Raw genomic sequence first — 57,165 nt, forward strand, 5'->3', positions numbered from 1 at the left:
ACGACACTGACCACCATCTGCGCCGGGATCGATTCGGTCGGCACGGCCGGCGGCGTCGACGGGTCCGACATCGACGAGGTGCCGGCCACCGCACCGAAATCCACGACCGGCGCCGACCCCGACCCGCGGAACAGTCCGAAGGCCGCGACGGCACAGACGACGACACCGACCGCGATCAGCGCGAGAGCTGCCGGTGGCGCGACCGCGAAGCGCCGCCGAGGGATGGGATCGTCGTCGAAGTCATCGTCATCCTCGGCACCGTCGCCGCCGACACTGTCGCCGCCGTCGGCGTCCGACCGTCGCCGCTGGGTTCGCGCCGGCGTGTCAAGCCACGTCGGCATCCCGCCGATCCCCCACCCGGGATGCTCGGGTTCCTCGACGGGGCCGAGCCGGTCGTCGATGTCCGGCGCGAGCGGCGGCGACACGGGGTCGATGCCTGCCGTACCGTCCCGTCGGTCCGGCAGATCGGCCACCGGCGCCAGCCGGTCCAGCGGGTTCCGCCGTCCTGATGCGCTCATGACGCCACACGCTAGGTCGCACAGCCGCCGCTGCTCCGCACGCGAACCGCAGAACCCGCGATCTGTGGACGGTCAGCGCGAGCTGTGGATGGCGCCGAGCCCGGCGCGCCGGACCGCTAGGACTCGCCGAGACCCTCGATCGGTTCGAGGTGCGCGGCGATCACGACGCCCACCGCGCCGGGGCCGACGTGGGCGCCGAGGATGGGACCGAGATCAACGGTCAGCTCGGAGGTCACCACCCGCAGCTTGGCGTGGACGGCCGCGCGCAGTTCCTCGGCGACGTCCGGGCTCTGACAGTGCTGGATGCCGACCGTGACCGCGCGCCCGCCCGCGGAGTCGGCGGCGGCGTCGACCATCTTGTCCAGCGCCTTGGAGAACGTGCGATGACGTTCCTTCAGCGTCAGGGTCCCGTCGACCATGTGCAGGATCGGTTTGATGGACAGCGCCGATCCGAAGAGCTTGCCCGCGGCGCTGATCCGGCCACTGTTGCGCAGATTGTCGAGCTGCTGCACACACAACAGCGAGTCGACGGTCGCTGCCTGTCGGATGGCGGACTCGTACACGCGGTCCCGGTCGGCTCCCCCGGCGGCGGCCTGGGCGGCCGCGACGGCGGTGAAACCGACTGCGAGACCGACAGATCGGGAATCGACGACCCGAACCTGCCCGGAGAACTTCTCCGCAGCCATCCGCGCCGAACTCCAGGTCCCCGACAACCGGCGCGACATGTGGACGGCGACGACGCCGGCACCCTGACTCGCCTCGAGCGCGGACTCGAAATGTTCGGAGAGATCGTTGGGGTTGGCGCCGGAGGTGGTCACGCCCGGCGTCGTCACGATGTCGGCCGGGATGTCGTCGACACCTTCGCGGTAGTCCTCGTCGCCGACGGCGAGGTGCAATGGGACCTGCCGTATCCCGTAGTGCTCGGTCACCGACCGCGGCAGTCGGGACGAGGAGTCTGTGACGACGACGACAGGCACGCGTCTACGTTAACGGGTTCACGCGCCGGGCCTCCACGGGCGTCGGGGTCGGGCCCCCGGCGTCGCGGTTCGCGCGCCGCCGGACGGCGTCGACGACCGGGGCGACAACGTCGGCGATGCCCCGATGGCACGAGAAACCCCAGTGGATTCCGTCGGGATTCATCTCGGCGGTGTCGTCGTCGAAGGCGTCCCGGGTGACCGGGTAGAAGTCGACACTCGGTAGGCCGTGGCTCGACGCCCATCGCGACATCGCCGCGGTCGTCGGGATCCGCCCGGCATGGACGTTGCCGTAATACGGGCTGCGGTGGGTGGGCGGCAGGCACACGACGATCGGGAGGTCCGGACGCAACTGGGCGAGCGCCGCGCGGATCTTCTCCAGGTACTCGATCGTGACGTGCGGCGGCAGCGCGAGCGGCCATCCGAGGTGCGACCCCCGCGGTTGTATCCACGCATAGGCCGCGCGTATTCGCTGCCGCAACCCGTTCGGCCTGATGTAGCGGATCTGCTCCCGGAAAGCCGTCGGAAGCGGCGAGGGCAGAGTGTCCATCCCTCCGAATGCGAGCACGACGACGTCGGCGCGGGGCACGGTGGCCCAGATGTTCGGGTCCTGGGTGAGGGCCCACCAGACGTCCCGGCTCGTCCACCCGATCCGGCCGAACAGCCGCACCTCCGAACGCGTCGCAGCGCCCACGAGCATCGGCCAGATCCGAGGGTCATCCGCGGGCAGACCGCCCTGCGGACCGTAGTACGCGAGCGAGTCGGACAACACCAGCACACATCGCTCCCGCGCATCGGCAGCGGATGGACCGGGTCCGGCGGCCTCGGTCATCGGCGGACGTCGCTCACTGCACCGCCGGGTCGGAGTCCTCGGCGGACGCGTTCCACACGTCCAGGCGCCACCGCGGCAGTTCGCCGGGCATGCTGTGCCCCGACAGCTGCACCCAACTCGTGTTCGCGAGCCCCCCGAAGACGGGCCAGTTCTCGACCGGCAGCCCGAGCAGCGCCGCGGTCATCGCCGCGATCACTCCCCCGTGGGCCACCAGCACCACCGGCGCCTCCGGGTTGTCGCCGACGCCCCACTCCGGCAGCAGCTCGATCAACTCGTCGACCAGGGGGGTGGAGCGGCGGGCGACGTCGACGCGGCTCTCCCCACCCGGCGGCGTCCAGGTCGCGTCATCGCGCCAGACGGCGCGCGCGCCCGGCATCGCGGCATCGACGTCGAGGTGCGTCAGACCCTGCCACTCACCGAGGTGTGTCTCCCGTAGGCGTACGTCGGTGGTCACCGGCAGACCGGTTCGATGCGCGAGTGCCTCGGCGGTGTCGCGGGCCCGCCGCAGGTCCGACGACCAGATGACCACCGGTTGCCGCTTGGCGAGCTCGACCGCCGCCGAACCAGCTTGCCGGACACCGAGTTCGGACAAGTCGGTGTCGATCTGGCCTTGCATCCGACTCGCCGCGTTGTACTCGGTCTGCCCGTGCCGCAACAGGATCAGGCGCCGCACCACCGGGGTGAGACGTTCGACGGCGGTGTCGTGTGAGTCGGGACCGCCACTCACGACAGCCCGTCCACCTCGACCACCGGGCAGTCCTTCCACAGACTCTCCAGCGCGTAGAAGCGTCGTTCATCGGTGTGCTGGATGTGCACCACGATGTCGGCGTAATCGAGCAGTGCCCAACGACCTTCGCGCGTGCCCTCGCGCCGCAGCGGCTTGTGGCCGGCCTCCCGCAGCTTCTCCTCGACCTCGTCGACGATCGAGTTCACCTGACGCTCGTTGTCGGCGGAGGCGATCACGAAGGCGTCGGTGATCACCAACTGCTCCGACACGTCGATCACCGTCACCTCATGGGCGAGCTTCTCGGCCGCGGCCAGGGCGGCCACCTTGGCCATCTCCAGCGCTTCAGCTGACGCAGTCACACTTGTCCTCTCATTCGGTCACGGCCTGTTCGCCCAGGTCGCGGCCCAACCCGTCGGTATCGCCCTGCAACTCCCCGGGAGGAATTTCCTCGGGCGGGAGCCGCTCGGGGCGGTTGGCCCCCGGAAGCGCCGGGGCGGAGACACCGGGCGACGACGCCCGGGGCGCACGATACAGCTTCCGCTTGGCGATGTACTGCACGACGCCGTCGGGCACCAGGTACCAGACGGGCCGACCCTGCAACGCGCGCGTCCGGCACTCGGTGGACGAGATCGCCAGCGCCGGGATCTCCAGCAGATGCAGGGTGTCGGCGGGCATGGCCTCGAGATGGTGGGCCAGGTGCGTGGCGTCGAGCTCGTACCCCGGGCGGCTCACGCCGACGAATCGGGCGAGGCCGAACAGCTCCTCCCAGTCCTGCCACGACAGGATGGATTCCAGCGCGTCGGCACCGGTGATGAAGTACAGCTGGGCTTCCGGAAGCAGCGCTCGCAGGTCGCGGAGCGTGTCCACGGTGTAGGTGTCGCCGTCGCGGTCGATGTCGACACGACTGACGCTGAACTGCGGATTCGACGCGGTCGCGATGACCGTCATGAGGTAGCGGTCCTCCGGCGGGCTCACCGTCGTCGCCTCGCCGATCTTCTGCCAGGGACGGCCGGTCGGGACGAAGATCACCTCGTCCAGCGAGAACCGGTGGGCGACCTCGCTGGCCGCGACGAGGTGCCCGTTGTGGATCGGATCGAACGTGCCGCCCATCACGCCGATACGGCGCGCACGCGGGCGGTCGGGTGACATGGACGGTCAGTCTACGCGTCGAGCACTGACGCGAATCGGCAGCGCTGGTCAGATCGGCAGGAGGTCGGCGATGACCGTGCCCAGTTGTGTGGCGTTCCGGCATTCGAACATGTCGATCACGTCCGCGTAATCGGTCGCGACCGAGTCACCCGTGCCCCAGTGCTGCTTGGCCTCCGGGTTGAGCCAGTAGGCGTGCCGGGCCCGTTCCACCAGTTCGGCGAGCGCGTCGGCGTGCGGATCGTGATAGTTGTTCCGCCCGTCCCCGAGGATCAGCAACGCACCCCGGTGGGTCAGCGTATCGCCGTAGTCGGCGACGAACCCGGCCAGCATGTTGCCGTAGTCCGAGTGACCGTCGCGGGTGGAGATCCGCGCGGTGGAGATCATGTGGTGCATCGCCGCACCGAAATCCTCTTCGCCGTGGTCGAAGTAATCGGTCACCTCGTCGACGGTGTCGACGAAGGCGAACACCCGCACCTTCGAGAACTGTTGCCGCAGTGCATACACCAAGCGCAACGTGAACTGACTGAACCCGGCCACCGACCCCGAGACGTCGCAGATGATGATGAGTTCGGGCCGCCCCGGTCGGGGCTTGCGGTGACTGAGTTCGATGGGCACCCCACCGGTGGACATCGAGGCGCGCAGCGTCTTCCGGACGTCGACCGCGCCGCGGTGAGCGCGCCGTCGCCTCGTCTCGAGCTTCGCGGCCAGCAATCTGGCCAGTGGTTCGATGGTCTTGCGGATCTCCACCTGTTCTTTGGCACCCGCCGACAGGAAGTTGACGTTCTCCGGTAACGGGGGCACCGCATAGGCACCGACCTTCTCGCGGCCGTTGCGGTCGGCCATGCGCCGCTGGGTCTCTCGCTCGATCGCCGCACGCAGATCGTTGGCCTTCTGGCGCGCCGCCTGCCGGTAGAGCGGTTCCGTACCGGCCCGCCCGCCGTCCCCGTCGCCATCCCCGGCCATGGCCGCCGCGATCTTCGCGATCAGTGTCTGCGGACTCACCGCGGTGATGGCCTGATAGGCCGAGAACGCCTCGCCCCGAGTCGATCCGTAACGCCCCAACTCGTCGACGATCATCGCGATGGCCTGGTCGAGCCGGCCGTCGTTCGCCGACGCGTCGTCGGCGAGCATCTCCGCCAGCGCGTCCCGGACCGCCTCGACATCGAGCTCGCCGTCGGGGGTGCGCGGAAGATCCTCGGTCACGGTGCGCATTCCGGCGCCGACCGGGAACCACAGGTCGAAGACCCGGTCGAACACACCGCGATGGGCGTGATCGACGAGCAGTGTCGTCGCGAGCCCCTCGCGTAGACGGGGGCGTTCGAGGAGGTCGAGGACCTCCATGGCACTCGCCGCATCGATCAGCGCCGACGGCCCGACCACGATCCCGCGACGACGCAACTCGTCGACGAAATCGGTGAGGTGCGCGACGAGCGGAGCCGTCATCAGCCCAGCTTGAGTTCTTTGAGAGCCGTCTTGAGGTCCGGCCGGTGCTTCAGCACGACACCGAGCGTCCGCGCTATGAGTCCGTCGTCGAATCCGCCACCGCTCTTCGCCGTGGCCTTCTCCCCGGCTCCCAGCGCCAACAGCGTGTTCGCCCAGTCGATCGTCTCGGCCACCGACGGCTTCTTGCGGATGTCGAGTGTGCGCAGGACACCGACGATCCGCACCAGCTCGGCGCTCAGCGAATCCGACAGGTTCGGCACCCGCGACGCGAGGATCTCCTTCTCGCGCTCGGCATCCGGGAAGTCGATGTAGAGGTACAGACAACGACGCTTGAGTGCCTCGGACAGTTCACGGGTCGCGTTCGATGTCAGCAAGACGATCGGACGACGCTGAGCGGCAACGGTTCCCATCTCCGGGATGGTGATCGCGAAATCGCTGAGCACTTCCAGCAGCAGACCCTCCATGTCGACGTCGGCCTTGTCGACCTCGTCGATGAGGAGCACGGTGGCACCCTCGCGCGAGATCGCCTTGAGCAGCGGCCGCGGCAGGAGGAACTCGTCGGAGAAGATGTCGGCCTTGGCCTCATCCCACGCGCGGTCCCCCGTCGCCTGGATGTGCAGGATCTGCTTGGCGTGATTCCACTCGTACAGCGCGCGGGCCTCGTCGATGCCCTCGTAGCACTGCAGGCGGATGAGTTCGGCATCCGTGGCCGCCGCGATGGACCGGGCGAGTTCGGTCTTGCCGACACCCGCCGGCCCCTCGACCAGCAACGGCTTGCCGAGACGGTCGGCCAGGAAGGTCGAGGTCGCGGTCGCGTCGTCGGCGAGGTAACCCGTCGCGCGAAGGCGACCGACGACGTCGTCGACACCCTCGAACGACGGCACGACGGCCGGGCCCGAGCCGGTGTATCCCGCGGTCCCCGCGTCCGGGGTCGTCGCGCTCATCAGGCGGGCCGCACGTGGCCGTTGCCCCAGACCACCCATTTGGTCGAGGTCAGTTCCGGCAGACCCATCGGGCCGCGGGCATGGAGCTTCTGGGTGGAGATGCCGATCTCGGCGCCGAAGCCGAACTGCTCGCCGTCGGTGAAGGCGGTCGATGCGTTGACCATGACGGCGGCGGCATCCACCCGCCGGGTGAACTCGTCGGCGGCCGCCAGGTCGGTGGTGATGATCGCTTCGGTGTGGCCGGTTCCGTAGGTGTCGATGTGGGCGACCGCGGCGTCGAGCCCGTCGACCACCTTCATCGCGATGTCCATCGACAGGTATTCCATGGACCAGTCGTCCTCGGTGGCCGGCTCCATACCCGGCTCGTCGCCGTGGATGACCACGCCCTGGGTCTGCAGCACCGAGGTGATCCGCGGCAGCGCGTCGGCCGCGACGGCCTTGTCGATGAGCACGGTCTCCGCGGTGTTGCAGACACTCGGCCGGCGGGTCTTGGAGTTGAGGATGACACGCGCCGCGACATCGAGGTCGGCGAGTGCGTGGACGTAGACGTGGCAGTTGCCGACGCCGGTCTCGATCGTCGGGACCGTCGCATTCGACACCACGGCCTCGATGAGGCCCGCGCCGCCACGGGGGATGACCACGTCCACGAGTCCGCGCGCCCGGATGAGCGCGGTCACGCTGGACCGATCGTCGCTGGGCAGCAGCGACACTGCATCCGCGCTGACCCCCTTGGCCGACAGGGTCTCCCGCAGCACGCGCACGAGTTCGGCGTTCGACGCCGCCGCCGACGACGAGCCACGCAGCAGCACCGCGTTCCCGGACTTGAAGGAGATCCCGAACGCATCGACGGTGACGTTGGGGCGCGCTTCGTACACGATGCCCACGACCCCCAGGGGCACGCGCAGCTGACGCAGCTGCAGCCCGTTGGGGAGGGTCTTCCCCGCAACCACCTCACCGATCGGGTCGGGGAGCACGGCGACCTGCCGCAGACCGTTGGCGATACCGGCCACGCGCGAGGCGTCGAGCCGCAGCCGGTCGAGCAGGCTCACCTCGATGTCGGCCGCCTCGGCACGTGCGATGTCCTCCGCGTTCGCGGCGAGGATGGTGTCGGTGGCCGCCTCGATGGCGTCGGCCGCGGCGAGCAGGACCTCGTTCTTGCCCGCGGTCGTCAGACCGCTCAGCGAGCGGGACGCCGACTTGGCGGCACGGGCAAGCCCGAGAACGACCTTCTCGGTGTCGGACTTCTCGGCGCCGGAGCCGCCTTCGGCGACGGACTGCTCTGCGGTGGGTGCGCTCATCAACATCCTCGACTTCGGTGGTTCCGGGCGCAACCGCCCGGACAGTGCCGTTCTCAGAGTAACGCCGCAGGTTCGGAGTCCCCAACGAGATCCACGGTCGGCGCCTCAGGCGAGTGTGAGGAAGAGTTTCTCCAGCTCTGCCTCGGTCAACGGCGGTTGCTCACCGTCAACGGTCTCGATGCACTGCCGCATTCCCGAGGCCACGATCTTGAAGCCGGCGCGGTCGAGCGCGCGGGACACCGCGGCGAGCTGGGTGACGACGTCCTTGCAGTCGCGCCCCGCCTCGATCATCGCGATCACACCGGCGAGTTGCCCCTGAGCTCGGCGTAACCGGTTGAGGACCGCGGCCGTCGTCTCGTCGTCACCGGTCATCACTTCTCCTCCAGTTCGCGGGTGGCGGCACCACGTACGGGCGACCCGAGCGGGTCGGCCGTGGTTTGGCCGGCCACGTAGATCGGTACCCGACATCGGTGTCGGCGACCACGATACCCCCTGGGGTATGGTGGTCCCCGGGTGCAATACCCCAGGGGGTATCTACCGTGCCATCGAACAGAAAGGAATCGCGATGTCTCTCGCTCTGGCCACCACGCTGCCGGTCCCGTTCGCGGAGGCCGTCGAACGAACCCGCACCGCACTCGCCGACCAGGGATTCGGCGTTCTCACCGAGATCGACGTCCAGGCGACGCTCAAGACGAAACTCGACGAGGACATGGAGCCGTACTTGATACTCGGCGCGTGCAATCCGCCGCTGGCGCATCGGGCGCTCGGCGTCCAGCGGCAGATCGGGTTGCTGTTGCCGTGCAACGTCGTCGTCCGCTCCGACCCGGGGAACCCCGACCACACGCTCGTCGAGGCGATGAACCCCGATCTCATGGTCCAGGTCTCGGGCGAACCGGACCTCGAACCGGTCGCACGTGATGCCGCGGTGAAGTTGCGCGCCGCGATCGATTCCCTGACCGCACAGTCCTGAACCCCTTGCACATTCGTCCGAGACCAACGGAGTTCTCATGACCCACTTCGATTTCCACTTCGACCCCGTGTGCCCCTTCGCGTGGGCGGCCTCGCGGTGGCTCATCGACCAGGCGCAGGCACACGATGCCTCCGTCGACTGGCACGTGATGAGTCTGGCCATCCTGAACGAGGACCAGGAGCCGGATTCCGACGAGCAGCGGCAGCAACTCGACACCTCGCGGAGGCTCGGACGTGTGTTGATGGCGGCCGTCGACGAGTCCGGGACCGACTCCCTCGAACCGCTCTACTCGGCGATCGGCCGACGGCTGCACCACGCGGGCGACGAGATGACTCCCGCGACGGTGTCGGAAATCCTCGTCGACACCGGCCTCCCCGCCGGCCTGGCCGAGGCCATGGACGACGAATCGTTCGACGACGCCCTGCGCGCGTCGCATCAACGCGGCCAGGATGCTCTGGGCGAGGCCGGCGGCAGCCCCATCACCGGGATCGACAGCAACCATTTCTTCGGTCCCGTCCTCTCCGACATCCCGACCGGGGACGACGCGGAGGCGCTCTTCTCCGCACTCGTGACCCTCGCCGGCACCGAGGCCTTCGCGCAAATCAAGCGTCCCGCCGACGGTCCGCCGTCCTTCTCGCCGTGATCCCCGGGGCCCGGCCGGAGTCCGCTCCACCCTGTCATCGGCGCCGCGGCGTCACTCACACCGCAGCGCCTCCGACAGGACGCGTCGGGAGGGTTCGTCGATCGCCAATCCGTATGTAGCCGTGACGATCACGAACTGAATCGCGTACTGGCACCAGAATCCACGGGCCGGTGGCATCCAGCGCGCGGGTTCGGAGTCGCTCTTGTCCTGGTTCGAACGCCCGTCGACGGCAACGAGATTGGCGGGGTCGTTCGCGAAGTCCAACCGCCGGTCGGGCGGCCACGCCCACGCTCCCATGTCCCAGGCATACGACAGCGGGACGATGTGGTCGATCTGCACCGCCGACGCGCTCCGATCGCGCCGGAAGACGACGAAGTCGCCGGTGTACGGGCTCCGCAGTTCGCCCGCCAGTACGGCACGCGGACAACTCGACGTCGGGCCGGCTCGGATGTCGTGGAGATCCCGAGCCAGCACGTCGTTACGGGTGTCGCACCCGTTGCCGCCTCCGGGAACGGACCCGGCGTCCGACCAGGCGCTGCCGAACGCGGCCCGGTCGTAATCCTGTCGGTCGGTACGCCCCGCACTGATCGGGATCGAGGCGAGCGACGACGCCGCCTGCCCCGCCATCGCCCGAATCCTCGGGTCGGTGTCGGGACCGGCCCGAAAGGCGTCGACCCCGACGGCGACCACCACCGCCGTGACGACGGCGGCGACGAGCACCGCCCACTGCCGTGGCGACCAGGACGGCGAGTCCCGCGGCGTCCAGCGCATCCATCGGATCCGCATGCGGAGTCGTCGCAGCGTCGGCGAACGCATCACCATGCATTCTCAGACGCACACGGCGACCTTCTGGTTCCGTGTGTCGATCGGCCCGGCACCGGTGTCGCAGAACGTGGCGCCAGGCGCACCGATGCGCGACAACTGGGCTCGGGCCGAGCCGGTCAGGACTTGTCGAGGTACGCGATCTTGTTCGGCACGAGGATTCCGTCGACGAGGTCGGCGAGCGGCCGGTGTTCGAGCAGCGTGATGTCCTCGCTCACCACGTCTTCCGCGAGTTCGCGGGCGTCCTCGATGACCTCGACGTCCTCGAGCAGGGACAGGAACCGCAACGACGTGTTGACGCCCGACTGTAGGGACCCGAGCAGATCACCCTCCCGGCGTTGCTCGAGATCGACTCGCGCGAGCTCGAATCCGTCGTTCGAACCGGCCACGGCGCGGAGGCGGTCCATCGACGGCGAGCCGTCCCGGGCATTCGTCATCAGCAGGCACAGGCCCGCATGCCGCCCGCGTCCCACACGACCGCGCAACTGATGCAGCTGGCTCACGCCGAACCGATCGGCGTCGACGATGACCATCGTGGTCGCATTGGGCACGTCGACACCCACCTCGATGACGGTGGTGGACACCAGCACGTCCACCTCGCCCCGACCGAAGGCATCCATGACGGCGTTCTTCTCGTCGGCGGGTAGGCGGCCGTGCAGGAGCTCCACGCGTCGGTGCGCGAACGGGCCGGCGACGAGGGCCTCGTACTGCTCGAGGACCGAGGTCGTCCGCGGGCCCTTCTCCTCGTTGTCGTCGGGCTCGGGTTCGGGCCCGTCGCCGATACGCGAGCACACGACATAGACCTGACGGCCGGCGTCGATCTCCTCGTTTGCGCGCGACCACACCCGTTCGACCCATGAGGATTTCCCGGTGGGCACCACCGACGTGGTGATCGGCTGCCGACCGCGCGGCAGCTCCCGGAGGACCGAGGTCTCGAGGTCACCGAAGGCGGTCATGGCGACGGTCCGCGGGATCGGCGTCGCGGTCATCACGAGGAAATGCGGTATCCGTCCGTCGCGGCCCTTGCCGCGCAACACATCTCGCTGCTCCACGCCGAAGCGGTGCTGTTCGTCGATCACGACGAGTCCGAGGTCGAAGAACTCGACCTTGTCCTCGAGGAGCGCGTGGGTCCCGATCACGATCCCGGCCTGGCCCGTCACCACGTCGAGGAGCGTCTCGCGCCGGCCCTTGGTCTTCATCGAACCCGTCAGCAGCGCGAGGCGCGTCGCGCCGTCGGCCGCGGTCAGTTCGCCCGCCTCGGCGAGGTCGCCCAGCATCGTCTTCATCGTCCGGTAGTGCTGTGCGGCAAGCACTTCCGTCGGGGCCAGGATGGCGCACTGGTACCCGTTGTCGACGACCCGCAGCATTGCCAGCAACGACACGAGTGTCTTCCCGGACCCGACCTCGCCCTGCAACAGCCGCGACATCGGCTGCGCGCGGGCCAGATCCTCGGCGAGCTCCTCCCCCACCTCGACCTGACCGGCGGTCAGGGTGAACGGGAGTCGGTCACGCAACTTGTCCTCGAGACCGCCGGGCACGCGTGGACACGGTGGCGCCGACTCGCTCCGCCCCGCCAACCGGCGCTGCGCCAGCACGGTCTGGATGGCCAGCGCCTCATCGAACTTCAGCCGATGGGCGGCGACCTTCACGTCGTCCTCGGCATCGGGCAGGTGGATCTTGCGGATCGCCTCGTCGGTGCTGACGAGACCCCGCGCGCGGCGTTCGGCTTCGGTGAGTGCGTCGGGAATCGGCGCGCTCTCACTCAGGACCCGGCGGACCGCGCCGAGGATGTCCCAGGTCTGAATGTTCTTGTTGGCCGGGTACATCGGCAGGATGTCGCGGTCGAACATGGTGACCAGGGGGTGATCGCCGCGCTCTCCGGTGATCTGCTCCTCGATCGCGTACATCTCGGTCAGCATCTTGGAACCGACGACGTCCTCGATCTCCGGATCGCCGTCGGGAAGGATCATCCATTCCGGATGCGACAACTGGATCTGGTCGCGGAAGTACTTGACCGCGCCGGCCATCATCACCCGTGCACCGGGTCGGAACAGCCCCTTGAGGCGGTGGGCGTTGAAGAAGCTGGCCTCGTAGACGTCGTTGTCGTCGGTGACCTTCACCTTGAGGAACGACCCTTTGCGGCTCCTCATCTTGATGAGATCGGACTTGGTGATCCGTCCGACGATCGTCAGCCACTCACCCGGTTCGGGCCGCTCCTGGTCGACCACGTGGCCGCGTCGGATGTACCGGCGGGGCGTGTACCGCAACAGCTCCCCGACCGTGTGCACGCCGACGGTGGCGAGCTGTTCGGCGGGCTTGGTCCCCAGGACGTCGGACAGCGAATCCGACAGTGCCAGTTCGGTCACTCCACACCCACCTGGACGAGATCGGTGCGCTGTCCGGTGCGGTACACCGCCAATTCGATGCCGGGGTAGCTGCGCCGCATCTGCTCCGCGACGGCCTCGAGGGCGGCCTCGTCGACCTCGACCCCGGCGAGCACCGTGACGAGCTCGCCTCCGGTGGAGAGCATGAGGTCGACGAGGGCGGTGCACGCCGACGTCTGATCCGGCGCCACGACGAGCACGTCGTCGCCGATCAGCCCCAGCACGTCACCGACCTCGCTCATCCCCGCCAGCGTCATCATCCTCGTGGTCGCCGACTGCAGCGATCCCCAGCGTGCCCCGGCGGCGGCCTCGGCCATCGCGTAGGCGTCGACGTCGGGGACCTCGCTCGGATCGTGCACGGCGAGAGCGGCGAGGCACTGGGTCATCGACGACGTCGGCAGCATCAGGACCGAGCGCTGGGTGGACCGCACCTCGGTGGCGACCGTGACGAGATCCTGCGATGTCAATGCGCCGTTGGCCATGACGACGACGTGCGCGCTGTCGGTGTCGCGGATCGCGCGGCCCAGCTCGTGGGCGGAGAGTCCGTCGTCGGCGCGCAGCACGACCGCACCGGCCTCGCCGAACAGTTCGGCCGCGCCGTCACCGGACACGACGACCACCACCGCCCGTTTGTGCCGGGGCGGCGGCTCAGCCGAATCCGCCTGTGCCCGAATGGCATCGAGAGCGAAGCAAGTGATCCGGACATCCGAGAGCTGCCCGAGGCCCGCGCCGGCCTCGACCGCCGCACCCGGGTGGCAGGTGTGGACGTGTACCGAGAAGCGTTCGCCCTCACCGCTGGAACTGTCGCCGACGATCACCACCGCGTCGCCGAGTTCGTCCAGACGTTCGCGCAGTTCGGCGATCTGCTCGCCGGCCGCACCGTCGAGGAGGTACATGACCTCGAAGTCCTGGTCGCTCCCGTCGAGGCAGCTGTCGTCCGGTCCGTGACCCAGCGTGGTGCTGTCGGTGAGGATGCCCCGGTAACGCCGGCGGCGGTGCGAGACGCCGGTGATGACCTTGACCATGGCGTCCACGATCGCGAGGAAGCCACGCCCGCCCGCGTCCACCACGCCCGCGTTCGCGAGCACCGACAGCTGTTCCGGGGTGCGTTCGAGCGCTTCGGCACAGTCGTCGGCGACGGCGCGCACCTGGTCGGCCGGGGACTCGTGCTCGTGCGCCGCGGCCGATTCGGCGGCGACCCGCACCAGCGTGAGGACCGTACCCTCGCGCGGTTCGCTCACCGCACGGGTCGCCGCGAGCGAACCGAGACGCAGACCCAGCGTCGAGAACTCGGCGAAGGTCAGGGCGTCGGTGTCGCCCAGGATCTCCGCACCGTCCGCGAGTCCGACCAGCACCTGCGAGAGGATGATCCCCGAGTTGCCCCGCGCCTGCGCCACCGCGCCGTCGGCCATCGCGCGGGCGACCTCGGGCAGCGACGCGTCGGGCGGCGTCTTCTCGACCGCCTCGGCCGCGGCCCGCATCGTGAAGAGCATGTTGCTCCCGGTGTCCGAATCGGGGATCGGGAACACGTTGAGGTCGTTGATCTCGCCGCGCAGCGACTCGAGCTGTTCGACCGAGACTCGGGCCCAATCGCGCAGCAACTGCGGGTTGACGGTGCGGGCGATCACACGGTGGCTCTTTCTCGCAGACGCGGCGCGCGACGTACTGTGCTCTCGCGCGCAACGTGACCGGCTGGTGAGGTTGTGGGCAAGGTTACTCGGGGTGTCCGACCGTGCGGCGCGCCCGAGCGGGACCGGGTGGCGGATCGGCTCGGATTTGGTCACGCCACCACGACCTGGTTATCCTTGCAGGGTTGCCTTTCGCCTCGAGCGCGCACACCCACCGGTGGTGCCGATCGATCCGAGCGGCTGAACACCAGACCATGATCATCTACCAAGGGAGTTCGACGATGGCTGCCGTCTGCGATATTTGCGGCAAGGGCCCGGGCTTCGGCAAGTCGGTGTCTCACTCGCACCGCCGTACCAACCGCCGCTGGAACCCGAACATCCAGTCCGTTCGCGTGGAGGTCGCCCCCGGCAACCGCAAGCGCAAGAACGTCTGCACCTCCTGCCTGAAGGCCGGCAAGACCGCAGCTGTCTGACCTCCTCGCCCGTCCGCGGGTGGGAGTTCGAGAGCACGAGACCCGATGCCATGAGCGCAAGCTCCCCGGCATCGGGTCTTTGGCGTGTGCGCGATAGGGTTTCGCGCATGGCCTCATCGAACCCCACCGCCCCCGCTGCCGTAGACGACACCGACGCTCTGGTGCACGAGCGCAACGGCGTCCTCACCCTCGCGGTCTCGACGGCGGGCGCGGGCAACTCGCTCGACGACGCCGCCCTCGCCGCGGGAACCCAGGCACTGCGCGAGGTCGCGCGTGGACAGCGTGACGTGGGGGCGGTCCTGCTCGTCGGGCTGGGCAAGAACTTCTGCGCCGGCGGCAACGTCCGCGCCTTCGCCGGTGCGGACGACCGCCCGACCTACCTGCGCGAGATCGCCGACAACTTCCATCAGCTCGTCGGCGCCCTGTACGAGGCGAACCGCCCCGTCGTCGTCGCCGCGAAGGGCTGGGCCGCCGGCGCGGGCATGTCGCTGGTGTTGCACGCCGACGTCGCCGTCGGTGGTCCGTCGACCCGGCTGCGGCCCGCCTACCGCGGTATCGGTCTCACTCCCGACGGGGGTCTCACCTGGACCCTCCCCCGCGCCGTCGGCGCTGCCCGGGCACGCCAGATCATCCTGACCGACCGCGTCATCAGCGCCGACGAGGCCCAGCAGTGGGGGCTGCTGTCGGAGATCGTCGCCGACGACGAGGTCGAGTCCGCCGCGCGCACGGCCGCCGAGGCCATCGCGTCGGGTCCCCGCGACGCCGACGCGATGACCAAGCATCTGTTGGCCGTCTCCGCCGACACCACGTTGGTCGAGCACCTCGCCCTCGAAGCCCGCTCCATCTCCGAACGGTCCGGACTGCCCGAGGGCATCGAGGGAGTTGACGCCTTCGTCGGCAAGCGCGCGCCGGACTTCACCCGGGGCCGTGCCACCACCGCCCCCTGATCCGAAAGAACTACATAACCATTGCTCCCTGAGGTGCGAGGAGCGCCAGCGACGAGCCACGAAGGGCCTGGTGAGACAGGTTGCGGAGCCCTTCGTGGCTCGCTTCGCTCGCACCTCAGGGAGCAGAGATGTGGACGCTCAAACAGTGTTCTTTCGTAGTCCACGACGGCCGCCAGGCCGCAGGTACTGAGGTGCGAGGAGCGCGTCGAGGTCGACGAGCCTCGAAGGGTCACGGCAGACGCCACTCCACCGGTTCGGCCCCGAGGTCCATCAGTTCCTCGTTGGCCCGGCTGAAGGGTCGGGACCCGAAGAACCCGCGCGAGGCCGACAACGGTGATGGATGCGCCGACACGATGGTCGGGACGTCGGGCAGCCACTTCTCCAGTCCCGCGGCGTCCCGGCCCCACAGGATCGCGACGAGCGGCTCGTCGCGGGCGGCAAGCGCCTTGATCGCGCACTCGGTCACCTCTTCCCAGCCCTTCCCCCGGTGAGAGGCCGGCTCGCCGGGGGCCACCGTGAGCACGCGGTTCAACAGAAGCACACCGTTGTCCGCCCAGGGCGTGAGATCCCCGGTGGTCGGCATGGGGTAGCCGAGATCGGCGCAGTATTCGGTGTAGATGTTCGTCAGGGAACGCGGGATCGGGCGCACGTCGGGCGCCACCGAGAAGCTCAGTCCGACGGCGTGTCCCGGCGTCGGATATGGATCCTGCCCGACGATCAGCACGCGCACGTCGTCGAGGGGGCGCGTGAAGGCCCGCAGGACATGTTGTCCCGCAGGCAGATAGCGCCGCCCCTCGGCGATCTCGGTGCGCAGGAACCGGCCCATCTCGGTGATGAGCGGCTCGACCGGGGCGAGCGCCTGCGCCCAGCCCGGGTCGATCAGTTCGGCAAGGGGTTTGGGTGGTGCGGTCACTCGATTGCCTCCGTCGTGGGCGGTCGCTAGTCCAGTCGTTTCAGGGCGGTGCGATAGTGCTGCGCGTTCTGGAAGTACATCTCGCAGTTGAGTTCGGTGTGCCCCTCCGGTACCTCGTAGCCGTCGCGGAGCCGGGCCGGTACACCGAGCGCCATCCGTCGCGAGGGAACGTCGAACTTGAACGGGACCACCGCGCCGGCTCCGACGATCGCGCCGTCGCCGACCGTGGACCCGTTCAGGACCACCGATCCCGAGGCGATGAGGCAGTCGTTTCCGATCGTCGCGCCCTCTATGTGCGCGTTGTGTCCGACGACGCACCGTTCGCCGATCACGGTCGGGTCGAGAACCGTGCAGTGGATGACGGTGCCGTCCTGGATGTTGCTGCGGGCGCCGACGGTGATGGTCCCGTAGTCGCCGCGGAGTACCGCGCCCGGCCACACCGAGACACCGTCGCCCAGGGTGACCGCGCCGATCACCACCGCGTCCGGGTGCACGTAGGTGTCCTGTCCCAGGACCGGTTCTCGGTCGTCGAGTGCGTAGATCGCCATGAGGCGACTCTAATGGTGCGCCCCGGGGACCTCAGTCACCAGTCGGGTCGGCGAAGGACTGCCACCCGTGCAGTTCGAGACCGTCGGGCCCACCGACCCGGCGGTCGTCGACCCAGACCTCGGGCGCCGACGAGGACTTCTCCCCCACCGAGCCGATGACGGTCCACCCTGGCGGCACCACCGCGGGCCCGCCGAACGCCGCGAGCAGGTGATGGTCCTCGCCGCCGGCCAGTACCCAGCGGTCGACGTCCGCCCCGAGTTCGCTTGCCGCGGCAGCCAGATCCGGGCGCCGCGGTACGGCGTCGCCATGCACGGTCATGGCGACCTGCGCAGCCCTCGACATCGTGAGCAGTTCCTCGACCAGACCGTCGGAGATGTCGGTCATGGCGTGCGCACCTGCCGCCGCGGCGACCGGCCCCTGGGTGAGGTCGGGGTTCGGAACTCGGTGCAGTGCAACCAGTTCCGACCAATCGCTGACCACCGGACGCGGATCGGACAGCACCGCGAGTCCCGCGGCGCTGGCCCCCAGCGGACCGCTCACCGCGAGGACGTCACCAGGCCGGGCACCGCCCAGCGAGACGGGGGGCCGACCCTCGAGCGCGCCGACCGCGGTGATACTCACCACCACCTGACCGGCCGCGACGAGGTCGCCGCCCAGCACCCGGGCCCCCTGTCCGTGTGCCGCGCGGACCACGCCGTCGTTGAGGTCGAGGACGACGCCGACCGGCGTGTCCGACGGACACGCGATGGACACGACGAGACCCGTTGTGCGGCCGCCCATCGCGGCGACGTCGGCGGCACTCTGCACCACCGCGCGGGCGCCGACCTGCTCCGGCGTCGACCAGTCGAATCGGAAGTGGCGCCCCTCGACGACGGTGTCGGTACTGATCACCGCCGATCCCCCGATGTCGAGAACGGCTGCGTCGTCACCGGATCCGATCACGATGTCGTCGGCGGGCTCACCGGAGGTCGCGGACGCGGTCAACGCGGCGATCACGGCACGCTCACCGATGGCCCCGACCGTGTCGGTCCGGTCGATCGCGCGGTCCTGCCGACCTGTCTCGTCGAAGGTCACTCGTCGGGGCCTTTCCTCTTCCGGTCGCGCGCGCACGGGGTTGTCGGTGACAATGTGTGCCACAGTGTATGGGGCCGCCGGGCGAGAGCGATCCGCAACAGTCCGGCCGCCCGCGGCAGTCGTGCACTGCCCGGCGACCGCGCATGCGCCGAGCCGCCGGTACGACAGCCCGTGTCGACGATGTGCCCCATACGATGTGGCCCGGGTACGACACAGACGGAGAGGATGTCCGTGGTTCAGGCATACATACTGATCCAGACCGAGGTCGGCAGGGCCGCCCTCGCAGCTGCGACCATCGCCGAGATCGCCGGGGTCGCCTCGTCGGAAGAGGTCAGTGGGCCGTACGACGTGATCGTCCGGGTCGACGCGTCCGATGCCACCCACCTGACCGAGAACGTGGTTCCGCAGATCCAGAAGGTGGACGGGATCACCCGCACCCTGACCTGCCCGGTGGTCCCCACGACGCGCTGAGGGGCGTCGGCCGGCCGCCGACGACGGGTGATCGTGACGGGTCCCCGTGCGCGGGTTCGGCAGACCGACTCCTACTGTTGTGGGGTGACGTCAGCAGGTTCGGATGACACCCAGCAGGATCCCGTCGACGGCGAATCCGCCGAGGACTCCGCGCGGTATGGCGGCGGCGGACGTCTCAGCCCCGCACTCGTCGCGACCCTGGTAGCCATTCCGGTGATGGTGCTCGCCGGCTTCATCGTGTTCGCCGCGATGCGCCCCGATCCGGTGACCCCGATCGAGTCCTACGACTCCGTCGGCCCGGTCGCCGCGGAGTGCACCCGCTTGCTCACCGAAGCACCGGACACCTTCGAGGGTTTCGGTACCAAAGAGGTCTCCGGCGACCGCGCGACGTGGCCGTCGACCGGCCCGGGCGACGACATGACACTTCGGTGCGGGGTGACCCGACCTGCCGAGCTGTCTCCCACCAGCAATCTCCAGGAGATCCACGCCGCCGGCCAGGCCGGGGTCCAGTGGTTCATCACGGACACGGTCGACGGCTCGGGCCAGGCCTATGTGTGCGTCGACCACCGGCCCTATGTCGCGATGTGGATTCCGACGAACGCCGGCAACGGACCCATCACCGACATCTCGGGACTGATCGACCGCACCCTCGAACGGGGACCGCTCGACTTCGGCTGATCGGCGGCGGGCGCTCAGTCCCGGTAGATCTCCGGCTTGGTGCTGCGGCCCAGCAGCGAATTGACCGCGTCGGCCACCGACATGCCGTCGTGACAGACCTGGTGGACCGCGTCGGTGAGCGGCATCGGCACCTGGTGTCGCTCGGCCAGTGCACGCACCGACGAGCACGACTTGACGCCCTCGGCGACCTGCCCGTTGGTGGCCTCCTGAGCCTGCGCCATGGTGGCACCCTCCCCCAGCCGCGCGCCGAACGTGCGGTTGCGCGACAACGGCGACGAACACGTCGCGACGAGATCCCCGATCCCGGCGAGACCCGCCAGCGTCTCGATCTGCGCGCCCACCGCGACGCCCAACCGGATCGTCTCGGCGAGCCCACGAGTGATGATCGTCGCCAGGGTGTTCTGACCGAACCCGATGCCGCTGGCCATCCCGCAGGCCAGCGCGATGACGTTCTTCGCAGAGCCGCCGATCTCACATCCGACGACGTCGGTGTTGGTGTACGGCCGGAAGTATCGCGTACTGAACGCGCTCTGCAGCGTCACCGCCCGCGCCTCGTCGGCACAGGCGATCACGGTCGCCGCCGGTTGACCCTCCGCGATCTCGCGTGCCAGGTTCGGCCCGGTCAGCACCGCGATCCGGTCGTCGGCGACACCGGTCACCTCGGCGATGACCTCACTCATCCGCAGCAGGGTGTTGGATTCGATGCCCTTGGCGAGCGACACCAACGACGCATCCGACCCGATGTAGGGCGTCCACTGCGTCAGGTTGGGGCGCAACGACTGCGACGGGACACCGCAGACGACGACGTCGGCGCCGAGCAGGGCATCGACCGCCGAACTCGTCGCGGTGAGCGCGGCGGGCAGCGCGATGCCGGGTAGATAGTCGGCGTTGACGTGCTCGGTGTTGATCGCCTCGGCGAGTTCGGGTCGCCGCGCCCAGATCACGGTGTCGGTACCGGCATCGACCAGCACCTTCGCCACCGAGGTTCCCCAGGAACCCGCACCCATCACCGCTGCGCGCACCGCAACCTCCCACCGGGCAAGCCCAATTCCGTATTCCCACCGCCGGCGCCGGCCGGACGGCCGACCCTGCTCACCCTAGTGCCTGCCGGGTATGGCCGACCCGGAATGTCACCGACCAGAGGTCGGTGCATCATGATGGTCGGCATGGAACACAGCACCGTCGGCGCGGGCGCCGACTCGACGGTCGTCGACGCGGGGGGCAACGAGCCCGTCGCGACGTCGGTCGCGGCCGTGCTGGCGGTCAAGAATCTGCACCGCGCGAAGTCACGACTGGCGGCGACGCTGTCCACCGCATTCGAGGGTGACGACCCCGTCGCCCGGGGTTCCCTCGTCCTGGCGATGTTCCTCGACACCGTCGACGCCTTGCGCAGCGCCGGGATCTCTCGGCTCGTCGTCGTCAGCCCCGACGACGAGGTGCTCGCCGCGGCGCGGCGCTCGGGCATGCGCGGCCTGAGCGAGTCGCCGCACCGGGCACCCGCGGACGCCGGTCTCAACTCCGCGTTCGTCGAGGGTGCGCGCTGGGCGCGCGAGGCGTGGCCCGAGTCGACGGGCCTGATGTACGTGCAGGCCGATCTGCCGGCGGCGACGAGCACGTCCGTCGCCGCCGTGTTGCGCGCCGCCGGTGAACACCGCTCGAGCTTCGTCACCGACCGGGACGGATCCGGGACGGTGCTGCTGCACGGCACCGGTACCGGCGTCCCCGCTCCCCGTTTCGGTCCCGGTTCGGCGGCCGCCCACCGGGCCGCCGGCGCCGTCGAACTCGACCCGGCCGGCCGGGAGTGGGCCGACCTGCGCACCGACGTCGACACCGCGGCGGACCTGGGCGTCGCCCGCGAGCTCGGCCTCGGACCGCACACCGTCGCTGCGCTGCGTCATCTCTGACCCCGACCCGCAATCGACAAGCGTCCGACCGGCGGGCGTGTACGCCGGGGACGGCGATGGGTCATCATTGGGGGGTGAGCCCCGCCGACGATGACGTATCGCAGACCGCCACGGTCACCACGACACCGATCCCGCATGCCCCGCCGGCCGCCACCCTGGTGCCCGACGAATCCGCCGACCTGCCCGAGGACCGTTACCTCAACCGGGAATTGAGCTGGCTGGACTTCAACTCCCGGGTGCTCGCGCTCGCCGAGGACATCTCCCTGCCGCTCCTCGATCGTGCGAAGTTCCTCGCCATCTTCGCCTCGAACCTCGACGAGTTCTTCATGGTGCGGGTGGCCGGACTCAAGCGGCGCGACGAGACCGGCCTGTCGGTCCGGTCCGCCGACGGCCTGTCGCCGCGAGAACAACTCATGCGCATCGCCGGACGCGCGCAGACCGTCGCCGACCGGCACGCGCGCGTCTTCCTCGATTCGGTCCGACCGGCGTTGGCCGACAACGACATCTACGTGGTGTCCTGGTCGCAGCTCACCGCCGAGCAGCAGGCGCGGATGACCGATTATTTCCAGGACGAGGTATTTCCGGTCCTGACGCCCCTGGCGGTCGACCCCGCTCATCCGTTCCCGTACATCAGCGGGTTGTCGCTGAACCTCGCGGTCACGGTCCGCGACGTCAACGAGAGCGGCGAGCACTTCGCGCGGGTCAAGGTACCGGACAACGTGAACCGCTTCATCCGCGTCGACCGGCTGTCGCCCGCTCGGGCGTCCGACGACGACAAGGCCGCCAGGAGCGCGGTGTTCCTACCGTTGGAGAGTCTGATCGCGGCCAACCTCGGGACGTTGTTCCCGGGTATGGAAATCGTTGAGCACCACGTCTTCCGGATCACCCGCAACGCCGACTTCGAGGTCGAAGAGGACCGCGACGAGGACCTCCTCCAGGCGCTCGAGCGAGAACTCGCGCGCCGTCGGTTCGGCTCGCCGGTGCGGCTCGAGGTCGCCGACGACATGAGCGAGCACATGCTCGAGTTGTTGCTGCGCGAGCTCGAGGTGGACCCCGCCGACGTCATCCAGGTGCCCGGACTCCTCGATCTGTCATCACTTTTCGAGATCTACGCGCTCGACCGCCCGCATCTCAAGGACCGTCCGTTCGTCCCCGCCACCCACCCCGCGTTCGGCGAGCGAGAGACACCCAAGAGCGTGTTCTCTACTCTTCGCGACGGTGACGTACTCGTCCACCATCCGTACGACTCGTTCTCGACGAGCGTGCAGCGGTTCATCGAGCAGGCCGCGGCCGACCCGCAGGTCCTGGCCATCAAGCAGACGCTGTACCGCACCTCCGGCGACTCCCCGATCGTCAACGCGCTCATCGACGCCGCCGAGGCCGGGAAGCAGGTCGTCGCGCTGGTGGAGATCAAGGCCCGCTTCGACGAGCAGGCGAACATCAAGTGGGCCCGCAAACTGGAACAGGCCGGCGTCCACGTCGTCTACGGCCTCGTCGGTTTGAAGACCCACTGCAAGACCTGCCTGGTGGTGCGTCGCGAGGGCTCGACGATCAAGCGGTACTGCCACATCGGGACCGGCAACTACAACCCGAAGACCGCGCGGCTCTACGAGGACGTGGGCCTGCTGACCGCCGCCCCCGACATCGGCGCCGACCTGACCGACCTGTTCAACACCTTGACCGGCTACTCCCGCAAGCAGGAGTACCGCAACATCCTCGTTGCGCCGCACGGCATCCGGGCGGGCATCATCAAACGGATCCATCGCGAGATCGAGCTGTTCCGCGACGGCGACACGCGCGCGAGAATCCAGCTCAAGGCGAATGCACTGGTCGACGAGCAGGTGATCGATGCGCTGTACCGGGCCTCGCAGAGCGGGGTACCCGTCGACGTCGTCGTCCGTGGCATCAGCGCGCTGCGGCCCGGGGTCGAGGGTTACAGCGACAACATCCACGTGCGGTCGATCCTGGGGCAGTTCCTCGAGCACTCCCGAATCCTGTATTTCGGTGCGCAGAACGAGTACTGGTTCGGCAGCGCGGACATGATGCACCGCAATCTCGATCGGCGCGTGGAGGTCATGGTGAACGTCCGTGACGAGCGTCTGGCCGGTGAACTCGGTGACATCTTCGCCTCCGCCCTCGATCCGCGGACCCGCTGCTGGGTCCTGCAGTCCGACGGGAGCTGGGTGGCCTCACCCGCCGAGGGCGAAGAGGTGCGCGACCATCAGCGACAGATGATGCGGCGCAATCGTCGTCGGCCGGAGACCAGTTCGTGACCGGCACCGACGCGTAACCTTCGACCTCTACGATCACCATCGACATGGCGAAGAAGACGAATGAGGTATGGGCCGCCGGCGGTGTGGTCTGGCGACCGGTTGTCCCCGGTCCGACCGGGAACGATGCCGCCGAGATCGACGATGTCGAGATCGCGGTCGTCCACCGCCCCAAGTACGACGACTGGACGCTGCCCAAGGGAAAGGCCGAGCCGGGCGAGACTCTCATCGACACGGCGGTGCGCGAGATCGCCGAGGAGACGGGCCAACACGTCGTCCTCGGCCGGCACCTGGACGACGTCCACTACGACCTCGGCAGTACCCGCAAGCATGTGCGCTACTGGTCGGCGCGAGCGTCCGACGGAGAGTTCGTCGCCGGGCACGAGGTCGACGAGCTGCGGTGGCTCTCCGTCGACGAGGCCCGGGAGATGTTGAGCTATCCGCTCGATCGCACGATCCTCGAGGAGTTCGTGCGGCTACCCGCGGACCTGCACACGTTCCTGTTGGTACGGCACGCCAAGGCCGGTCGGCGCTCGACCTACAAGGGCGACGACCGGTTGCGGCCCCTCGACAAACTCGGCCGGGCGCAAGCCGCCGCCCTCGCCCCATTGCTGATCGCGTTCGGGGCGAGCCGGGTGCACTCGGCCGATCGCGTCCGCTGTGAGCAGACCCTGGAACCGCTACGCGACCGGCTGGGGGTCGAGTTGCACAGCGAGCCGGATCTGTCGGAGGAGACGTATCGGACCAATCCGGCAGCGGCGCAACGCCGGATCCTCGAACTCGCCGCCGACACGACGTCGACCCTGGCGGTCTGCAGTCAGGGCAAGGTGATCCCGCCCCTCATGGACTGGTGGTCCGAGCGCGACTCGATCCCGCTTCCCAAGGCCTCCAACCGCAAGGGCAGTGTGTGGGTTCTGTCCCTGTTCGACGGCCGGCTGGTGGCGGCCGATCACATCGCCGGGCCGCTCCCGACAGCCTGAGTCCCGCGCCCCCTCAGGTTGACCCCGAACACGATTCAGCCCCCGGCGGGGGAAGTACGCCGGGGGCTGAATTGTGGTCGTCGACCGCGGTTGTCCCGCAGGTCAGCGACGGGTGGTCTTCTTCGCCGCGGTCTTCTTCGCGGCAGCCTTCTTGGCCGGAGCCTTCTTCGCCGCGGTGGCCTTCTTGGCCGGCGCCGCCTTCTTGGCCGGAGCCTTCTTCGCCGCGGTGGTCTTCTTGGCCGCCGTGGTCTTCGCCGGAGCCTTCTTGGCCGCCGTGGTCTTCTTGGCGGCGGCGGTCGTCTTCTTGGCGGCGGTCTTCTTCGCCGGCGCAGCCTTCTTGGCTGCCGTGGTGGTGGCTCCGCTTCCGCGCTTCACAGCCGGACCGGTCGCGGACAGCTTCTGCTTGCCCGCCACAACGGCTTTGAACTGAGCGCCCGGACGGAACGCCGGCACCGAGGTCGCGCGGACCTTGACGGTCTCGCCGGTGCGCGGGTTACGGGCGACGCGCGGTGCGCGCTTCCGCTTCTCGAATACGCCGAAGCCGGTGATCGTCACGCTCTCGCCCTTGTTGACCGCGCGCACGATCGTGTCGACGACGAGCTCGACGGCTTCAGTCGCAGTCTTGCGATCCGCGTCGAGCTTCTTGGTCAGCTCATCAATGAGCTCCGCCTTGTTCATGAGTACCTCCGCAAGCTGATCTGACCGAGTTTCGGCCAGCTACCAACACACGGTAAACGTCGGATGTGAAAACGTCCATCTTCCACGCCAATTAGGACGCCGTGTTGCGAAATGGCATGGCAGCTCACGATGGTGCCGCCGCGGCGAGATGACCCCGCCGCGGCGGTGCGAAATCAGTCCGCGAGGGTGCGCGGCTTGAATGCCGGACGCGCCGACTCGTACTCGGAAATCGCCTCTACCTGGCGCAACGTGAGTCCGATGTCATCGAGACCCTCCATCAGGCGCCACCGCGTGTAGTCATCAATTGCCAACGGCACCACGAGGTCTCCGGCGGTGACCGTCTTATCGACAAGACTCACCGTCACTTCGAGGCCCGGAGTCTCCTCGAGGCGCTTCCACAGCAGTTCGACGTCGGACTGCTCGACCTGCGCGGCCACCAGACCCGCCTTGCCCGAGTTGCCGCGGAAGATGTCGGCGAAACGCGACGAGATCACCACGCGGAAGCCGAAATCGGACAGCGCCCAGACCGCGTGCTCACGCGACGACCCGGTGCCGAAGTCGGGACCGGCAACCAGGACCGACCCGCGGCTCCAGGGCTCGTTGTTGAGGATGAAATCGGGATCGGTCCGCCAACCGGCGAACAGACCGTCCTCAAAGCCGGTGCGCGTCACCCGCTTCAGATAGACGGCCGGGATGATCTGGTCGGTGTCGACGTTGCTGCGACGCAGCGGGACACCGATTCCGGTGTGTTCGGTGAACGGTTCCATGAGAAAGCCCCTGTTCGAATGATGTGGCAGGAATGTGGGTCGGACCGTGACTCAACCGAGATCGGCGGGCGCCGGCTGCGAGTCCAGATCGGCGGGCGCGGACAAGGTGCCGCGCAGCGCGGTGGCCGCTGCCACTCCCGGAGACACGAGGTGCGTTCGGCCACCCTTGCCCTGGCGCCCTTCGAAATTGCGGTTGGAGGTCGACGCACACCGCTCCCCCGGGGCGAGCTGGTCCGGGTTCATGCCCAGGCACATCGAGCACCCGGCCTGCCGCCACTCGGCGCCGGCCGCGAGGAAGATCTCTCCGAGTCCCTCGTCCTCGGCCTGTGCACGCACCCGCATCGAACCGGGCACGATGAGCATCCGCATCCCGTCCGCGACCTTGCGCCCCTTGAGGATGCCGGCGACCTCGCGCAGGTCCTCGATCCGGCCGTTCGTGCAGGAGCCGACGAAGACCGTGTCGACCTTGATGTCGCGCAGCGGCGTTCCGGGCTCGAGGCCCATGTACTCGAGCGCCTTGGCCGCGGCACTCGCCTTGACCTCGTCGCCGTACTCCGCCGGGTCGGGTACCGCCGCGCCGAGCGGGGCACCCTGTCCCGGATTGGTCCCCCACGTGACGAACGGGGTCAGCGAGGCGGCGTCGATGTGCACCTCGGCGTCGAAGGTGGCGCCGGGATCGGTGCGCAGACTGTCCCAATAGTCAACGGCAGCATCCCAATCGGCACCCGAGGGGGCATGCGGGCGGCCCTTGAGGAACTCGTAGGTGACCTCGTCGGGTGCGATCATCCCCGCCCGGGCGCCTGCCTCGATCGACATGTTGCACACCGTCATCCGCGCTTCCATGGAGAGCTTGCGGATCGCCTCCCCGCGGTACTCCAGCACGTAACCCTGCCCGCCGCCGGTGCCGATCTTCGCGATGATCGCGAGGATCAGGTCCTTGCTCGTCACGCCGGGCGGGAGCTCGCCGTCGACGTTGATCGCCATCGTCTTGAACGGGCGCAGCGAGAGGGTCTGCGTCGCCAGGACGTGCTCGACCTCACTGGTACCGATACCCATCGCGATCGCTCCGAAGGCACCGTGTGTGGAGGTGTGGCTGTCACCGCACACGACGGTCATGCCGGGTTGGGTCAGGCCCAGCTGCGGCCCGACCACGTGGACGATGCCCTGCTCGGCGTCACCCATGGGGTGAAGGCGGACGCCGAATTCCTCGCAGTTGCTGCGCAGCGTGTCGACCTGGGTCCGCGACACGGGATCGGCGATGGGCTTGTCGATGTCCACCGTCGGGACGTTGTGGTCCTCGGTCGCGATGGTCAGATCCGGTCGGCGGACCGGACGACCGGCGAGGCGCAGGCCCTCGAAGGCCTGGGGACTGGTGACCTCGTGGACGAGGTGGAGGTCGATGTAGATCAAGTCGGGATTGGTGTTGCCGGACGCATCGACGTCACCGGGGACGACGACATGGTCGCGCCACACCTTCTCGGCGAGAGTCAGCGGCTGGGCTGGGCTGTTGCTCATGGCTTCACTCGTTATCTGCTCGGGTTCTTCGGACTCTGCACGCGGTGTTGACGTTCTGGCTGTGTTTCGAACGTGCATCTCACTATTTGGACAGCTAGTATCGTCCTATGGGAAAGGATACCGCATCCGCGGTCAGCAGCGGAATCGGAGTGCTCGACAAGTCCGTGGCGGTGCTGCACGCGATCGCCGAGGCGCCGTGCAATCTCTCCGAGCTCTGCGAGCGCACCGGTCTGCCCCGGGCGACGGCACATCGACTCGCCGTCGGACTCGAGACGCACCGCTTTCTGACCAGGGATGTCACCGGCCGCTGGCAGCCCGGCCCCGTCCTCGGCGAACTCGCCTCCTCGGCACACGATCCCGTCACCGAGTCCGCTCTCATGGTCCTCCCCCGGCTCCGCGACATCACCGGCGAATCGGTTCAGGTCTATCGCCGCGAAGGGGCCGAACGCGTCTGCGTCGCCGCGATGGAACCACCGACCGGCCTGCGTGACACCGTGCCGGTGGGCACCCGGTTCCCCATGAGCGCAGGGTCCGCGGCGAAGGTCCTCCTCGCCTGGGCCGACCCCGCCACCCAGCGCGCGCTCGTGCCGGACAGCGTCTTCAGCGAGCGCGCACTGCACGAGATCCGCCGGCGCGGGTGGGCCCAGAGCGCCGGTGAACGCGCCGCCGGAGTCGCGAGCGTGTCGGCTCCCGTGCGCGACGGCAACGGTGACGTGGTCGCCGCGATCTCGGTGTCCGGGCCGATCGACCGAATGGGCCGGCGACCCGGTGCACGCTGGGCCGCCGATCTGCTCGCCGCCGCCGACGCCATCCACAAACGCCTCCAGGCCGCACGTCCCTGACCCAGAGCCGTTGCACCCGGAGCGGTTCCGATGAACCCGCCGGTGGGCTAGCGTCGGGGAATGGGAGTCAACCAACGCAATCAGATCGTCATGTCCGAGGCCGAGATCGCGGAGTTCGTGGCGCGCAGTCGGACCGCGACCCTCGCCACCACCGGAGCGGACGGGAGCATCCACCTCGTGGCGATGTGGTACGGGATCATCGACGGCGAGATCTGGTTCGAGACCAAATCCAAGTCGCAGAAGGCGGTCAACATCCGTCGCAACAACCGGTGCTCGGTGATGATCGAGGACGGTGACACCTACGACACACTGCGCGGCGTCACCTTCGAGGGCACTGCCGAGATCCTCGACGACCCGGACTCGTGCCTGAAGGTCGGCATCAGCGTCTGGGAACGCTACACAGCGCCCTACACCGAAGAATCGCGACCATTCGTCGAGCAGATGATGAACAAGCGCGTCGCCGTCCGGATCCGTCCGTCCCGCACCCGTTCCTGGGACCACCGCAAGCTCGGCATCCCCGAGATGCCGGCCTCGGGCACCACCGCCGAATTCCTCTGACCGCAGTCCCGGCGCGACACCTTCTGACCCTCGTCCGTGTTTCGGTGTGATCATCGCAACACGGACGAGATGGTCTGTCGCGCAATGAAAAACACCCTCCCCCTGCATCGCAGAGGAAGGGTGTTTCTCGTAGCCCCGACGGGATTCGAACCCGCGCTACCGCCTTGAGAGGGCGGCGTCCTAGGCCGCTAGACGACGGGGCCATGGGAACTTCCGGCGATCAAGACCTTAGCACGGTCTCGATCTCTTTCTGTCCGCTGGGGTACCAGGACTCGAACCTAGAATGGCGGTACCAGAAACCGCTGTGTTGCCAATTACACCATACCCCATTGGCTTGATTCTCCTTGCGGAAAACTGCCGAGAAAGAGAGTATCAAAGGGTCACCGTAAGTCCACAAACGTGCAGCTCAGCGGCACTATTCGGCTGCGATCTCCCGTGCCGAGGCCAGCCGCGCGAGCGTCTTGTCGCGACCCAGGATCTCCATCGATTCGAAGAGCGGCGGACTGACCTGGGAGCCGGTCACCGCCACGCGTACCGGACCGAACGCCTTGCGCGGTTTGAGCCCCAGATCGTCCACCAGCGCAGCATTCAGTGCGTCCTGCAGTGCGGCGGTGGTGAAGGAGTCCAGCGACTCGACCGCGGCGATGGTGGCGTCCAGGACCGGCACCGCGTCGGCGCCCAGGTTCTTGCTCGCCGCCTTCTCGTCGATCGTGAACTCGTCGTCGGAGACGTAGGCGAAGGAGATGAGGTCCCACGCGTCGCCGAGGACCTGGATACGCGTCTGCACCAATTCGGCCAGAGCCGCGAAGGTCTCGTCGTCGGCGCTCTCGGGGAGCTTGCCCTGCGCGACGAGATACGAGCGCAGCCGCGCCGTGAAGTCGGCGACCTCGAGCATCCGGATGTGCTCGGCGTTGATGGCGTCGGCCTTCTTCTGATCGAACCGTGCGGGGTTCGAGTTGACCTGTCGCACATCGAAAGCCGCGATCATCTCGGCCAGGCTGAAGACGTCGACATCGCTCTTGTAACCCCAGCCGAGCAGCGCGAGGTAGTTGAGCAGACCCTCGGGGATGAAACCGCGGTCGCGATGGTGGAAGAGGTTCGACTGGGGGTCGCGCTTGGAGAGCTTCTTGTTGCCCTCACCCATCACGAAGGGCAGGTGCCCGAAGGCCGGCACGGCGTCGGCGACGCCGATACGGATCAGCGCGTCGTACAGCGCGAGCTGCCGCGGAGTCGACGACAGGAGATCCTCGCCGCGCAGCACATGGGTGATCTTCATCATCGCGTCGTCGACCGGGTTGACCAGCGTGTAGAGCGGATCGCCGGTCGCACGGGTCAGCGCGAAGTCGGGAACGGTACCCGCCTTGATCGTCGTCGTGCCGCGCACGAGATCGTCCCAGGTGAGGTCGGTGTCCGGCATCCGCAGGCGGACAACGGGTTTACGTCCTTCGGCGAGGTAGTCCGCACGTTGCTCGGGCGTCAGGTCACGATCGAAGTTGTCGTACCCGAGCTTGGGGTCGCGTCCGGCGGCGCGGTGCCGGGCCTCCACCTCTTCCGGGGTCGAGAACGCCTCGTAGGCCTCGCCGGCCTCGAGAAGGCGGGCGACGACGTCGGCATGGAGTTCCCGCCGCTCGGACTGCCGGTAGGGACCGTAGGGTCCGCCCACCTCCGGCCCCTCGTCCCAGTCGAGACCGAGCCAGCGCAAGGCGTCTAGGATGGCCTCGTAGGATTCTTCGCTGTCTCGCGACGAGTCGGTGTCCTCGATGCGGAAGACGAAGGTGCCACCGTCGTGCCGGGCCTGCGCGAAATTGAAGAGCGCGGTCCGCACGAGTCCCACGTGGGGAGTGCCGGTCGGGGATGGACAGAATCGGACGCGAACGGCCTCACTACTGGTCATGAGGCTCAGCGTATCGAAGCCGACCGCCGCCCCCGCACGCCCGCCGTCAGGCCCGGTGGCGCTCGCAGAACTCCACCAGGACCCGGTTCACCTCGGCCGGCTGTTCGAGATAACCGAAATGACCGGCCCGCTCGATCTCGACGTACTCCGCGCCTGGAATGGCCTCGGCGACTTCGCGCGCCAGCTTCGCCGGCAGGGTCCGGTCGTCGGCGAATCCGACGACCAGCGCGGGCCGGGTGATGCCGCGGTACGCCGCGAGACGGTTGGACTCCTTGTTGTGGAGTTCGAGCTGTGCGCGGACGCCCGGGGTGATCGTCTGCGGGGAGAACCCGATGATGTCGAGCCAGTCTCGCGCGGTGCGGTCGTCGTCGAGCGTGTGCGGCGACAGGTTGAGATGCGCGGTGATGGCGGCCTCGTACTCCGGTGGCAGCTTGATCTTGTTGTCGTAGAGGGCCCGCTCACCGGCCGAGATCGCTTCCTGCAGTGGGGTGTTGCGGCCGTACGTCGCAACCATCACCGCCGCCTTGACCACGTCGGGGCGGGCCAGCGCCAGCTCCTGGGTGATCCGGGCACCCAACGAGGTGCCGATCACGATCGCCGGACCGCGGCCGAGGTGTTCGATCAGAGCCGCGGTGTCGGCGACCATGTCGTCGAGCGTGAAACCCTCGGCGCACTCCGACGACGGTGCGACACCGCGGTTGTCGAACGTCACGACGGTGAAGCCGGCTTTCACCAGCGCGGGTTCCTGATGCGCCTTCCAGACGCGGCCGGGACTTCCGGTTCCCATGACCATGACCACGAGCGGGCCCGACCCGGCGAGGCTGTAGGAGATGTCGATCCCGTTGACACGGGCCGTGCTGGGAGCTGTCACTTGTCCACCACCGGGTTGGAGAGCGTACCGATACCGTCGACGGTCACCGAGATACGTTGACCGGCGACCATGGGCCCGACCCCTTCCGGGGTGCCCGTGAGGATCACGTCGCCGGGCAGCAGGGTCATCACGCGCGAGATCCACTCGACGATCTCACCGACGTCGTGGAGCATCAGCGATGTCCGGGTCCGCTGCTTGACCTCGCCGTCGAGTTCCGTCACGAGTTCGACGTCCGACGGATCGAGCGAGGTGTCGATCCACGGGCCGAGCGGACAGAAGGTGTCGTACCCCTTGCCGCGGGTCCACTGACCGTCGGCCTGCTGGTGGTCGCGGGCGGTTACGTCGTTGGCGACCGTGTATCCGAGGATCACGCCCTTGGCCTGCGCGGCCTTCACGTCCTTGCACGGGCGTCCGATGACGGCCGCGAGCTCCCCCTCGTAATCGACCCGTTGCGACGACGGCGGACGCACGATGGGCACCTCGGGGCCGATGATCGAAGTGTTGGGCTTGAGGAAGATCACCGGGTCGGCGGGCGCCTCGCCGCCCATCTCCGCCGCGTGTGCGGCGTAGTTCTTGCCGATGCAGATCACCTTGCTGGCGAGGATCGGCGCCAACACCCGGACATCCGCCAGCTTCCACGACCGGCCGGTGAACGTCGGCGTACCGAAGGGATGTTCGGCGATCTCCTTGACGACGGCGTCGTCTCCGTCGCCCTCGACGGACACGAAGGCCACGCCGTCAGGACTCGCAATTCGACCTAAGCGCATGTCCAGACCCTATCGCACCGCCGATCCCACACGTTGGGAGACGAGTTGGCGGACGTCGGTGCCGGTTTTACAATGTGGTCACACTGTTTCATATATTGAGATATCCAACCCCGGTTCACCGGGTCCGGACAGGCAGCGAGGTGAGTAGACCATGACCGATGTCGACGACATCACCACTGCCCGAAGGTGGATCATCCTCGGGTGCTCGCTGCTCGCCGCGCTCACCACGACTTGTGTGGTCAGCGGTGTCGCCTACCTGATCCCCACGCTGCACACCGACGCCGGACTCACCCTCACCCAGGCCTCGGCGCTTGCCGCGATCCCGACGGTCGGACTGATGGCGGCGACGATCCCGTGGGGAATCCTGTTGGACCGCTACGGCGAACGACGGATCCTCCTGCTGTCGCTGTCGATCTCGCTCGCCGGCGCGACCGGGGCGACCGTCGCCGCGTCAGCCGATGCGTCCTATGCCGTCGTGGGTGCCGCGCTCTTCGTGGGCGGTCTCGGCTCGGGGGCGGCGAACGGGGCCAGCGGTCGCATCGTCGTCGGCTGGTTTCCCGCACACCAGCGTGGGACTGCGATGGGCATCCGGCAGATGGCACAACCGCTGGGGATCGGCGTCTGCGCTCTCACCATGCCGGTTGTCGCAGCGAGTTCGGGACCCGCTGCGGCACTGGCGATCCCAGCCGTGGTGACTGCTGCAGGACTCGTCGCGGTGGTCGTCGGCATCACCGATCCGCCGCGTCGGCCGGCTCCCGCGTCGACGGTCGGCAACCCTCCCCCGCGCACGAATCCCTACCGCGACAACTCTTTCCTCGCACGCATCCACATCGTCAGCATGCTGCTGGTCATCCCCCAGTCCATGCTGTGGACCTTCGTACCGACCTGGCTGATCGTCGCGCACGGGTGGTCACCGGCCGGCGCCGGAACCCTGATCACCGTGACCCAGATCATCGGTGCACTGGGCCGGATCGTCGCCGGACGGTGGTCGGACGCCTGGATGTCGCGGATGCGACCGGTCCGCGTGATCGCGGTGGCCGGTGTCGCCGCCATGTCCGCGCTCGCGATCGCCGACTGGTTCGACAGCCCACTCGCGCCCGCGCTCATGGCGGTGGCGAGTGTCATCTCGGTGGCCGACAACGGCTTGGCGTTCACCGCCATAGCCGAGTACGTCGGACCGGAATGGAGCGGACGCGGACTCGCCGTGCAGAACACCGGACAGTATCTGGTGACCGCGGCGACCACACCGCTTCTCGGAGCACTCATCGCGACCGTCGGTTTCCCGATCGCCTTTGCCGCGACCGCCCTGGCACCGCTTATCGCGACGCCCCTGGTCCCGCGCGACCGGATGCGGGCAGCCGATGAGCTGGTCGACGTGTAACCCCACCAACGGGCGAACCCGCCACCGAATCGGTGGCGGGTTCGTCCCTTGCTGGTGAATCTGCCTGCGAATCAGAGCCGTTCGCGGATACGCGCACCGATCTCGGAGGTGCTGAACGTACCGCTGCGCTCGGCGAGGTCGTCGGCGACGGCCTTCTCGATCCGGGCGGCGGCGTCGTCGTCGCCGAGATGCTGGAGCAGGAGCGCGACCGACAGGATCGCGGCCGTCGGATCGGCCTTGCCCTGCCCGGCGATGTCGGGTGCCGAGCCGTGCACCGGCTCGAACATCGACGGGTTGGCGCCGGTGGCGTCGATGTTGCCCGACGCGGCCAGCCCGATACCACCGCTCACCGCGGCGGCGATGTCGGTGATGATGTCGCCGAACAGGTTGTCGGTGACGATCACGTCGAAGCGGCCGGGGTCGGTGACCAGGTAGATGGTCGCCGCGTCCACGTGGCAGTAGTCGGTGGTGACGTCGGGGAACTCGGCACCCACCTCCTCGACCGCGCGACTCCACATCGACCCGGCGAAGGTCAACACGTTGGTCTTGTGGACCAGCGTCAGCTTCTTGCGACGCTGCTGGGCACGCTGAAATGCGTTGCGCACGACGCGTTCCACACCGAACCGGGTGTTGACGCTGACCTCGGTGGCGACCTCGTTCGGGGTTCCGACACGAATCGCGCCACCGTTGCCGGTGTAGGGCCCCTCGGTCCCCTCCCGAACGACCACGAAGTCGATGTCGGGGTCGCCCGCGAGGGGCGAGGAGACACCGGGGAAGCGGCGCGACGGCCGCAGGTTGACGTGGTGGTCGAGTGCGAATCGCATCGTCAGGAGCAGACCGCGCTCCAGCACGCCCGACGGTACGGACGGATCGCCGATGGCGCCCAACAGGATCGCGTCGTGACGACGAAGCGACTCGAGGTCGTCCTCGGTGAGCAGCTCGCCGTTGCGGTGGTAGCGGCGCGCGCCGAGGTCGAACTCGGTAGTGCTCACCGACGGTACGATCGAGTCGAGGACGCCCAGCGCCTCGCCGATGACCTCGGGACCGATGCCGTCGCCGGCGATGACTGCGAGTTTCATGCGAGGTCGACCTGTTCGATGAGGGTTGCGCTGACCGCGTCACCGATCGCGGCGACGACCTCGTCGTCGAGGACGCTGCTCACGCGCAGCATCATGGTCGCGCCGCCGCCCTCGGCGTCCTGCGACAAACCGGCCGCCAGGATGTCGATGCCGGCGTTCCCGAGCAGCGTTCCGATCTTGCCGAGGGAACCCGGCTGGTCGGCGTAGCTGACGATGAGGTTGTGCCCTTCGGCACGCAGGTCGAAGTTGCGGCCGTTGATGTTGACGATCTTCTCCACCAGGCGCGGACCCGACAGGGTGCCCGAGACATTGTGGGTCGAGCCGTCGGCGAACACGGCCTTCACGTCGACCACGCTGCGGTGGTTGGGACTCTCCGGCGCGGTGGTGACCTCGCTGGTCACGCCGCGTCCCTCGGCGACCGCGGGGGCGTTGACGAAGGTGACCGGCTCGTCGAGCACTGCGGAGAACAGGCCGCGCAGCGCGGACAGGCCGAGCACGTCGACGTTGTTCGCGGCGAGTTCACCCCGTACGTCGACGACGATGGAGGTCGGCGGCTCCTTGCTGATGGCCCCGACGAGCACGCCCGCCTTGCGAGCGACCTCGAGCCACGGTGCGACCTCTTCGTCGACGGCGCCCCCGGTGATGTTGACGGCGTCGGGGACGAAGTGACCGGCCAGCGCCAGCCGGACGCTCTTGGCGACGTCGGTGCCCGCGCGATCCTGCGCCTCGCTGGTCGATGCGCCGAGGTGGGGCGTCACGACGACCTGCGGCAGCTCGAAGAGCGGCGAGTCGGTGCAGGGCTCGGTGGCGAAGACGTCCAGGCCGGCCGCGCGGACCTGACCGGAGTTGATCGCGTCGGCCAGTGCCTGCTCGTCGATGAGACCACCGCGGGCGGCGTTGACGATGACGACGCCCTTCTTGGTCCGGGCGAGCTGCTCGGCGCCGATGAGGCCCAGGGTCTCCGGGGTCTTCGGCAGGTGGACGGTGATGAAGTCGGCGCGCTCGAGGAGTTCGTCGAGGCTGACGAGCTCGATCCCGAGCTGGGCCGCACGAGCCGGCGACACGTAGGGGTCGTAGGCGATGATGTGGGTTTCGAAAGCGGCCAGCCGCGCGGCCACCAGCTGGCCGATGCGGCCGAGTCCGACGACACCGACCGTCTTGTCGAAGATCTCGACGCCGTTGAACGACGAACGCTTCCAGGTCTTCTCGCGCAAGGTGGCGTCCGCGGCCGGGATCTGGCGCGACGCGGCCATCAGCAGCGCGACGGCGTGTTCGGCCGCGGTGTGGATGTTCGAGGTCGGGGCGTTGACGACCATGACGCCGCGCTCGGTCGCGGCAGGCACGTCGACGTTGTCCAGACCGACACCCGCCCGGGCGATGATCTTCAGCTTCTTGCCCGCGTCGAGGACCTCGGCGTCCACGGTCGTCGCGGAGCGGACCAGGATGGCGTCGGCGTCGACGACCGCCTCGAGCAGCTTGGGACGATCCGGGCCGTCGACCCATCGCACCTCGACACCGTCACCGAGTGCTTCCACGGTGGACGGCGCCAGCTTGTCGGCGATGAGTACAACCGGGCGGCCAGCAGAGCTCACAGTCATTTCTCCAGGTTCGGGGAGTGCGGTTTCACGAACGTCGGTATGGAGTGTCGGTGACGACTCCGTACGACAGCTTAAAGGTGTGGTAGGTGCCGTCGAGCATGCGGTCTACCCCGAAACGAGAGCCCTGTCCCCCGGCACGAGTAGAGTGTGACGCGCATTACGGCAAACTCGCGCGGCGCATCACAGAACTGTTGCAAACCGACCGCGGCTCGATCCCACGCCGCCGTGCGCGCGTGGGGCGCCCGGTACGGTGTGCTTGCCGCCCATCGCGAAGTTCCCGACGGGCGGCAATGCCCGTGATCGAGAACTGGTTGACCCGAGAAGTGGAGTGCGGATGACGAAGAAGCTGACAGTACTGTTGGCGGTTTTGGCTGCGACGGTGCTGGCCGGCTGGGGAGGGGGCGTCGCGGTCGCCGCACCGGCGAAGATCTTCATGGGAGGCGGGTCCGGGATCCTGGTGCTCAAGGGCGGCAACTCGGCCGCGGCCTGCACCCTGACCACCATCGGCCGCTCGAAGACCAACAAGCTCATCGGCGTCACCGCGGGACACTGTGGCACTCCCGGCCAGAAGGTCTACTCCGAGACGTTCCAGGACCGCGGCCAGGCAGGCACCATCACCTACACTGCGCCGGATCTCGACATGGCGATCATCGAACTCGACGCCTCGCGAGTCGTGCCGCTGCGCACGGTCCGCGGCGTGACGATCCGCTCGGTCGACCAGGCGCCGCTCGCCTTCCCGACCATCGCCTGCAAAGAAGGCCGGACCACCGGCAACACCTGCGGCATCGCCTGGTTCTCCGACGGCGACGTGCACGTCAGCCAGATGTGCGTCATCGAAGGTGACTCCGGTAGCCCCGTGGTCGTCGGCGACCGGCTGGTGGGCATGGTGAACGCCTACTACTTCCTCGGTTGCCTCGGCCCCGAGACCGGCACCAACATCCAGCCGATCCTGAAGCGGATCGCTTCGCTCGACGCGTACAAGGGATTCCGGGTCGCCTGACGACTCTGGGTCCCACCCCCACCGACGCCCCGGATGGTTTCCCTCCGGGGCGTCGTCGTGTGCGGGGTGACGTGCGCAGTGAGGCGCCGGGACGACTGCTCGGGCCGAGCACGACCCGGGTGGTCAGCCGGCTTCGGTCACCGGGTGACCCCGAGCCAGTCCTCGATCGCCCGGGTGACCGCTGCCGTCGCTTCCAGAGGTGCGAGATGTCCGACACCGTCGAGGATCACGGGGTCGCGGCGGTCGGGCAGGAGGTCTCGTAGCTGCGTGGCCTGCTCGACGGGAATCCACGGATCGTCGGCGCCCCAGCCGATTCGCGTCGGGCACCGGACCTCCGACAGGCGTTCCGCGACAGGTCTCGTGTGCTCCGGCCGCAAGGCCGCGATCTGACGATAGAACCCGGCTTTGCCGGCCCCGCCGAGCCACGGACGGGTCAGCGCGTCGAGGTCAAAGTCCGTCAGGCGATGCCGCGCGGCACCGGCGATGTACTCGCGCACCAACGCCGCGTGCAAGGGGTCGGGAAGTTGCTCGAAGACCTCGGTGTTGTCGGCGACCAGTCGGAAGAAGGGCGACCCCCACGGATCGAGAGTCACGATGTCCCAGAGGAACAACGACGCGTACTCGCGACCGTGGAGCAGATGCGCGCCCAGTGCCACCGCGCCCCCGATGTCATGTGCGATCACGTGCGGCCGCGTCAGACCCCACTGTGACTGCAGCACAGCGAATCTCGACATCTGGGTCGCCAGATCCACCGGTGCGTCCGTGACCATCGACTGCCCGTATCCAGGCATGTCCCACAGGAAGACCCGGCGACCGAGGCCGATCTGTTGCGCCACGCCGGCCCACACGTACGCCGACCACGGGGTCCCGTGGCACATCACCACATCGATGTCGGTGTGCCCCGCCGGCTCGAGAACATATGTCGCAACACGCTCCCCGTCGACGTCGACATAGACCGGCGGCGGCAGAACGATCCCTTGGCTGTCCACCAGGTCGACACTAAACCCGTCGAGCCGAACCCACCCTTTTTCGGTATTTCCTCACCCCGCGACCCCGGTGGGTTTACCGAAAAGGGGTGGGTGTGCGGCGACGCAAGCGGGTCCGCACCACATCGGTGCGGACCCGCTGTCGGCGCTGCGTTCAGCGCAAACCGCTGCGACTCAGGCGGTCTCGGTGATCGGACGATCAACCCAGCTCATCAGGTCGCGCAGCTTCTTGCCGGTGACCTCGATCGGGTGCTCGGCGTTCTCCTTGCGCAGGCCCTCGAGCTCCTTGTTGCCGCCCTCGACGTTGGCGACGAGGCGCTTGACGAAGGTGCCGTCCTGGATGTCGGTGAGGATGCCGCGCATGCGCTCCTTGGTGTCGGCGTCGATGACCCGCGGGCCCGACACGTAACCGCCGAACTCGGCGGTGTCCGAGACCGAGTAGTTCATGCGCGCGATGCCGCCCTCGTACATGAGGTCGACGATCAGCTTGAGCTCGTGCAGCACCTCGAAGTAGGCCATCTCGGGGGCGTAACCCGCCTCGACCATCACCTCGAAGCCGGTCTTGACCAATTCCTCGGTGCCGCCGCACAGCACCGCCTGCTCGCCGAAGAGGTCGGTCTCGGTCTCTTCCTTGAACGTGGTCTTGATGATTCCGGCACGACCACCGCCGATGGCGCTGGCGTAGCTCAGCGCAAGCGCCTGGCCCTCGCCCTTGGGGTCCTGGTGGACGGCGATGAGCGCGGGAACGCCCTTGCCGTCGACGAACTGGCGGCGCACGAGGTGGCCGGGGCCCTTCGGGGCCACCATCGCGACGGTCACGTTCTCCGGCGCCTTGATGAGGCCGAAGTGGATGTTGAGACCGTGGCCGAAGAACAGCGCGTTGCCGTCCTGCAGGTTCGGCTCGATGTCCTCGGTGAAGATCTTCGCCTGCGAGGTGTCGGGCGCCAGCACCATGATGACGTCGGCCCAGGCGGCGGCCTCGGATGCGGTGAGCACCTTGAGGCCCTGCTCCTCGGCCTTGGCCTTCGACTTGGAGCCCTCACGCAGACCGATCACGACGTCGACGCCGGAATCGCGCAGCGACAGCGAATGCGCATGGCCCTGGCTGCCGTAGCCGATCACCGCGACCTTGCGACCCTGGATGATCGACAGATCCGCGTCGTCGTCGTAGAACAGTTCGATGGCCACTATGTTTCCCTTCGATATGTGGTGTCCCTGGCGGATTCTGAAGAATCCGTCGGGATTCGTAATTCCCTTGTCGCTCCTCGCCGATGCTCAGATGAGCGCGACGACAGCGGGATTCTCTGTCAGCGGTTGGCCGACATGCTCTTCGGTCCCCGACCGAGGGTCACCGCGCCCGATTGCGCGATCTCCCGGATTCCATACGGATCGAGCATCCGCAGAAGTGCTTCGAGTTTTTCCGACGTGCCGGTGGCCTCGATCGTCAGCGACTCGGGCGAGACGTCGATCACCTTGGCGCGGAACAGGTTCACCACCTCGATGACCTCGGTGCGCACCGTCGAATCCGACCGCACCTTGACCATCATCAGCTCGCGCGAGACCGAGCTCGCCGGGTCCTGCTCGACGATCTTGATCACGTTGATCAACTTGTTGAGCTGCTTGGTGACCTGCTCGAGGGGGAAGTCCTCCACCGAGACCATGATGGTCATCCGCGAGATGCCCTTGAGCTCGGTGGGGCCCACGGCGAGTGACTCGATGTTGAATCCGCGCCTCGAGAACAGCGCCGAGATCCGCGCGAGGACGCCGGGTCGGTCTTCGACCAGGACACTGAGGGTATGGGTGGTGCTCACTGCTCGTCCTTCTGGTTTGCGCGATCGGCCGGCGCGTTGTCGACCGTTTGATGGCCATCCATCGCCTGGTGGATCTCCACCGGACCCGACGCCGACTCGTCGTCGTCGAACAGCGGCCGGATGTCGCGGGCGGCCATGATCTCGTCGTTGCCGGTGCCGGCGGCGACCATCGGCCACACCTGGGCGTCCTTGCCGACGATGAAGTCGATGACCACCGGGCGGTCGTTGATCTCCCGCGCCTTCGCGATCACCTCGTCGACGTCCTCCTCGCGCTCGACGCGGAAGGCCACGCAGCCCAGCGCCTCCGAGAGCTTGACGAAGTCCGGGATCATCCGCGAGTGCGTCGACAGATCGGTGTTCGAGTAACGCTCGTCGTAGAACAGCGTCTGCCACTGACGGACCATGCCCAGGTTGCCGTTGTTGATCAGCGCCACCTTGATCGGGATGCCCTCGATCGCGCAGGTGGCTAGTTCCTGGTTGGTCATCTGAAAACAGCCGTCACCGTCGATCGCCCAGACCTCGGCGTCGGGGTCGGCGGCCTTGGCGCCCATGGCGGCGGGCACCGCGTAGCCCATCGTGCCCAGACCACCGGAGTTGAGCCAGGTGCGCGGCTTCTCGTAGGAGATGAACTGTGCGGCCCACATCTGGTGCTGGCCGACACCTGCGCAGTACACCGCGTCCGGACCGGCGGCCTTGCCGAGGGCCTGGATGACGAACTCCGGCGACATCGAGCCGTCGGTCTGACGGTCGTAGCTCAGCGGATAGGTCCGACGCAGTTTGTCGAGGTAGGACCACCACTGCGAGATGTCGGGAGTCGAGCCGCTGGTCGCCCGCTCCTCGCGCAGCGCCTCGGTGAGCTCGGCGATGACCGCCTTGCAGTCACCGACGATCGGCACGTCGACGGGCCGGTTCTTGCCGATCTCGGCGGGGTCGATGTCGGCATGGATGACCTTGGCGTTCGGCGCGAACGATGACAACTGTCCGGTGACCCGGTCGTCGAAGCGTGCTCCGAGGGTGATCAGCAGGTCGCTGCGCTGCAGGCCCGCGACCGCCGCCACCGTGCCGTGCATGCCGGGCATGCCCAGGTGCAGCTGGTGGCTGTCGGGGAACGCGCCGCGTGCCATCAGCGTGGTGACCACCGGGATGCCGGTCAGCTCGGCCAGTTCCAGCAGCTCGGCCGACGCGTTCGCCTTGATGACACCGCCGCCGACGTAGAGCACCGGCGACTTCGCGGCGTTGATCATGCGCGCCGCCTCGCGAACCTGCTTGCCGTGCGGCTTGGTCACCGGGCGGTAACCGGGCAGGTCGATCTGCGGCGGCCAGGAGAACGTGGTCTGCGCCTGCAAGATGTCTTTGGGGATGTCGACCAGGACCGCGCCGGGACGACCGCTCTCGGCGATGTGGAACGCCTCGGCGATGGTCTTCGGGATGTCGATCGCCCGGCTGACCAGGAAGTTGTGCTTGGTGACGGGCATCGTGATACCCGAGATGTCGGCTTCCTGGAACGCATCGGTGCCGATGAGCGCGCGACCGACCTGGCCGGTGATCGCGACGACCGGCACCGAGTCCATCTGGGCGTCGGCCAGCGGGGTCACCAGGTTGGTGGCACCGGGACCGGAGGTGGCCATCATGACGCCGGCGCGTCCGGCGACCTGGGCGTACCCGGTCGCGGCGTGACCTGCGCCCTGCTCGTGACGGACGAGGACGTGGCGGACCTTCTGCGAGTCCAGCAGTGGGTCGTAGACCGGCAGCACCGCGCCACCCGGAATGCCGAAGACGACCTCGACACCGAGCTCCTCGAGGGAACGAACCACAGACTGGGCGCCGCTGACACGCTCGGGAGCAACGGTGTGCTGGGTTACCGCACGGAGGTTGCCCGCCGCCGGAGACTGCTGCCGCAGTCCTGCGTTGCGCGTCGGCTCGTTGCGGCCGGCGTCGGTGCGTGCTGTTGGTGCGCTCACTGCACGATCCTCATCTTGGTTGTGGAATCCGATATCCGTGATGGAAGTACCTGGCATGAAAAAACCCCCGACAGCTTCCGCTGTTCGAGGGTGGCGCGTCGATGCCGGTTTGGGGTCTGCGAGGTGACCGGTCAGGCGAAGACGCGCCAGCCGATTACTACGAGGATCCCGTTCTGCATCACGCGTTCACGGTAGGACTGTGTTCGGTTCCGAGTCAAACTCCGGACCACGCCGTCTCACCATCTGGGAAAACACTGGTCGAGTCGGTTGTCTGCGCACCTCGATTTCGGTCCGGCGCGACGAACCCGTCGGCGAGGGACCTCGGGGCCGGTTGGCACAATGGAACGGTGCCGACTGATTCCACCGACCCCGTAGACCCGAAGACCAGCGCGACCCCTGCCGACGACGACGTCGCATTCGACTATCCGGTGACGTTCCGTATCAACCGGACCGCGTACTTCACGGTCCCGATGGCCGCTCTGGTGGTCGTGCTCCTGGTCGGCGCCTCCCCGTGGTTTGCCTTCGCCCTGATCGTCCCGGTCCTGGTCTGGCTGTGGATTCGCCGGTTGCGGACCGTGGTCACCGAGAACGGACTCACCTCGGTGCGGATGTTCTCGACCACCGAGATCGCCTGGTCCGACATCGCCGGACTGCAGTTCCCGAAGTGGAGTTCGGTGCGTGCGGTCCTCACAGATGGCAGTCGAGTTCGTCTGCCGGCCATCGGTTTCCGCGATCTTCCCGCGTTGTCGCTCGTCAGTGGTGGCCGCATTCCGGACCCCTTCGAGGCGGCCCGCTCTGCCGAGTAGTCACGGTCTCCTCGTTTCTGGCACGGATCCGACTCCGCTCGGTCTCAGAGGCCTCCACCTGCCGGCAATAGAGTGCGGCCGTGGAGCACACCCGAACATTCGACGCCGGTGAACTCGACGAACTGATCTCGGCAGGTCGCCTCGCAGACGTCGGGACGACGCTGTCCGCGATGCCCGCGGGCGACATCGCCGCCCTGCTCGACCGGCTCCCCCACAAGTCCCGTGGCGTCGCGTTCCGTCTGCTGGCCAAGGACCTCGCGGTGGAGGTGTTCGACGATCTGTCGGCCGGCTCGCAGCGCCGCCTCATCGACGATCTGGGCACCGCGGACGTGGCCGCCGCCTTCGACCACCTCGACCCCGACGATCGCGCCGAGTTGCTGGACGAGTTGCCCGCGGGAGTCGCCAAGTCGCTGATCCAGCAGCTCACCCCGGCCGAACGCGACATGACCGCGGTGGTTCTCGGCTACCCGCGCGGTTCGGTGGGGCGTCGGATGAGTCCCGAGTTCGTCCACGCCCGAGAGGACGAACCGGCCGGCGACGCGTTGGCCCGCGTGCGAGAACGCGGACACGCCGCGGAGACGATCTACACGGTGCCCGTCCTCGACGGCGCTCGCTCGCTGTGCGGTGTGGTCAGCCTGCGCGACCTCCTCCTGGCCGACCCGGCCCAACCCGTCCACGACCTGATGAACAAGCCGATGTTCGCTCATGCCGAGGATGACGCCGAGGCCACCGCGCAGAGGTGTGTGGACCGGGGAATCCTCGCCATGCCCGTCGTCGACAGCGACAGCCGCCTGGTCGGCGTCCTGACCATCGACGATGCCGTCGACGTCGTCGAGCAGGCCCGGGACACCGACGAGGCCCGTGCGGGCGCGCGTGAACCCCTCCGCGACCCGTACCTGTTCTCGTCCATCCTGTCGATCACGCGCGCCCGGATCGTGTGGCTGTTCGTGCTCGCGGTGTCGGCGATCCTCACCGTCAACGTGCTGGAGATCTTCGAGGGCACCCTCGAGCAGCGGGTCGCGCTGGCACTGTTCATCCCGCTGCTCACCGGGATCGGCGGGAACACCGGTTCGCAGGCGGCGACGACCGTGACCCGCGCACTCGCCACCGACGAGGTCGCCCCGCGCGACGTCGCCCGCGTCGCCGCCAAGGAGGTCCGCGTCGGACTGACCATGGGCGCGCTACTCGGACTCGCCGGGTTCACCGTCGCCGCACTCGTCTACGGCCTCGAGATCGGTGTGGTGATCGGCCTGACGATCCTGTCGGTGTGCACCCTGGCCGCGACCGTGGGCGGCGTGATGCCGCTGATCGCGAAGTCGATCCGCGTCGACCCCGCGGTGTTCTCCACGCCGTTCATCTCGACGTTCTGCGACGCCACCGGCCTTCTCCTCTACTTCTCGATCGCCAAGACGGTGCTGGGGATCTGACCCCGACCGAGGACTGCACCGGCGCGGCCCGGCCCGCACGCCCGAATGGTTTTGTTACCCATCGTCGCAGCGGAGTAGCCTGCTTCTCGGTGCTCCCTCACGCCCACCCTCAGCGAGGCGGCGCCCGTCAACACAGTTCGCCCGGGCCACAGCCCGTGGGAACACACCCGGGGTCGCGGTGTTGAGCCGAAGAGTCCGGCGCCGGTCCGTCACCGCACGTCCGATCGCGCCGGGCCCGCCTGAGCCACACGATCGATTCGAGGAACCCATGCCTGCTCTGAGGTCACGTACCACCACCGTCGGCCGCGAAGCCGCCGGCGCCCGCTCCCTGTGGCGCGCCACCGGGATGACCGACGACGACTTCGGCAAGCCGATCGTGGCCATCGCCAACTCCTACACCCAGTTCGTGCCGGGGCATGTGCATCTGAAGGACGTCGGCGACATCGTGGCCGAGGCCGTGCGGGCCGCCGGTGGCGTGCCGCGGGAGTTCCACACCATCGCCGTCGACGACGGCATCGCGATGGGTCACGGCGGCATGCTCTACTCGCTGCCCAGTCGCGAGATCATCGCCGACTCGGTCGAATACATGGTCAACGCCCACACCGCGGACGCGCTGGTGTGTATCTCCAACTGCGACAAGATCACTCCCGGGATGCTCAACGCCGCGATGCGCCTGAACATCCCGACGGTGTTCGTCTCCGGCGGGCCGATGGAAGCCGGCAAGGCAGTCGTCGTCGGCGATGTCGCACATCCGTCGTCGGACCTGATCACCACGATCTCGGCGTCGGCGAACAGTGCTGTCGACGACGCCGGACTCGACGAGGTCGAGCGGTCGGCGTGCCCCACGTGCGGTTCGTGCTCGGGCATGTTCACGGCCAACTCGATGAACTGTCTGACCGAGGCGCTGGGACTCGCGCTGCCCGGCAACGGCTCGACGCTGGCCACCCACGAGGCCCGCCGCGCCCTGTTCGCGCGCGCGGGCACGGTCGTCGTCGATGCGGCGACACGTTGGTATCGCGACGACGACGCATCGGTGCTGCCGCGGAACATCGCCACGCCGACCGCGTTTCGCAACGCAATGGCCCTCGACGTCGCGATGGGCGGTTCGACCAACACCGTGCTGCACATCCTCGCCGCCGCGCAGGAGGGGGAGGTCGTCGATTTCGACCTCGGGGTCATCGACGAGATCAGCCGCAACGTGCCGTGTCTGTCGAAGGTCTCGCCGAATTCGGACTACCACATGGAGGACGTCCACCGGGCCGGCGGAATCCCGGCGATCCTCGGGGAACTGCGCCGCGCGGGCCTGCTCGACGACACCGCGTCGACCGTGCACACCCCGACCATGGCCCAGGCGCTCGACGACTGGGACATCCGCGGCGGCAAGGCGATCGCCGAGGCCGTCGAACTCTTCCACGCCGCACCGGGCGGCGTCCGCACCACCACTCCGTTCTCGACGTCGAACCGGTGGAGTTCGCTCGACACCGATGCCTCGGGCGGTTGCATCCGCGACCTCGAGCACGCCTACACCGTCGAGGGCGGTCTGTGCGTGCTGCGCGGCAACCTCGCCCCCGACGGCGCTGTCCTGAAGACGGCGGGCATCGACGAGGACCTGTGGCACTTCGAGGGTCCGGCCCGTGTCGTCGAGAGCCAGGAAGACGCCGTCCAGGTCATCCTCTCCAAGACCATCCAGGCCGGCGAGGTCCTCGTCGTGCGGTACGAGGGTCCCGCGGGCGGCCCCGGCATGCAGGAGATGCTGCATCCGACAGCCTTCATGAAGGGCACCGGGATGGGCAAGAAGTGCGCGCTCATCACCGACGGCCGGTTCTCCGGCGGATCGTCGGGCCTGTCGGTCGGTCACATGTCCCCCGAAGCCGCGTCGGGTGGTGCCATCGGACTCGTCGAGGACGGCGACCCGATCGTCATCGACGTCAAGACCCGCCGCCTCGAGGTCCTGGTCGACGACGAGGTGCTCGCCGAGCGGCGCGCCAAGATGGAGGCCTCCGAACGGCCATGGCAGCCGAAGGATCGTCAGCGCACGGTGACCACCGCACTGCGCGCGTACGCCAAGCTCGCGACGTCTGCCGACCGCGGCGCGGTGCGTCAGGTCGACTGACTACTCAGCACAGAGTGCGGGGACGTATCGGATTCCGATACGTCCCCGCGTTCTGTGTCGGTGCCGACTCAGATGAGCGGGTTGCTCCCGTTGGCCAGGACCCAGACGGCGACAGCTGCCGCCACGCCGACGATGAGCCAGAGGAACGAGCCGACGAACGGCCGTCGCGCCCAACCCCGTGGATAGTCGAGTGAGTACAGACCCGGGCCGGTCAGGATGACGACCGCCGCGGCCACCGCGAGGAAGAGCTCGAACTCGACCCCGCCGGCGGCGGCGAAGAACGAGAAGCCATCGGCCATCGACATCTTGTAGGCCGCGGCGACGAGCATGGTGCCGAGGATCGCCGACGCCCCGATCGGGGTCAGCAGCCCGAGGATCACCATCAGTCCACCGATCGTCTCCGACAGCGCACCGACGATGGCGAGGATCTGGGCGTAGTCGGCGGTGAAGCCGGCGTCGACGAGCATGGACTCGAAGCCGCTCAACCGCGGACCGTTCCACAACCCGAAGAGCTTCTGCAGGCCGTGCGCACCGACCAGGCCGCCGAGCGCAACACGCAACAGCAGCAAACCCAGGTCGATGGTGCCGCGCCGCGATTTCGCGAGCGCGTCCTCGAGGTCGTCGTCGGCCCCGGCACCGCGCCGATCATCGGTGTCGTCGTCGGTTCGGCGCCGCCCGAACCGACGACGACCGCGCGGCTCGTCGTCAAGTACTTCGGTGTCGGACGCGGCGTCGTGCGCTCGGGCGCGGGAGATCAGATCGTCGTCGTCATCGACGAAGTCGTAGCGCGCGGTGCCGACCGGCGGCAGGGCGGGCTCCGGGGTGGTGACCGCGTCGTCGGCGGTCTGCACGCGCGCGGGGCCGGGCTGTTTGGCGAACTGTACGGTCTCGAAGTCGTCATCGGCCGGTACACCCGTTCCGGCGCCGGGCCCCGCGGTCGTCGCGGCCGGTCGCGTCGGCGCCGGACCGGACCGAGGAGCCGCGGCCGGACCAGCGGCGACCGAACGGGTCTCGACGTCGCCGGGATCGAGGTCGTCGAGATCGTCCACCCGGGAGTAGGGGGCCGGCGACCGCCGGGCGTGCCGGTTGTAGAAGTCGTCGCGGTCGGTCACCGCGGGTGGCGTCGGCGGGCCGGCGTCGGGACGCGAACTGCCCGCCCCGGGTCCCGTGCCGGGTGCGCCGGTCGCGCCGCCCGGGACCGGGATCTGTCCGGTCGGTTCGTCGTAGGGGCTCGTCGCCGGTGTGTCGCGCTCGCTGGTGCCCGACGTGTCGCGTTCGCTCACACGCCCGACTCTAGAGGCTCGCGGACTGCGGTCACCGGACCCCGACGGGGTGAGTCGGGGCACCACGCTCGGGGCACCGTCACCCGGAGCACCATTACTGTGGACGCCATGTGGAAGGGGCGCCCGACGGGCACGCGCGACGATGCCCGGACGAGTTCAGCCGCGACGGCGGACCGCCGGGTGTGGGCCCGGTGGCGAGTGCTGGTGACGGTGCTGACGGCGGTCGTGGTGCTGGTCGGCGGCTGCGCGGACTTCAGCGCCCAGGACAATCAACGCGAGGCGGGTGCGTTCAGCCCGAACAACCGGCCGAGCGGCCAGCCCAAGCCGACGCCACCGCCGGAGACCCCGCGCGAGACGCAACCGCCACCGACCGGCCCGTGCGTCGACCCCGACCCCGCGGTGATCGCGACGTGCCTCGCGTCCACCGGCGGTGTGATGCCCGGCGACGAGCAGGGCGAGGTCACCGTCGTCGCCGAACGCACGACCGGCAAGATCATCACGACCAAACGCTACGGTCCTGCCCGGACCCTGGGAGAGACGCCGGTCGATGCGTCCGGTGACGGCGGTCTGATCGATTTCGCCTACTCCCCCACCTATTCTCAGGACCGGTTGATCTACGCCTACATCACGACCCCGTCGGACAACCGCATCGTCCGCCTGGCACCGGGAGACGTGCCCAAGCCGATCCTGACCGGCATCCCCAAGGGCGCCACCGGGAACATGGGCGCGATGTACTTCCGGTCCCCGACCGAACTCGTCGTCGCCACCGGCAATGCCGGGAATCCCGCGGCCGCGGACGATCCGTCGTCCCTCGCGGGCAAGGTACTGCTGGTGACCTCGTTCACCTCTGGCGACGGCCCGCGGCCGGCGATCCTCGCATCCGGCTTCGGGTCGTCGGTGGCGTTGTGTCCCAACGCTTCCACCGGGACGGTCTACGTCGCCGACCAGACGGCCACCGAGGATCGCGTGCAGGTGCTCGAAGAAGGCGGACCCAAGGTGCTGTGGACGTGGCCGGACCGGCCGCAGATCGCGGGTTGCGGGGTCGCCGGGGGCAGCATCTTCGTCTCGACGACACGCACCCAGCGCATCGAGGCCATCAACGAGCCCACTCGCGAGGAGCCGACGATCACCGCTCCGGCCGTCGTGCTCGACCGGCGGTACGGTGCCCTCGGCCGGATGGCCGCGCTCCCCAACGGGCTGCTGCAGGTGGCGACCGTCAACAAGGAGGTGGGTTCAGCGAAGCCCACCGACGATCGCGTGTTCCGCTTCCTGCCCTCCGGCGGTGGCAACGACCGGACGTGACCGGGACGCGCCCTTCAAGGCTCGTCGACCTCGACGCGCTCCTTCGTCGCTTGCTCGGCCCGGCGGCGTGCGCTCCCCGCACCTCAGTAACTGCGGCCGGGCGGCCGTCGTGGATCGTGAAAGAACACTCTTGAGCGTCCACATCTCTGCTCCCTGAGGTGCGAGTTAAGCGAGCCACGAAGGGCTCCGCAACCTGTCTCACCAGGCCCTTCGTGGCTCGTCGCTGGCGCTCCTCGCACCTCAGGGAGCAATGGTTATGTCGTCTTTCGGATCAGGGAGCAGAGGGGCTGCGCCCTCAGGAACAGGCCGCGATGACGAGTTCTTTGACGCGGGCCGGGTCTGCTTGTCCGCGAGTCGCTTTCATGACGTCTCCGACGATCTTGCCGGCGGCCTGGACCTTCCCGCCGCGGATCTTGTCGGCGATGTCGGGGTTGGCGGCGAGCGCGTCGTCGACCGCCTTCTGGAGCGCGGAATCGTCCCGAACCACCTCGAGGCCGCGGTCGGCAACGATCTGAGCGGGCTCACCCTCACCGTCGAGGACGGCGGTCGCGACCTGCTGCGCCAGCTTGGTCGTGAGTCTGCCCTCGTCGACCAGCCCGATGATCTCGGCGACCTGCGCCGGCGTGATGGACAGGTCGGCGAGTTCGACTCCGCGAGAATTGGCCTGCTGCGCAAGGAAGGACACCCACCAGCCGCGCGCCGCCTCGGGTGCTGCCCCGGCGTCGACGGTGGCGATGATGAGATCGACCGCGCCGACGTTGACGAGGTCACGCATGACCTCGTCGGAGACTCCCCAGTCCTCCTGGATGCGGGCGCGACGTAGCCACGGCAGCTCGGGCAGGTTCGCCCGCAACTCCTCGATCCACGCCGAATCCGGCTGCACCGGAGGCAGATCCGGCTCCGGGAAGTAGCGGTAGTCCTCGGCGGTCTCCTTGCGGCGCCCGGCCGACGTGGTGCCGTCGGTCTCGTGGAAGTGCCGCGTCTCCTGGACGATCTCGCCGCCGGCCTCCAGGATGGCGGCCTGACGGCGCATCTCGTAGCGAACCGCCACCTCGACGCTCTTGAGCGAGTTGACGTTCTTGGTCTCGGTGCGCGTACCGAATTCGGTGGCGTCCTTCGTCTTCAGCGACAGGTTCACATCGCAGCGCATCGACCCCTGGTCCATACGCACGTCCGACACGTCCAGCGACTTGAGCAGGTCGCGCAGCGCCGACACGTAGGCCCGGGCGACCTCGGGCGCGCGTTCCCCCGCGCCCTCGATGGGCCGCGTCACGATCTCGACGAGCGGCACGCCCGCGCGGTTGTAGTCGAGCAGCGAATGACTCGCGCCGTGGATTCGACCCGTCGAGCCGCCGATGTGCAGCGACTTGCCGGTGTCCTCCTCCATGTGGGCGCGCTCGATCTCGACCCGCCAGGTGGTGCCGTCGCCGAGCACGACGTCGAGGAAACCGTCGTAGGCGATCGGCTCGTCGTACTGCGAGATCTGGTAGTTCTTCGGCTGATCCGGGTAGAAGTAGTTCTTCCGCGCGAAGACGCTCGACGGCCGGATGGAGCAGTTCAGCGCGAGGCCGATGCGGATCGCGGACTCGATGGCCTTGGCGTTGGCGACCGGGAGCGAACCCGGCAGTCCGATACACACCGGGCACACCTGGGTGTTCGGGTCGGCGCCGAACTCGGTGGGGCACCCGCAGAACATCTTGGTCGCGGTGCCCAGCTCGACGTGCACCTCGAGACCCATCACCGGATCGAATGCGGCAAGCACCTCGTCGTAGTCCAACAGGTCGACGGCTGCGGAAGTCATAGCGGCCAGTTTATGCGGCGATATCCCAGGGGCACGTTCAGGGTGATCACCGATGCCGGGAGCCGGACCCGCTCGTAGCGTGGATGTCACCGGCGAACGACGCCGGACCACAATCCACACAGGAGGACGAGATGACCACCCCGCAACCCGCCTACAGCGGCCCCCGCCTGATGCGTTCGCGCAGCAACTCGTGGCTGGGCGGTGTCTGCGGTGGTATCGCGCAACGTTGGGGCTGGGATCCGACGCTCATCCGCGTGCTGTTCATCCTGTCGATGCTGCTGCCCGGACCCCAGGTCCTGATCTACCTGGCGCTCTGGATCATCATCCCGCGCGAGCCGGCCGCGACGGTCACCCCGGTGGCCTGACGGCCCGGAGTCGCTCAGCCGAAGATGACCCGAATCTCCTTGTACTGATCCAACGGCACCGTCTTCAGTTCACCGAGTGCCTCGTCGAAGGTGATCCGGGCGATGTCGGTGCCGTGAAGCGCGACCATCTGCCCCCAGCCCTTCTCGGCGACGAGGTCGGCGGTCGCCATCCCCATGCGGGTCGCGAGCACCCGGTCGTAGGCCGACGGCACGCCGCCGCGCTGGATGTGGCCGAGGATGGTGGCCCGGGTCTCGATCCCGGTCCGCTCCTCGATGAGCGGGGCGAGCACCTCGGCCACACCACCGAGTCGGGGGCGGTTGAAACCGTCGAGGCCTTTGGTGGAGTACGCCTCCTTCATCTCCGGGAGCTTGAACCCCTCGGCGACGACGACCATCGGCGAACGCCCGCGCGACTTGACGCTGGTGACCCAGGCACAGATCTGGTCGAGACTCTCGGGGTTCTCCGGGATCAGGATGACGTGGGCGCCGCCGGCGATCCCGGAGTGCAGGGCGATCCAGCCGGCATGGCGACCCATGACCTCGAGGACCATGCACCGTTTGTGCGAGTTGCCGGTGGTGCGGAGGCGGTCGATGGCCTCGGTCGCGATCTCCACCGCGGTGTTGAACCCGAAGGTGTAGTCGGTGGCGGCGATGTCGTTGTCGATGGTCTTGGGAACCCCGACGATGTTGATGCCGTCGTCGAACAACCGCTTCGACGCCGCCGCCGTGCCCTCGCCGCCGATCGCGATCACGCCGTCGATCTCGAGGTTCTTCAACACCTTCTTGATGTTCTCGGGACCGCCGTCGGGTTCGGAGTAGGGACCGAACCGGCTCGTGCCGAGAATGGTGCCGCCCTGGTTCGACAGGCCGCGGACCGTCGACCGGTTCAATTCGACGATGTCGCCGTAGACCAGTCCGGCCCAGCCGTCCCGGAAGCCGACGAACTCGTGGCCGTACACGGTCTCACCCTTGAGCACTGCGCCGCGGATGACCGCGTTCAGTCCGGGGCAGTCTCCCCCGGACGTCAGAATGCCGAACCTCTTGGCCACTGGTGAGACCACCCTCCCTGTCGTCATCGGTCAACCTGCCCGAGCAACCCCAATCTAGTGCCCCGGCGAGCCCGGCGCTGGTCGCGAAATCACTTGATGCCGTTCTCGTAGGCGAACACGACGGCCTGAGCTCGATCCCGGAGCCGGAGCTTGTTCAGGAGACTGCTCACATGGGTCTTCACCGTCTGCTCGGTCACGAACAGGTCCGCGCCGATCTCGGCGTTGGACTTGCCGTCGGACACCAGTTCGAGCACCTCGCGCTCCCGCGGGGTGAGCGTGTCGAGCTTCTGATCCCGCGCCGGCCGCCGGCGCCTGGCGGTGACCTCGGTGATCAGCCGCCGTGTGATCGACGGTGCCAGCAACGCCTCACCCGCGGCCACGACGCGGACCGCTCGCACCAGCTCATCGGCGGGCGCATCCTTCAGCAAGAATCCCGATGCCCCTATGCGCAGCGCCTCGTACACGTAGTCGTCGATGTCGAAGGTCGTCAGCATCAACACGCGCGTGGGCGGTTCGGCAGACGACGCGAGGATCTGCTCCGCGGCCCACAGTCCGTCCTTGCGCGGCATCCGCACATCCATCAGCACGACGTCGGGACGCACCCGACGACACACCTCGACGGCCTCGACCCCGTCGGCGGCATCGCCGAGGACCGAGAGGTCGGGTTGCGCGGCGAGCAGCGCCGAAAAGCCCTGACGCACCATGGCCTGGTCATCTGCGATGACTACGGTGATCGGCACGCCGTCACGCTACCGTCGTCGCGACGACGGCTCACCGGAACCCGTGGCGGTCACGATCGGCTCGGGCACGACGACGTCCCGGCGCGGCGTCGCCGGGATGCGAGCCCGCACCGAAAATCCGCCGGTCGGGGTCGGCGCGGCGACCAGCGAACCACCCACCGCCTGAGCGCGATCGATCATCCCGGGGATACCCACCCCGCTCCCGCCGATCTGCAGCGGTTCAGCGGTCGCGGCCGTGTTGACCACGGCGACGTCGACGAGATCATCGTCCCCGCGCCTCACCTCGACGTCCACGCGCCCGCCGGGGGCGTGCCGGGTGGCATTGGCCAGCGACTCCTGCACGATCCGATAGATCACCAGGGCGGCCGATTCACCGACCTCGTCGGCGTCGATGGCCAGGTCCAGCACGACCTCGGCACCCGCGCGGCGTGTCTCGGTGACCAGCGAATCGAGTTCGGCCAGGCCGGGATTGGGTGCCGCCGAAGCATCCGCACCCTCGACGCGCAGGACCCCGAGCAACTGTCGGACCTCGTCGAGGGACGTACGTGCCGCCTCGGCGATGGCGTCGAATTCCGCTGCGGCAGAAGGGCTCACATCCGGCAGGCGATATCTGGCGGTCTGTGACATCACCACCACCATCGACATCCGGTGAGCGACCACATCGTGCAGGTCCCGGGCGATGCGCGCCCGCTCCTGGAGTACGGCCGCCTCGGCTTCGGCGGCCTCGGTCTGCTCGGTGCGCACCGCCAACTGCCGGCGCGAAGCCATCAGTCCGCGCAGCAACGCGACCACGACCGCGAGCACCGAGATCCCGAAGACCCACCCGACGCGCGCGGTCGGTTGCACGGCGAAGGCGATGACGATCGACGTCGAGACCCAGACCACCGGAATCCATCGCAGCGGGCACTTGAGGAAAGCCATGAACGTGAGGACCAGCAGTTCGATCAGGTGGGTGACCTGGATCGTCAGCTCCCACCCGCCCCGGGTCGGGACGATGATGCCGATGAGTTGGGCGGAGACCACCGAGATCGCCCACCCCAGCAACGGGGCCGACCACGCGAGGGCGATCGGCAGGGCCGCGAAGGCAGCGACCACGGGTAGCACGAACACCGGCATCGAGTGGGTGATCGGGAGCGTCGGCCACGCAACCGAGTACATGACCAGCGCCACGAACAGGAAGAACCAGTTGAGGCGCGACGAGAAGTAGTGCCGCACCGCGGGGTCCTGGGCAACCGGTGCGGTCGACGCCCATTCCAGTGAGGACGCCCCCACCGCGCGGAGCTTCTTGCGGTATCCGAACATGCCCTCACCCTAGGCTCGCCGACCGCTCGAAGACCTCATACTTCCGAGGGAGACGACCCGATACCGTCGTAGCGTTTCGGCGCCGACGAACCGGCCTGGGGACGACCGCGGCCGGTCCCGCGGAGCGATGTGCCGGCCGAATCCGGACTCATAGCGTCGATGCTCATGACCGGATCAGAGAACATCCGAAAGCTTCCGTCGGACAACGTCTTACACCAGCACCGCGATCTCTCCGCAACCACTCGCCGACGACGGTCGCGGTGGTGGGCGGCGATGCTCACCCTGGCCGTACTCGTCACCGGCCAGTGGGTCTCGACCGCACACGCCGTCGCAGGCCCGCTCCTCGCAGCACCGAGCCCGGCGGTGACGGCGCCGGCGGCCGATGCGACCAATCCCTACGCGGCCGTGGTCGTCGCCCTCGTGGGACCGCACCCGGCCACCGCACTGGCGTCCCTTCCGCCGTCCTTCGTCGTGGCGCAGGGGTACTCCCCGCGGATCGTCGACGGATACCCGATCGACCCGGATGGGGACTGCTCGTCGCCGGTTCCGTTGCCACCGCACTTCACCCCGCTGTGCCGCACCCACGATCTCGGCTACGACCTGTTGCGGGCGGCGCAGCGAAACGGCAAACCGCTCGGCGCCTGGGCCCGGATCGCGCTGGACCGCATGCTGATCGACCGGATGTACGCCTCCTGCCGGACAGCTGCCTGCACGACTGCCACGCATGGCGCTCGGATCGGGTTGGCGTGGAACACGTGGCGGCAGTACGGCGGTCCCCCGGCCCGGGGCGAGTCGTTGTCGGCCTTGGTCCGCACGACCGTCGAGCGTGCCCTGGTCGATCCCGACGAGCGCGAGGTGCGGCGATGACGAAGTACCGAGACGCCCGTTGCCTGCGTGACGGCCCGTTCCGATCGTGGCCGCATCCCGCGATCAGTGTCGCGGTGACCCTCGGTTACCTCATGGCGGTCTATCCGGGCACTCTGCCCCGGGACGCGACGACGACCGCGATCGTGACCGCGTCATTCGGCGCGCTGGGTGCGATCATCGGGATGATCGCCGCCCGGCGCAGTCGGCGACAGCCGGACGACCAGGCACGGCGCGTCGTGTTCGGCTCCTGCCTGGTGATCCTCGGATGCGCGGTCGGCGTGGCGGTCTGGTGGCAGAACCTCATCCGTGCGGCGGTCGATGTCGCACCCGTCGGGCCCGGATGGGTGGCGGCGGCCACGATCCCGCCCGCCGTCCTCGTCCTGGCGATCGTCGCCGTCCCGCGTAGCTGCGCTCTGCTCGCGGCCGGCGCAGTCGCCCTCACGGCGGGACTGCTGGCACCCGCCGACGCCGGCGCCGACGAACAGCCGGTGCCGGCGTCGTCGACGACGGTGGCGACGCATTCGGACGTCCTGGCCCGCGGGGAGCTGAACACCGATGGATTCGACCGCGCCGCTGCACAACTCGTGCGGACGTGGACGCGTTCGGGCGGACTGTCGACGCGGGCGGTCGTGGTCGCGGTGCCGACCGGATCGGGATGGATCGACCCGGCAGCGGTCGACGGTTTCGAGAGCCGGTTCGCCGGCGACGTCCGGGTTCTCGCACTCCCCTACGACGACGTGCCGTCGTGGCAGGCCTTCGTGTCCGACCGCTCCCGATCGGCGGACTCCGCGATCGCGGTGGTGTCGGCACTGGCGGCCGTCCTCGACGGTGTTCCCGACCGCGAACGTCCGCGGGTGATCCTCTACGGGCAGAGTCTCGGTGCCGTGGGCGCCGACGCCGCCCGGGTATGGCTGGAGAACGAGCGCCCCGCTCTGCTCGACGAGACCGTGCTGGTCGCGCCGCCGGCGGGCACCGTCGCTCCGGATTCCCGCACCTCGCGAACGGTTCTCGCCAATTCCAGCGACCCCGTCGTGCGCTGGTCACCCGCCGGACTGTGGAGGCCGCACCGCGCGACCGAGGACACCCACATCCGCGGTCCGCGGGTCCCGTCGGCGCCGTGGCTACCCGTGGTCAGTTTCGTACAGACGAGCATCGACCTTCTCGGCGCACTCGACGGTGCGGCCGGGGTCGGCCACCGGTATGGGTCGGAACAGTCCGGACCGCCGCAGCCGATGCGGAACTGACGGCCCGCGGCGGCGTGCACCGAAGACGGCACGCCGCCCGGGTCGTCAGACGATCGGCCCCCGAGCCGCTTCGTACGACGCTCCCACGCGGTACAGCCGGTCGTCGGCCAGGGCGGGCGCCATGATCTGGAGCCCGACGGGCATGCCGTCGTCGACCGACAGCCCCGACGGCACCGACATCGATCCGATGCCGGCGAGGTTCACCGGCAGCGTGCACAGGTCGAACAGGTACATCGCGAGTGGGTCGTCGACCTTCTCCCGATCGGGAACGCGGTGGTCGGCGTGGTCGGCGAGATGAGCACGTCGACCTTCTCGAAGGCGGTGGCGAAGTCACGCGCGATCAGGGTGCGCACCTTCTGCGCCTGACCGTAGTAGGCGTCGTAGTAGCCCGAGGACAACGCGTAGGTCCCGATCATGATGCGGCGCTTGACCTCTGGACCGAATCCCTGCTCCCGGGACAGAGCCATGACCTCATCGGCCGAATGCGAGCCGTCGTCGCCGACCCGCAGTCCGTAGCGCATCGCGTCGAACCGCGCGAGGTTCGACGACACCTCCGACGGGAGGATG

Annotated in this window: 54 protein-coding genes, 2 tRNA genes and 1 pseudogene (2 of these 57 running past the window's edge); 20 read left to right on the forward strand and 37 right to left on the reverse strand. The window is 68.4% G+C overall.

The annotated features are described in order from the left end of the window. The 10 genes from QAD21_RS16015 to QAD21_RS16060 form a co-directional block, all read right to left on the reverse strand. Positions 1–518, reverse strand: the 5' portion of a protein-coding gene (locus tag QAD21_RS16015; RefSeq protein ID WP_205333490.1) for a ComEA family DNA-binding protein. The gene continues 484 nt to the left of window position 1, outside the view; the window shows 518 of its 1,002 coding nt (coding positions 1–518); it begins with the start codon at positions 516–518; its stop codon lies off the left edge, out of view. Positions 519–634: 116 nt separating this feature from the next. Then, entirely contained in the window at positions 635–1,495 is an 861-nt protein-coding gene (locus QAD21_RS16020; protein ID WP_205333489.1) for a DegV family protein, read from the reverse strand. 4 nt (positions 1,496–1,499) lie between these two features. After that, complete coding sequence (gene octT, locus QAD21_RS16025) at positions 1,500–2,324, reverse strand: diglucosylglycerate octanoyltransferase (protein ID WP_205333488.1); 825 nt, start codon at positions 2,322–2,324, stop codon at positions 1,500–1,502. A 13-nt stretch (positions 2,325–2,337) separates the two neighbouring features. Beyond that, positions 2,338–3,051 (reverse strand): histidine phosphatase family protein, encoded by a 714-nt coding sequence (locus tag QAD21_RS16030; RefSeq protein WP_065632728.1) that lies wholly within the window; start codon positions 3,049–3,051, stop codon positions 2,338–2,340. Next, the gene (gene rsfS, locus QAD21_RS16035) at positions 3,048–3,410 is read right to left on the reverse strand and encodes a ribosome silencing factor (RefSeq protein ID WP_004023080.1); all 363 of its coding nucleotides are present in this window, start codon (positions 3,408–3,410) and stop codon (positions 3,048–3,050) included. The genes QAD21_RS16030 and rsfS overlap by 4 nt, the downstream gene beginning before the upstream one ends. Positions 3,411–3,420: 10 nt before the next feature. After that, on the reverse strand, positions 3,421–4,200 hold the full coding sequence (nadD, locus tag QAD21_RS16040) for a nicotinate-nucleotide adenylyltransferase (protein ID WP_068970228.1): 780 nt from the start codon (positions 4,198–4,200) through the stop codon (positions 3,421–3,423). A gap of 48 nt (positions 4,201–4,248) precedes the next feature. Beyond that, positions 4,249–5,643 carry a VWA domain-containing protein gene (locus QAD21_RS16045; protein ID WP_065632726.1) on the reverse strand — a complete coding sequence of 465 codons (1,395 nt, stop codon included), beginning with the start codon at positions 5,641–5,643 and terminating at the stop codon, positions 4,249–4,251. After that, positions 5,643–6,587, reverse strand: coding sequence for a MoxR family ATPase (locus tag QAD21_RS16050; protein ID WP_175401209.1), 945 nt, complete (start codon positions 6,585–6,587; stop codon positions 5,643–5,645). The genes QAD21_RS16045 and QAD21_RS16050 overlap by 1 nt, the downstream gene beginning before the upstream one ends. Beyond that, positions 6,587–7,885: a glutamate-5-semialdehyde dehydrogenase gene (locus QAD21_RS16055; protein ID WP_165629839.1), complete on the reverse strand. Its 1,299-nt coding sequence runs from the start codon at positions 7,883–7,885 to the stop codon at positions 6,587–6,589. The genes QAD21_RS16050 and QAD21_RS16055 overlap by 1 nt, the downstream gene beginning before the upstream one ends. 105 nt (positions 7,886–7,990) lie before the next feature. After that, positions 7,991–8,257: a metal-sensitive transcriptional regulator gene (locus QAD21_RS16060; RefSeq protein WP_137808987.1), complete on the reverse strand. Its 267-nt coding sequence runs from the start codon at positions 8,255–8,257 to the stop codon at positions 7,991–7,993. Positions 8,258–8,450: 193 nt separating this feature from the next. Here QAD21_RS16060 and QAD21_RS16065 point away from each other — a divergent pair, with 193 nt between their 5' ends. Then, positions 8,451–8,855 (forward strand): DUF302 domain-containing protein, encoded by a 405-nt coding sequence (locus QAD21_RS16065; protein WP_137808988.1) that lies wholly within the window; start codon positions 8,451–8,453, stop codon positions 8,853–8,855. A gap of 37 nt (positions 8,856–8,892) precedes the next feature. Next, positions 8,893–9,498, forward strand: coding sequence for a DsbA family protein (locus QAD21_RS16070; protein ID WP_137808989.1), 606 nt, complete (start codon positions 8,893–8,895; stop codon positions 9,496–9,498). A 51-nt stretch (positions 9,499–9,549) separates the two neighbouring features. Here QAD21_RS16070 and QAD21_RS16075 read toward each other — a convergent pair whose 3' ends face one another. The 3 genes from QAD21_RS16075 to QAD21_RS16085 form a co-directional block, all read right to left on the reverse strand. After that, positions 9,550–10,320, reverse strand: coding sequence for an HNH endonuclease family protein (locus tag QAD21_RS16075; RefSeq protein WP_280359860.1), 771 nt, complete (start codon positions 10,318–10,320; stop codon positions 9,550–9,552). A 119-nt stretch (positions 10,321–10,439) separates the two neighbouring features. After that, the gene (gene recG, locus QAD21_RS16080; protein WP_205333486.1) at positions 10,440–12,686 is read right to left on the reverse strand and encodes an ATP-dependent DNA helicase RecG; all 2,247 of its coding nucleotides are present in this window, start codon (positions 12,684–12,686) and stop codon (positions 10,440–10,442) included. Continuing rightward, the gene (locus tag QAD21_RS16085; protein ID WP_065632722.1) at positions 12,683–14,332 is read right to left on the reverse strand and encodes a DAK2 domain-containing protein; all 1,650 of its coding nucleotides are present in this window, start codon (positions 14,330–14,332) and stop codon (positions 12,683–12,685) included. The genes recG and QAD21_RS16085 overlap by 4 nt, the downstream gene beginning before the upstream one ends. A 281-nt stretch (positions 14,333–14,613) precedes the next feature. Between QAD21_RS16085 and rpmB the strand changes: the two genes are divergently transcribed. Together rpmB and QAD21_RS16095 are read left to right on the forward strand one after the other, a co-directional pair. Further along, positions 14,614–14,805, forward strand: a complete 192-nt coding sequence (rpmB, locus tag QAD21_RS16090) for a 50S ribosomal protein L28 (RefSeq protein ID WP_004023092.1) — start codon at positions 14,614–14,616, stop codon at positions 14,803–14,805. Positions 14,806–14,912: 107 nt separating this feature from the next. Further along, a complete protein-coding gene (locus tag QAD21_RS16095; RefSeq protein ID WP_205333485.1) occupies positions 14,913–15,752 on the forward strand; it encodes an enoyl-CoA hydratase-related protein in 840 nt (279 codons plus the stop codon). A 229-nt stretch (positions 15,753–15,981) separates the two neighbouring features. Here the strand turns inward: QAD21_RS16095 and QAD21_RS16100 are convergent, their stop codons facing one another. Genes QAD21_RS16100 through QAD21_RS16110 form a run of 3 tightly spaced genes read right to left on the reverse strand, consistent with a single transcriptional unit; the run spans position 15,982 to position 18,288 of the window. Further along, on the reverse strand, positions 15,982–16,665 hold the full coding sequence (locus QAD21_RS16100) for a uracil-DNA glycosylase (protein ID WP_065632720.1): 684 nt from the start codon (positions 16,663–16,665) through the stop codon (positions 15,982–15,984). A 26-nt stretch (positions 16,666–16,691) separates the two neighbouring features. Then, on the reverse strand, positions 16,692–17,213 hold the full coding sequence (locus QAD21_RS16105; protein ID WP_058252116.1) for a gamma carbonic anhydrase family protein: 522 nt from the start codon (positions 17,211–17,213) through the stop codon (positions 16,692–16,694). A gap of 31 nt (positions 17,214–17,244) precedes the next feature. Beyond that, entirely contained in the window at positions 17,245–18,288 is a 1,044-nt protein-coding gene (locus QAD21_RS16110) for a thiamine-phosphate kinase (protein WP_205333484.1), read from the reverse strand. 225 nt (positions 18,289–18,513) lie between these two features. Between QAD21_RS16110 and QAD21_RS16115 the strand changes: the two genes are divergently transcribed. Together QAD21_RS16115 and QAD21_RS16120 are read left to right on the forward strand one after the other, a co-directional pair. After that, the gene (locus QAD21_RS16115; RefSeq protein WP_058252118.1) at positions 18,514–18,759 is read left to right on the forward strand and encodes an Lrp/AsnC ligand binding domain-containing protein; all 246 of its coding nucleotides are present in this window, start codon (positions 18,514–18,516) and stop codon (positions 18,757–18,759) included. Positions 18,760–18,843: 84 nt separating this feature from the next. After that, positions 18,844–19,437 (forward strand): DUF3515 domain-containing protein, encoded by a 594-nt coding sequence (locus QAD21_RS16120; RefSeq protein WP_068970242.1) that lies wholly within the window; start codon positions 18,844–18,846, stop codon positions 19,435–19,437. Between the two features lie 14 nt (positions 19,438–19,451). Here the strand turns inward: QAD21_RS16120 and QAD21_RS16125 are convergent, their stop codons facing one another. Next, complete coding sequence (locus QAD21_RS16125; RefSeq protein WP_058252120.1) at positions 19,452–20,459, reverse strand: NAD(P)H-dependent glycerol-3-phosphate dehydrogenase; 1,008 nt, start codon at positions 20,457–20,459, stop codon at positions 19,452–19,454. Between the two features lie 144 nt (positions 20,460–20,603). Here QAD21_RS16125 and cofC point away from each other — a divergent pair, with 144 nt between their 5' ends. From cofC to QAD21_RS16140, 3 genes are all read left to right on the forward strand, one after another. Next, positions 20,604–21,341, forward strand: coding sequence for a 2-phospho-L-lactate guanylyltransferase (gene cofC, locus QAD21_RS16130; protein WP_240198668.1), 738 nt, complete (start codon positions 20,604–20,606; stop codon positions 21,339–21,341). 74 nt (positions 21,342–21,415) lie between these two features. Further along, complete coding sequence (locus tag QAD21_RS16135; protein ID WP_205333482.1) at positions 21,416–23,614, forward strand: RNA degradosome polyphosphate kinase; 2,199 nt, start codon at positions 21,416–21,418, stop codon at positions 23,612–23,614. 44 nt (positions 23,615–23,658) lie between these two features. Beyond that, positions 23,659–24,591 carry an NUDIX hydrolase gene (locus QAD21_RS16140; RefSeq protein ID WP_065632716.1) on the forward strand — a complete coding sequence of 311 codons (933 nt, stop codon included), beginning with the start codon at positions 23,659–23,661 and terminating at the stop codon, positions 24,589–24,591. Between the two features lie 102 nt (positions 24,592–24,693). Here QAD21_RS16140 and QAD21_RS16145 read toward each other — a convergent pair whose 3' ends face one another. From QAD21_RS16145 to leuC, 3 genes are all read right to left on the reverse strand, one after another. Next, positions 24,694–25,269, reverse strand: coding sequence for an HU family DNA-binding protein (locus QAD21_RS16145; protein ID WP_280359864.1), 576 nt, complete (start codon positions 25,267–25,269; stop codon positions 24,694–24,696). A 173-nt stretch (positions 25,270–25,442) separates the two neighbouring features. Next, positions 25,443–26,036, reverse strand: coding sequence for a 3-isopropylmalate dehydratase small subunit (gene leuD / locus QAD21_RS16150; protein WP_065632714.1), 594 nt, complete (start codon positions 26,034–26,036; stop codon positions 25,443–25,445). Positions 26,037–26,087: 51 nt separating this feature from the next. Beyond that, positions 26,088–27,551 (reverse strand): 3-isopropylmalate dehydratase large subunit, encoded by a 1,464-nt coding sequence (gene leuC / locus QAD21_RS16155; RefSeq protein WP_065632713.1) that lies wholly within the window; start codon positions 27,549–27,551, stop codon positions 26,088–26,090. Positions 27,552–27,658: 107 nt separating this feature from the next. On the opposite strand from leuC, the gene QAD21_RS16160 reads away from it, so the two are divergent. Continuing rightward, entirely contained in the window at positions 27,659–28,393 is a 735-nt protein-coding gene (locus QAD21_RS16160) for an IclR family transcriptional regulator (RefSeq protein ID WP_058252125.1), read from the forward strand. A 60-nt stretch (positions 28,394–28,453) separates the two neighbouring features. Then, positions 28,454–28,951, forward strand: coding sequence for a PPOX class F420-dependent oxidoreductase (locus QAD21_RS16165; RefSeq protein WP_058252126.1), 498 nt, complete (start codon positions 28,454–28,456; stop codon positions 28,949–28,951). Between the two features lie 130 nt (positions 28,952–29,081). On the opposite strand, the gene QAD21_RS16170 is transcribed toward QAD21_RS16165, so the two are convergent. The 5 genes from QAD21_RS16170 to QAD21_RS16190 all read right to left on the reverse strand — a co-directional run bounded on the left by QAD21_RS16170 (position 29,082) and on the right by QAD21_RS16190 (position 32,483). Next, positions 29,082–29,154: transfer RNA gene (locus tag QAD21_RS16170), tRNA-Glu, on the reverse strand. Between the two features lie 54 nt (positions 29,155–29,208). Further along, positions 29,209–29,280, reverse strand: a tRNA-Gln gene (locus tag QAD21_RS16175). An 86-nt stretch (positions 29,281–29,366) separates the two neighbouring features. After that, complete coding sequence (gltX, locus tag QAD21_RS16180) at positions 29,367–30,845, reverse strand: glutamate--tRNA ligase (RefSeq protein ID WP_137808994.1); 1,479 nt, start codon at positions 30,843–30,845, stop codon at positions 29,367–29,369. A 46-nt stretch (positions 30,846–30,891) separates the two neighbouring features. After that, positions 30,892–31,716, reverse strand: a complete 825-nt coding sequence (locus QAD21_RS16185) for an alpha/beta hydrolase (protein ID WP_065632710.1) — start codon at positions 31,714–31,716, stop codon at positions 30,892–30,894. Then, positions 31,713–32,483 (reverse strand): fumarylacetoacetate hydrolase family protein, encoded by a 771-nt coding sequence (locus QAD21_RS16190; RefSeq protein ID WP_065632709.1) that lies wholly within the window; start codon positions 32,481–32,483, stop codon positions 31,713–31,715. Before QAD21_RS16190 ends, QAD21_RS16185 begins: the two co-directional genes overlap by 4 nt. A 151-nt stretch (positions 32,484–32,634) precedes the next feature. Here QAD21_RS16190 and QAD21_RS16195 point away from each other — a divergent pair, with 151 nt between their 5' ends. After that, entirely contained in the window at positions 32,635–33,864 is a 1,230-nt protein-coding gene (locus QAD21_RS16195) for an MFS transporter (protein WP_065632708.1), read from the forward strand. 71 nt (positions 33,865–33,935) lie between these two features. On the opposite strand, the gene QAD21_RS16200 is transcribed toward QAD21_RS16195, so the two are convergent. Together QAD21_RS16200 and serA are read right to left on the reverse strand one after the other, a co-directional pair. After that, entirely contained in the window at positions 33,936–34,943 is a 1,008-nt protein-coding gene (locus QAD21_RS16200; RefSeq protein WP_165629831.1) for a 3-isopropylmalate dehydrogenase, read from the reverse strand. Beyond that, a complete protein-coding gene (gene serA / locus QAD21_RS16205) occupies positions 34,940–36,535 on the reverse strand; it encodes a phosphoglycerate dehydrogenase (RefSeq protein ID WP_058252194.1) in 1,596 nt (531 codons plus the stop codon). Before serA ends, QAD21_RS16200 begins: the two co-directional genes overlap by 4 nt. 340 nt (positions 36,536–36,875) lie before the next feature. Between serA and QAD21_RS16210 the strand changes: the two genes are divergently transcribed. Next, positions 36,876–37,541 carry a trypsin-like peptidase domain-containing protein gene (locus tag QAD21_RS16210; protein ID WP_058252132.1) on the forward strand — a complete coding sequence of 222 codons (666 nt, stop codon included), beginning with the start codon at positions 36,876–36,878 and terminating at the stop codon, positions 37,539–37,541. Between the two features lie 137 nt (positions 37,542–37,678). Here QAD21_RS16210 and QAD21_RS16215 read toward each other — a convergent pair whose 3' ends face one another. The 4 genes from QAD21_RS16215 to QAD21_RS16230 form a co-directional block, all read right to left on the reverse strand. Continuing rightward, complete coding sequence (locus QAD21_RS16215; RefSeq protein WP_205333481.1) at positions 37,679–38,530, reverse strand: alpha/beta hydrolase; 852 nt, start codon at positions 38,528–38,530, stop codon at positions 37,679–37,681. A gap of 171 nt (positions 38,531–38,701) precedes the next feature. Next, positions 38,702–39,715 carry a ketol-acid reductoisomerase gene (gene ilvC / locus QAD21_RS16220; RefSeq protein WP_058252140.1) on the reverse strand — a complete coding sequence of 338 codons (1,014 nt, stop codon included), beginning with the start codon at positions 39,713–39,715 and terminating at the stop codon, positions 38,702–38,704. A 119-nt stretch (positions 39,716–39,834) separates the two neighbouring features. Continuing rightward, on the reverse strand, positions 39,835–40,338 hold the full coding sequence (gene ilvN / locus QAD21_RS16225; RefSeq protein ID WP_058252141.1) for an acetolactate synthase small subunit: 504 nt from the start codon (positions 40,336–40,338) through the stop codon (positions 39,835–39,837). Then, positions 40,335–42,299, reverse strand: coding sequence for an acetolactate synthase large subunit (locus tag QAD21_RS16230; protein ID WP_165629829.1), 1,965 nt, complete (start codon positions 42,297–42,299; stop codon positions 40,335–40,337). Before QAD21_RS16230 ends, ilvN begins: the two co-directional genes overlap by 4 nt. A gap of 347 nt (positions 42,300–42,646) precedes the next feature. Between QAD21_RS16230 and QAD21_RS16235 the strand changes: the two genes are divergently transcribed. The 3 genes from QAD21_RS16235 to ilvD all read left to right on the forward strand — a co-directional run bounded on the left by QAD21_RS16235 (position 42,647) and on the right by ilvD (position 46,645). Beyond that, a complete protein-coding gene (locus QAD21_RS16235; RefSeq protein ID WP_165629828.1) occupies positions 42,647–43,105 on the forward strand; it encodes a PH domain-containing protein in 459 nt (152 codons plus the stop codon). Between the two features lie 80 nt (positions 43,106–43,185). Continuing rightward, positions 43,186–44,532 (forward strand): magnesium transporter, encoded by a 1,347-nt coding sequence (gene mgtE / locus QAD21_RS16240; RefSeq protein ID WP_165629827.1) that lies wholly within the window; start codon positions 43,186–43,188, stop codon positions 44,530–44,532. A 268-nt stretch (positions 44,533–44,800) separates the two neighbouring features. Then, positions 44,801–46,645: a dihydroxy-acid dehydratase gene (gene ilvD / locus QAD21_RS16245; RefSeq protein ID WP_165629826.1), complete on the forward strand. Its 1,845-nt coding sequence runs from the start codon at positions 44,801–44,803 to the stop codon at positions 46,643–46,645. A 68-nt stretch (positions 46,646–46,713) separates the two neighbouring features. On the opposite strand, the gene QAD21_RS16250 is transcribed toward ilvD, so the two are convergent. After that, entirely contained in the window at positions 46,714–47,928 is a 1,215-nt protein-coding gene (locus QAD21_RS16250) for a DoxX family protein (RefSeq protein WP_165629825.1), read from the reverse strand. Between the two features lie 198 nt (positions 47,929–48,126). Between QAD21_RS16250 and QAD21_RS16255 the strand changes: the two genes are divergently transcribed. Further along, entirely contained in the window at positions 48,127–49,230 is a 1,104-nt protein-coding gene (locus QAD21_RS16255; protein WP_165630809.1) for a PQQ-dependent sugar dehydrogenase, read from the forward strand. A gap of 295 nt (positions 49,231–49,525) precedes the next feature. Here the strand turns inward: QAD21_RS16255 and gatB are convergent, their stop codons facing one another. Further along, positions 49,526–51,031 carry an Asp-tRNA(Asn)/Glu-tRNA(Gln) amidotransferase subunit GatB gene (gene gatB, locus QAD21_RS16260; RefSeq protein ID WP_078112932.1) on the reverse strand — a complete coding sequence of 502 codons (1,506 nt, stop codon included), beginning with the start codon at positions 51,029–51,031 and terminating at the stop codon, positions 49,526–49,528. 131 nt (positions 51,032–51,162) lie between these two features. On the opposite strand from gatB, the gene QAD21_RS16265 reads away from it, so the two are divergent. Further along, entirely contained in the window at positions 51,163–51,396 is a 234-nt protein-coding gene (locus QAD21_RS16265; RefSeq protein WP_058252197.1) for a PspC domain-containing protein, read from the forward strand. Positions 51,397–51,410: 14 nt separating this feature from the next. On the opposite strand, the gene QAD21_RS16270 is transcribed toward QAD21_RS16265, so the two are convergent. The 3 genes from QAD21_RS16270 to QAD21_RS16280 all read right to left on the reverse strand — a co-directional run bounded on the left by QAD21_RS16270 (position 51,411) and on the right by QAD21_RS16280 (position 54,487). Continuing rightward, a complete protein-coding gene (locus QAD21_RS16270; protein ID WP_058252148.1) occupies positions 51,411–52,445 on the reverse strand; it encodes a 6-phosphofructokinase in 1,035 nt (344 codons plus the stop codon). Positions 52,446–52,534: 89 nt separating this feature from the next. Continuing rightward, a complete protein-coding gene (locus tag QAD21_RS16275; protein WP_165629824.1) occupies positions 52,535–53,185 on the reverse strand; it encodes a response regulator transcription factor in 651 nt (216 codons plus the stop codon). 9 nt (positions 53,186–53,194) lie between these two features. Next, complete coding sequence (locus QAD21_RS16280) at positions 53,195–54,487, reverse strand: histidine kinase (protein WP_165629823.1); 1,293 nt, start codon at positions 54,485–54,487, stop codon at positions 53,195–53,197. A 159-nt stretch (positions 54,488–54,646) separates the two neighbouring features. Between QAD21_RS16280 and QAD21_RS16285 the strand changes: the two genes are divergently transcribed. Both QAD21_RS16285 and QAD21_RS16290 read left to right on the forward strand, forming a co-directional pair. Continuing rightward, entirely contained in the window at positions 54,647–55,354 is a 708-nt protein-coding gene (locus QAD21_RS16285) for a hypothetical protein (RefSeq protein WP_242697085.1), read from the forward strand. Further along, a complete protein-coding gene (locus QAD21_RS16290; RefSeq protein WP_165629821.1) occupies positions 55,351–56,598 on the forward strand; it encodes an alpha/beta-hydrolase family protein in 1,248 nt (415 codons plus the stop codon). Before QAD21_RS16285 ends, QAD21_RS16290 begins: the two co-directional genes overlap by 4 nt. A 45-nt stretch (positions 56,599–56,643) precedes the next feature. On the opposite strand, the pseudogene gatA reads toward QAD21_RS16290, so the two are convergent. After that, positions 56,644–57,165, reverse strand: a pseudogene (gatA, locus tag QAD21_RS16295) (Asp-tRNA(Asn)/Glu-tRNA(Gln) amidotransferase subunit GatA); it runs 998 nt beyond the window's last position.

The organism is Gordonia sp. SMJS1 (genome assembly GCF_029866425.1).
Taxonomy (GTDB): Bacteria; Actinomycetota; Actinomycetes; order Mycobacteriales; family Mycobacteriaceae; genus Gordonia; species Gordonia hongkongensis.

Bases quoted from the DNA above. Each gene is read 5' to 3' on its own strand.
- octT (WP_205333488.1), bottom strand. From the start codon at position 2,324: ATGACCGAGGCCGCCGGACCCGGTCCATCCGCTGCCGATGCGCGGGAG.
- nadD (WP_068970228.1), bottom strand. From the start codon at position 4,200: ATGTCACCCGACCGCCCGCGTGCGCGCCGTATCGGCGTGATGGGCGGC.
- QAD21_RS16045 (WP_065632726.1), bottom strand. From the start codon at position 5,643: ATGACGGCTCCGCTCGTCGCGCACCTCACCGATTTCGTCGACGAGTTG.
- QAD21_RS16050 (WP_175401209.1), bottom strand. From the start codon at position 6,587: ATGAGCGCGACGACCCCGGACGCGGGGACCGCGGGATACACCGGCTCG.
- QAD21_RS16055 (WP_165629839.1), bottom strand. From the start codon at position 7,885: ATGAGCGCACCCACCGCAGAGCAGTCCGTCGCCGAAGGCGGCTCCGGC.
- QAD21_RS16060 (WP_137808987.1), bottom strand. From the start codon at position 8,257: ATGACCGGTGACGACGAGACGACGGCCGCGGTCCTCAACCGGTTACGC.
- QAD21_RS16065 (WP_137808988.1), top strand. From the start codon at position 8,451: ATGTCTCTCGCTCTGGCCACCACGCTGCCGGTCCCGTTCGCGGAGGCC.
- QAD21_RS16070 (WP_137808989.1), top strand. From the start codon at position 8,893: ATGACCCACTTCGATTTCCACTTCGACCCCGTGTGCCCCTTCGCGTGG.
- QAD21_RS16075 (WP_280359860.1), bottom strand. From the start codon at position 10,320: ATGGTGATGCGTTCGCCGACGCTGCGACGACTCCGCATGCGGATCCGA.
- rpmB (WP_004023092.1), top strand. From the start codon at position 14,614: ATGGCTGCCGTCTGCGATATTTGCGGCAAGGGCCCGGGCTTCGGCAAG.
- QAD21_RS16095 (WP_205333485.1), top strand. From the start codon at position 14,913: ATGGCCTCATCGAACCCCACCGCCCCCGCTGCCGTAGACGACACCGAC.
- QAD21_RS16105 (WP_058252116.1), bottom strand. From the start codon at position 17,213: ATGGCGATCTACGCACTCGACGACCGAGAACCGGTCCTGGGACAGGAC.
- QAD21_RS16115 (WP_058252118.1), top strand. From the start codon at position 18,514: ATGTCCGTGGTTCAGGCATACATACTGATCCAGACCGAGGTCGGCAGG.
- cofC (WP_240198668.1), top strand. From the start codon at position 20,604: ATGGAACACAGCACCGTCGGCGCGGGCGCCGACTCGACGGTCGTCGAC.
- QAD21_RS16140 (WP_065632716.1), top strand. From the start codon at position 23,659: ATGGCGAAGAAGACGAATGAGGTATGGGCCGCCGGCGGTGTGGTCTGG.
- QAD21_RS16145 (WP_280359864.1), bottom strand. From the start codon at position 25,269: ATGAACAAGGCGGAGCTCATTGATGAGCTGACCAAGAAGCTCGACGCG.
- leuD (WP_065632714.1), bottom strand. From the start codon at position 26,036: ATGGAACCGTTCACCGAACACACCGGAATCGGTGTCCCGCTGCGTCGC.
- leuC (WP_065632713.1), bottom strand. From the start codon at position 27,551: ATGAGCAACAGCCCAGCCCAGCCGCTGACTCTCGCCGAGAAGGTGTGG.
- QAD21_RS16160 (WP_058252125.1), top strand. From the start codon at position 27,659: ATGGGAAAGGATACCGCATCCGCGGTCAGCAGCGGAATCGGAGTGCTC.
- QAD21_RS16165 (WP_058252126.1), top strand. From the start codon at position 28,454: ATGGGAGTCAACCAACGCAATCAGATCGTCATGTCCGAGGCCGAGATC.
- gltX (WP_137808994.1), bottom strand. From the start codon at position 30,845: ATGACCAGTAGTGAGGCCGTTCGCGTCCGATTCTGTCCATCCCCGACC.
- QAD21_RS16190 (WP_065632709.1), bottom strand. From the start codon at position 32,483: ATGCGCTTAGGTCGAATTGCGAGTCCTGACGGCGTGGCCTTCGTGTCC.
- QAD21_RS16195 (WP_065632708.1), top strand. From the start codon at position 32,635: ATGACCGATGTCGACGACATCACCACTGCCCGAAGGTGGATCATCCTC.
- QAD21_RS16200 (WP_165629831.1), bottom strand. From the start codon at position 34,943: ATGAAACTCGCAGTCATCGCCGGCGACGGCATCGGTCCCGAGGTCATC.
- QAD21_RS16210 (WP_058252132.1), top strand. From the start codon at position 36,876: ATGACGAAGAAGCTGACAGTACTGTTGGCGGTTTTGGCTGCGACGGTG.
- ilvD (WP_165629826.1), top strand. From the start codon at position 44,801: ATGCCTGCTCTGAGGTCACGTACCACCACCGTCGGCCGCGAAGCCGCC.
- gatB (WP_078112932.1), bottom strand. From the start codon at position 51,031: ATGACTTCCGCAGCCGTCGACCTGTTGGACTACGACGAGGTGCTTGCC.
- QAD21_RS16265 (WP_058252197.1), top strand. From the start codon at position 51,163: ATGACCACCCCGCAACCCGCCTACAGCGGCCCCCGCCTGATGCGTTCG.
- QAD21_RS16280 (WP_165629823.1), bottom strand. From the start codon at position 54,487: ATGTTCGGATACCGCAAGAAGCTCCGCGCGGTGGGGGCGTCCTCACTG.
- QAD21_RS16285 (WP_242697085.1), top strand. From the start codon at position 54,647: ATGCTCATGACCGGATCAGAGAACATCCGAAAGCTTCCGTCGGACAAC.
- QAD21_RS16290 (WP_165629821.1), top strand. From the start codon at position 55,351: ATGACGAAGTACCGAGACGCCCGTTGCCTGCGTGACGGCCCGTTCCGA.